The 57671-nt window shown below is 52.5% G+C and carries 52 protein-coding genes, 4 tRNA genes and 3 rRNA genes (2 of these 59 running past the window's edge); 25 read left to right on the top strand and 34 right to left on the bottom strand.

Annotated elements, in window-relative coordinates:
- From NXS97_RS08890 to NXS97_RS08930, 9 genes are all read left to right on the top strand, one after another.
- On the top strand, positions 1 to 1084 hold the 3' portion of the coding sequence (locus NXS97_RS08890; RefSeq protein WP_259231981.1) for an NCS1 family nucleobase:cation symporter-1. 416 nt of this gene lie to the left of the window's left edge; 1084 of the gene's 1500 nt are visible here — the last part of the coding sequence; its start codon lies off the left edge, out of view; its stop codon occupies positions 1082 to 1084.
- Between the two features lie 498 nt (positions 1085 to 1582).
- Positions 1583 to 2131, top strand: coding sequence for a PTS glucitol/sorbitol transporter subunit IIC (locus tag NXS97_RS08895; RefSeq protein WP_013024730.1), 549 nt, complete (start codon positions 1583 to 1585; stop codon positions 2129 to 2131).
- A 17-nt stretch (positions 2132 to 2148) separates the two neighbouring features.
- A complete protein-coding gene (locus NXS97_RS08900) occupies positions 2149 to 3165 on the top strand; it encodes a PTS glucitol/sorbitol transporter subunit IIB (RefSeq protein ID WP_013024729.1) in 1017 nt (338 codons plus the stop codon).
- Between the two features lie 24 nt (positions 3166 to 3189).
- A complete protein-coding gene (locus NXS97_RS08905) occupies positions 3190 to 3549 on the top strand; it encodes a PTS glucitol/sorbitol transporter subunit IIA (RefSeq protein WP_014606533.1) in 360 nt (119 codons plus the stop codon).
- Between the two features lie 9 nt (positions 3550 to 3558).
- Positions 3559 to 4338, top strand: a complete 780-nt coding sequence (srlD, locus tag NXS97_RS08910; protein WP_015700911.1) for a sorbitol-6-phosphate dehydrogenase — start codon at positions 3559 to 3561, stop codon at positions 4336 to 4338.
- 54 nt (positions 4339 to 4392) lie between these two features.
- Entirely contained in the window at positions 4393 to 4758 is a 366-nt protein-coding gene (locus NXS97_RS08915) for a transcriptional regulator GutM (RefSeq protein WP_116219483.1), read from the top strand.
- 79 nt (positions 4759 to 4837) lie between these two features.
- Positions 4838 to 5614, top strand: a complete 777-nt coding sequence (locus NXS97_RS08920; protein WP_014606536.1) for a DNA-binding transcriptional repressor — start codon at positions 4838 to 4840, stop codon at positions 5612 to 5614.
- A complete protein-coding gene (locus NXS97_RS08925) occupies positions 5604 to 6563 on the top strand; it encodes a KpsF/GutQ family sugar-phosphate isomerase (protein ID WP_015700913.1) in 960 nt (319 codons plus the stop codon). The genes NXS97_RS08920 and NXS97_RS08925 overlap by 11 nt, the downstream gene beginning before the upstream one ends.
- A 46-nt stretch (positions 6564 to 6609) precedes the next feature.
- Entirely contained in the window at positions 6610 to 7278 is a 669-nt protein-coding gene (locus NXS97_RS08930) for a transaldolase family protein (protein ID WP_105079790.1), read from the top strand.
- Positions 7279 to 7431: 153 nt separating this feature from the next.
- Here the strand turns inward: NXS97_RS08930 and NXS97_RS08935 are convergent.
- Together NXS97_RS08935 and dnaQ are read right to left on the bottom strand one after the other, a co-directional pair.
- Positions 7432 to 7508, bottom strand: a tRNA-Asp gene (locus NXS97_RS08935).
- Between the two features lie 134 nt (positions 7509 to 7642).
- The gene (gene dnaQ / locus NXS97_RS08940; protein ID WP_014606539.1) at positions 7643 to 8374 is read right to left on the bottom strand and encodes a DNA polymerase III subunit epsilon; all 732 of its coding nucleotides are present in this window, start codon (positions 8372 to 8374) and stop codon (positions 7643 to 7645) included.
- A 53-nt stretch (positions 8375 to 8427) separates the two neighbouring features.
- Between dnaQ and rnhA the strand changes: the two genes are divergently transcribed.
- Positions 8428 to 8895 (top strand): ribonuclease HI, encoded by a 468-nt coding sequence (gene rnhA / locus NXS97_RS08945; RefSeq protein WP_014606540.1) that lies wholly within the window; start codon positions 8428 to 8430, stop codon positions 8893 to 8895.
- Here the strand turns inward: rnhA and NXS97_RS08950 are convergent.
- Entirely contained in the window at positions 8880 to 9614 is a 735-nt protein-coding gene (locus NXS97_RS08950) for a class I SAM-dependent methyltransferase (protein WP_013024720.1), read from the bottom strand. The genes rnhA and NXS97_RS08950 overlap by 16 nt on opposite strands.
- A gap of 42 nt (positions 9615 to 9656) precedes the next feature.
- Between NXS97_RS08950 and gloB the strand changes: the two genes are divergently transcribed.
- Both gloB and mltD read left to right on the top strand, forming a co-directional pair.
- On the top strand, positions 9657 to 10412 hold the full coding sequence (gloB, locus tag NXS97_RS08955; RefSeq protein ID WP_015700915.1) for a hydroxyacylglutathione hydrolase: 756 nt from the start codon (positions 9657 to 9659) through the stop codon (positions 10410 to 10412).
- A gap of 71 nt (positions 10413 to 10483) precedes the next feature.
- Positions 10484 to 11860: a murein transglycosylase D gene (gene mltD / locus NXS97_RS08960; protein WP_013024718.1), complete on the top strand. Its 1377-nt coding sequence runs from the start codon at positions 10484 to 10486 to the stop codon at positions 11858 to 11860.
- 117 nt (positions 11861 to 11977) lie between these two features.
- On the opposite strand, the gene NXS97_RS08965 is transcribed toward mltD, so the two are convergent.
- On the bottom strand, positions 11978 to 12769 hold the full coding sequence (locus NXS97_RS08965; RefSeq protein WP_014606543.1) for an endonuclease/exonuclease/phosphatase family protein: 792 nt from the start codon (positions 12767 to 12769) through the stop codon (positions 11978 to 11980).
- A 284-nt stretch (positions 12770 to 13053) separates the two neighbouring features.
- On the opposite strand from NXS97_RS08965, the gene yafC reads away from it, so the two are divergent.
- Positions 13054 to 13992, top strand: a complete 939-nt coding sequence (gene yafC, locus NXS97_RS08970) for a DNA-binding transcriptional regulator YafC (RefSeq protein ID WP_013024716.1) — start codon at positions 13054 to 13056, stop codon at positions 13990 to 13992.
- Positions 13993 to 14106: 114 nt separating this feature from the next.
- Here the strand turns inward: yafC and NXS97_RS08975 are convergent.
- The 7 genes from NXS97_RS08975 to gmhB all read right to left on the bottom strand — a co-directional run bounded on the left by NXS97_RS08975 (position 14107) and on the right by gmhB (position 20786).
- Positions 14107 to 14183 (bottom strand) — tRNA-Asp (locus NXS97_RS08975).
- 235 nt (positions 14184 to 14418) lie between these two features.
- Positions 14419 to 14534: ribosomal RNA gene (rrf, locus tag NXS97_RS08980) — 5S ribosomal RNA — on the bottom strand.
- Positions 14535 to 14763: 229 nt separating this feature from the next.
- A 23S ribosomal RNA gene (locus NXS97_RS08985) occupies positions 14764 to 17669 on the bottom strand.
- Between the two features lie 235 nt (positions 17670 to 17904).
- Positions 17905 to 17980 (bottom strand) — tRNA-Ala (locus NXS97_RS08990).
- Between the two features lie 142 nt (positions 17981 to 18122).
- Positions 18123 to 18199, bottom strand: a tRNA-Ile gene (locus tag NXS97_RS08995).
- 73 nt (positions 18200 to 18272) lie between these two features.
- Positions 18273 to 19814: ribosomal RNA gene (locus tag NXS97_RS09000) — 16S ribosomal RNA — on the bottom strand.
- Together the 16S, 23S and 5S rRNA genes with 3 tRNA genes alongside form the textbook arrangement of a ribosomal RNA operon.
- A 411-nt stretch (positions 19815 to 20225) precedes the next feature.
- On the bottom strand, positions 20226 to 20786 hold the full coding sequence (gene gmhB / locus NXS97_RS09005; protein WP_041930709.1) for a D-glycero-beta-D-manno-heptose 1,7-bisphosphate 7-phosphatase: 561 nt from the start codon (positions 20784 to 20786) through the stop codon (positions 20226 to 20228).
- 188 nt (positions 20787 to 20974) lie between these two features.
- Here gmhB and metN point away from each other — a divergent pair, with 188 nt between their 5' ends.
- From metN to proS, 6 genes are all read left to right on the top strand, one after another.
- Positions 20975 to 22006, top strand: coding sequence for a methionine ABC transporter ATP-binding protein MetN (gene metN, locus NXS97_RS09010; RefSeq protein ID WP_116220028.1), 1032 nt, complete (start codon positions 20975 to 20977; stop codon positions 22004 to 22006).
- On the top strand, positions 21999 to 22652 hold the full coding sequence (locus NXS97_RS09015; protein ID WP_013024713.1) for a methionine ABC transporter permease MetI: 654 nt from the start codon (positions 21999 to 22001) through the stop codon (positions 22650 to 22652). Before metN ends, NXS97_RS09015 begins: the two co-directional genes overlap by 8 nt.
- Before the next feature lie 29 nt (positions 22653 to 22681).
- Positions 22682 to 23497: a MetQ/NlpA family lipoprotein gene (locus tag NXS97_RS09020; RefSeq protein ID WP_014592975.1), complete on the top strand. Its 816-nt coding sequence runs from the start codon at positions 22682 to 22684 to the stop codon at positions 23495 to 23497.
- Positions 23498 to 23623: 126 nt separating this feature from the next.
- Positions 23624 to 24022, top strand: a complete 399-nt coding sequence (gene rcsF, locus NXS97_RS09025) for an Rcs stress response system protein RcsF (protein WP_015700918.1) — start codon at positions 23624 to 23626, stop codon at positions 24020 to 24022.
- The gene (tsaA, locus tag NXS97_RS09030; protein WP_013024710.1) at positions 24019 to 24723 is read left to right on the top strand and encodes a tRNA (N6-threonylcarbamoyladenosine(37)-N6)-methyltransferase TrmO; all 705 of its coding nucleotides are present in this window, start codon (positions 24019 to 24021) and stop codon (positions 24721 to 24723) included. Before rcsF ends, tsaA begins: the two co-directional genes overlap by 4 nt.
- 88 nt (positions 24724 to 24811) lie before the next feature.
- Positions 24812 to 26530, top strand: coding sequence for a proline--tRNA ligase (gene proS / locus NXS97_RS09035; protein ID WP_013024709.1), 1719 nt, complete (start codon positions 24812 to 24814; stop codon positions 26528 to 26530).
- A gap of 117 nt (positions 26531 to 26647) precedes the next feature.
- Here the strand turns inward: proS and arfB are convergent, their stop codons facing one another.
- Positions 26648 to 27058, bottom strand: coding sequence for an alternative ribosome rescue aminoacyl-tRNA hydrolase ArfB (gene arfB, locus NXS97_RS09040; protein ID WP_013024708.1), 411 nt, complete (start codon positions 27056 to 27058; stop codon positions 26648 to 26650).
- A 217-nt stretch (positions 27059 to 27275) separates the two neighbouring features.
- Here arfB and NXS97_RS09045 point away from each other — a divergent pair, with 217 nt between their 5' ends.
- Complete coding sequence (locus NXS97_RS09045) at positions 27276 to 27476, top strand: YaeP family protein (protein WP_014606545.1); 201 nt, start codon at positions 27276 to 27278, stop codon at positions 27474 to 27476.
- Positions 27463 to 27723 carry a Rho-binding antiterminator gene (gene rof / locus NXS97_RS09050; protein ID WP_013024706.1) on the top strand — a complete coding sequence of 87 codons (261 nt, stop codon included), beginning with the start codon at positions 27463 to 27465 and terminating at the stop codon, positions 27721 to 27723. The genes NXS97_RS09045 and rof overlap by 14 nt, the downstream gene beginning before the upstream one ends.
- Positions 27724 to 27760: 37 nt before the next feature.
- On the opposite strand, the gene NXS97_RS09055 is transcribed toward rof, so the two are convergent.
- From NXS97_RS09055 to rpsB, 21 genes are all read right to left on the bottom strand, one after another.
- Positions 27761 to 28069, bottom strand: a complete 309-nt coding sequence (locus tag NXS97_RS09055; RefSeq protein WP_041930708.1) for a cytochrome c — start codon at positions 28067 to 28069, stop codon at positions 27761 to 27763.
- On the bottom strand, positions 28069 to 29376 hold the full coding sequence (gene tilS / locus NXS97_RS09060) for a tRNA lysidine(34) synthetase TilS (protein ID WP_072138577.1): 1308 nt from the start codon (positions 29374 to 29376) through the stop codon (positions 28069 to 28071). Before tilS ends, NXS97_RS09055 begins: the two co-directional genes overlap by 1 nt.
- Before the next feature lie 47 nt (positions 29377 to 29423).
- Positions 29424 to 29813: a VOC family protein gene (locus NXS97_RS09065; protein WP_013024703.1), complete on the bottom strand. Its 390-nt coding sequence runs from the start codon at positions 29811 to 29813 to the stop codon at positions 29424 to 29426.
- Between the two features lie 29 nt (positions 29814 to 29842).
- Entirely contained in the window at positions 29843 to 31990 is a 2148-nt protein-coding gene (locus NXS97_RS09070) for a lysine decarboxylase LdcC (protein ID WP_089517580.1), read from the bottom strand.
- Between the two features lie 121 nt (positions 31991 to 32111).
- Positions 32112 to 33068 carry an acetyl-CoA carboxylase carboxyl transferase subunit alpha gene (gene accA, locus NXS97_RS09075; RefSeq protein ID WP_013024701.1) on the bottom strand — a complete coding sequence of 319 codons (957 nt, stop codon included), beginning with the start codon at positions 33066 to 33068 and terminating at the stop codon, positions 32112 to 32114.
- Between the two features lie 12 nt (positions 33069 to 33080).
- Positions 33081 to 36563: a DNA polymerase III subunit alpha gene (dnaE, locus tag NXS97_RS09080; protein WP_014592968.1), complete on the bottom strand. Its 3483-nt coding sequence runs from the start codon at positions 36561 to 36563 to the stop codon at positions 33081 to 33083.
- Positions 36564 to 36591: 28 nt separating this feature from the next.
- Positions 36592 to 37218 carry a ribonuclease HII gene (rnhB, locus tag NXS97_RS09085; protein ID WP_014606548.1) on the bottom strand — a complete coding sequence of 209 codons (627 nt, stop codon included), beginning with the start codon at positions 37216 to 37218 and terminating at the stop codon, positions 36592 to 36594.
- Complete coding sequence (gene lpxB / locus NXS97_RS09090) at positions 37211 to 38359, bottom strand: lipid-A-disaccharide synthase (protein WP_013024698.1); 1149 nt, start codon at positions 38357 to 38359, stop codon at positions 37211 to 37213. Before lpxB ends, rnhB begins: the two co-directional genes overlap by 8 nt.
- Positions 38360 to 38362: 3 nt before the next feature.
- Positions 38363 to 39151, bottom strand: coding sequence for an acyl-ACP--UDP-N-acetylglucosamine O-acyltransferase (lpxA, locus tag NXS97_RS09095; RefSeq protein WP_259231992.1), 789 nt, complete (start codon positions 39149 to 39151; stop codon positions 38363 to 38365).
- A gap of 3 nt (positions 39152 to 39154) precedes the next feature.
- A complete protein-coding gene (gene fabZ, locus NXS97_RS09100; RefSeq protein WP_006117769.1) occupies positions 39155 to 39610 on the bottom strand; it encodes a 3-hydroxyacyl-ACP dehydratase FabZ in 456 nt (151 codons plus the stop codon).
- A gap of 152 nt (positions 39611 to 39762) precedes the next feature.
- Entirely contained in the window at positions 39763 to 40788 is a 1026-nt protein-coding gene (lpxD, locus tag NXS97_RS09105; RefSeq protein ID WP_013024695.1) for a UDP-3-O-(3-hydroxymyristoyl)glucosamine N-acyltransferase, read from the bottom strand.
- Positions 40789 to 40791: 3 nt separating this feature from the next.
- Positions 40792 to 41292: an OmpH family outer membrane protein gene (locus tag NXS97_RS09110; RefSeq protein ID WP_014606549.1), complete on the bottom strand. Its 501-nt coding sequence runs from the start codon at positions 41290 to 41292 to the stop codon at positions 40792 to 40794.
- 96 nt (positions 41293 to 41388) lie between these two features.
- A complete protein-coding gene (gene bamA / locus NXS97_RS09115; protein ID WP_014592965.1) occupies positions 41389 to 43800 on the bottom strand; it encodes an outer membrane protein assembly factor BamA in 2412 nt (803 codons plus the stop codon).
- Between the two features lie 51 nt (positions 43801 to 43851).
- Positions 43852 to 45201 carry a sigma E protease regulator RseP gene (gene rseP / locus NXS97_RS09120; RefSeq protein WP_116220027.1) on the bottom strand — a complete coding sequence of 450 codons (1350 nt, stop codon included), beginning with the start codon at positions 45199 to 45201 and terminating at the stop codon, positions 43852 to 43854.
- A gap of 12 nt (positions 45202 to 45213) precedes the next feature.
- The gene (gene cdsA, locus NXS97_RS09125; protein ID WP_013024691.1) at positions 45214 to 46071 is read right to left on the bottom strand and encodes a phosphatidate cytidylyltransferase; all 858 of its coding nucleotides are present in this window, start codon (positions 46069 to 46071) and stop codon (positions 45214 to 45216) included.
- A gap of 18 nt (positions 46072 to 46089) precedes the next feature.
- Positions 46090 to 46842, bottom strand: a complete 753-nt coding sequence (gene ispU / locus NXS97_RS09130) for a (2E,6E)-farnesyl-diphosphate-specific ditrans,polycis-undecaprenyl-diphosphate synthase (protein ID WP_013024690.1) — start codon at positions 46840 to 46842, stop codon at positions 46090 to 46092.
- A gap of 177 nt (positions 46843 to 47019) precedes the next feature.
- Positions 47020 to 48216: a 1-deoxy-D-xylulose-5-phosphate reductoisomerase gene (ispC, locus tag NXS97_RS09135; RefSeq protein WP_026021067.1), complete on the bottom strand. Its 1197-nt coding sequence runs from the start codon at positions 48214 to 48216 to the stop codon at positions 47020 to 47022.
- Between the two features lie 110 nt (positions 48217 to 48326).
- Entirely contained in the window at positions 48327 to 48884 is a 558-nt protein-coding gene (gene frr, locus NXS97_RS09140; RefSeq protein WP_013024688.1) for a ribosome recycling factor, read from the bottom strand.
- A 143-nt stretch (positions 48885 to 49027) separates the two neighbouring features.
- The gene (gene pyrH, locus NXS97_RS09145; RefSeq protein WP_006117760.1) at positions 49028 to 49753 is read right to left on the bottom strand and encodes a UMP kinase; all 726 of its coding nucleotides are present in this window, start codon (positions 49751 to 49753) and stop codon (positions 49028 to 49030) included.
- Positions 49754 to 49907: 154 nt separating this feature from the next.
- Positions 49908 to 50759 (bottom strand): translation elongation factor Ts, encoded by an 852-nt coding sequence (tsf, locus tag NXS97_RS09150; RefSeq protein ID WP_013024686.1) that lies wholly within the window; start codon positions 50757 to 50759, stop codon positions 49908 to 49910.
- A 183-nt stretch (positions 50760 to 50942) separates the two neighbouring features.
- Entirely contained in the window at positions 50943 to 51668 is a 726-nt protein-coding gene (gene rpsB / locus NXS97_RS09155; RefSeq protein ID WP_014592960.1) for a 30S ribosomal protein S2, read from the bottom strand.
- Positions 51669 to 51986: 318 nt separating this feature from the next.
- On the opposite strand from rpsB, the gene map reads away from it, so the two are divergent.
- The 4 genes from map (at position 51987) to NXS97_RS09175 (ending at position 57008) form a co-directional block, all read left to right on the top strand.
- Positions 51987 to 52781: a type I methionyl aminopeptidase gene (map, locus tag NXS97_RS09160; RefSeq protein ID WP_013024684.1), complete on the top strand. Its 795-nt coding sequence runs from the start codon at positions 51987 to 51989 to the stop codon at positions 52779 to 52781.
- A gap of 64 nt (positions 52782 to 52845) precedes the next feature.
- Positions 52846 to 55494 (top strand): bifunctional uridylyltransferase/uridylyl-removing protein GlnD, encoded by a 2649-nt coding sequence (gene glnD, locus NXS97_RS09165; protein WP_042677538.1) that lies wholly within the window; start codon positions 52846 to 52848, stop codon positions 55492 to 55494.
- A gap of 80 nt (positions 55495 to 55574) precedes the next feature.
- On the top strand, positions 55575 to 56399 hold the full coding sequence (gene dapD, locus NXS97_RS09170) for a 2,3,4,5-tetrahydropyridine-2,6-dicarboxylate N-succinyltransferase (protein WP_014592957.1): 825 nt from the start codon (positions 55575 to 55577) through the stop codon (positions 56397 to 56399).
- 216 nt (positions 56400 to 56615) lie between these two features.
- The gene (locus NXS97_RS09175) at positions 56616 to 57008 is read left to right on the top strand and encodes a DUF3461 family protein (RefSeq protein ID WP_006117754.1); all 393 of its coding nucleotides are present in this window, start codon (positions 56616 to 56618) and stop codon (positions 57006 to 57008) included.
- An 83-nt stretch (positions 57009 to 57091) separates the two neighbouring features.
- Here NXS97_RS09175 and NXS97_RS09180 read toward each other — a convergent pair whose 3' ends face one another.
- Positions 57092 to 57671, bottom strand: partial view of an alginate lyase family protein gene (locus tag NXS97_RS09180; RefSeq protein WP_014592956.1) — the 3' portion only. 632 nt of this gene lie beyond the right edge of the window; the window shows 580 of its 1212 coding nt (coding positions 633-1212); the start codon falls outside the window, past its right edge; the stop codon is at positions 57092 to 57094.

Consider the following 57671-nt stretch of genomic DNA (forward strand, 5'->3'; position numbering starts at 1 on the left):
GATGCTGGTGCTGCTGAAGTTTTACCCGTCGCTTGAAAGCCTGACCCACAGCCACTGGCTTGGTTTATCGCAGCTGGGCTGGTACTGCTTTGGCGTGATGTGGGTTCTGCAGGCAATGGTGTTCTGGCATGGCATGAGTGCGATTAAGCGCTTTATCGATATCGCAGGCCCCGCAGTGTATGTGGTGATGCTGGCACTGGCGGGCTGGATTGTATACAAAACCGGTTTCGACGGTATCTCCTTTACGCTGGCCAGCAAGTCGCTGTCGGCAGGCGAACAAACCTGGCAGATGATTACGGCAACGGCATTAGTGGTGTCTTACTTCTCAGGCCCGCTGCTGAACTTTGGTGACTTTTCCCGCTATGGCAAAAGCATGGGCGAGATCCGCCGGGGTAACCGCTGGGGACTGCCGTTCAACTTTCTGCTGTTCTCCATCGTGACCGTTGTCATTGTATCGGGCACTCAATCCCTGTTTGGCAAAATGATTACCGATCCTATTGAAACCGTCAGCATGGTCGGCAGCGATTTAGCCGTGGCGATTGGCTTACTGACTATGATCACCGCAACGATCGGTATCAACATCGTGGCGAACTTTGTCTCGCCTGCTTTCGATTTTTCAAACTGTTCGCCGCAGAAAATCAGTTTCCGCACCGGTGGCATGATTGCGGCAGTCGGATCGGTCCTGCTCAAACCGTGGAATCTGTTTCAGTCTCCTGAACTGATTCACTACACGCTCGACGTACTGGGTTCGTTTATCGGGCCGCTGTTTGGCATTCTGTTAGCCGATTTTTATCTGATTAAGGGCGGCCGTATTTCAGTAGACGATCTGTTTGATGCCACACCGCAGGGGCGCTACTGGTATCGCGGTGGATTTAACCCGAAGGCCATTATCGCTTTGCTGCCCTCAGTCGCTATCTGTCTGGTGATCAGTTTTATCCCTTCCCTGCATCAGGTGGCCAACTTTAGCTGGTTTATCGGCGTGGCGCTGGCGGCAAGCTGCTACTGGTTAGTGGCGCGAGAAAAGCAGACTGAGCAGAAAGACCTCACTATGCCTTCCGGCACGGTGGTCATGCAGAAGGAATAACGCCCTGTTCAGACGCAGTATGCCTGTACAATAACCATATAAACGACTCTGACTGGAGTCGTTTTTTTTAATAGCCGAACACCGGATCGCCTTGATGGCGAATACTGCTGACTGTTTGGCGCGCCAGCCCTTACCGCCCCAGATAATGTTCGCGTGTGAATACGCGCTCATCCTGTTTGCCCCTCTCCCTTTCGTGCAAAAGCGCCGTGTGCCCGTTACCCCCTGTCTTGACCTGCTAGAAATTTGCAGTGACAAGGCATTTAAAATCAGCGAGATAAGTCATTAAACCCTCTGCGTATCCCGGCGTCGCGGTAACGAAAGAACGCGGGATTCCCGCACCCGATAACATTCATTTCAAAATAAAAAAGATTCAAAATGAAAGTTAAATGATTTATTTGTGATCCATATAAAATATTTATGCCTTTTAAACGACTATATTTTCTGCGTGTTAAGACCTAACCAACGTGAAAATCCGGGCAACCTTAAAAGGAGCGGCACATGATTGATGCAATCACCTTTGGTGCGGAATGGTTTATTGGACTGTTCCAGAAAGGAGGTGAAGTTTTTGTCGGCATGGTGACAGGAATTTTACCTTTGTTAATTAGTTTATTAGTCGTAATGAACGCGTTAATACGATTCGTAGGGCAACATCGAATTGAACGACTGGCACAGAAATGTGCGGGCAATCCTGTATCACGCTATTTGCTTTTACCGCTTATTGGCACCTTTGTTTTTTGTAACCCGATGACACTCAGCCTGGGGCGATTTATGCCCGAGAAATATAAGCCAGGATATTACGCGGCCTCGTCATACAGTTGCCATTCAATGAATGGGTTATTTCCGCACGTGAATCCGGGTGAACTCTTCGTTTATTTAGGGGTTGCCAGTGGCCTGACGACTCTGGGCTTACCCTTGGGCCCTCTTGCTGTCAGCTATTTTCTGGTTGGGCTTTTTACTAACTTTTTTCGCGGCTGGATTACCGATCTCACCACCAGCCTGTTTGAAAAAAAGATGGGCATCAAACTCGATAAAAACGTTCAGCTCTAATAAAGGCGGAAAATAAAATGACGACACAAATCCGTATCGAAAAAGGAAACAGCGGTTGGGGCGGCCCTTTACAACTTGATATAACACCCGGGAAAAAAATTGTTTACATCACCGCCGGCGCCCGACCGTCAATCGTGGACAGGATCAGTGAAATCACCCATTGGGAAGCTGTAGATGGTTTCAAACAAGGGGAACCGCCAGCCGATGAAATTGGTCTGGCCATCATCGATTGTGGTGGCACGCTGCGTTGTGGTCTTTATCCCAAACGCGGTATCCCCACCGTGAATATCCATGCGACAGGAAAGTCCGGACCGCTGGCACAATATATCCTGGAAGACATTTATGTCTCTGGCGTTAAGCCTGAGAATATCAGCATCGTCAATCGCGAGGATCACGGCAGTAAAGACGTCATTCACACCCATGACGAAAAACGTGCTGCCCCCGCGCCCCGTGGCGCTGGCGCGGGGAAAGATTATGACTCGAGTAAAAAAATTACCGAGCAAAGCGACGGTTTACTGGCAAAAATTGGCACAGGAATGGGGACCGTCGTTGCCGAATTTTTCCAGGCCGGGCGGGATACCATTGATACCGTACTCAAGACCATCCTCCCTTTTATGGCATTTGTGGCGGCCATCATTGGCATCATCATGGCCTCAGGTTTGGGCGATATGATTGCCCACGGGCTGACGCCACTCGCCACCAATCCTCTTGGCTTAATCACGCTGGCCTTAATCTGTTCCTTTCCGCTCCTGTCGCCGTTCTTGGGGCCGGGCGCCGTGATAGCCCAGGTTATTGGTGTACTGATCGGCGTTCAAATCGGACTGGGTCATATTCCGCCCCATCTTGCCCTGCCAGCCCTGTTTGCCATCAATGCACAAGCCGCTGCAGATTTTATTCCTGTGGGTTTATCGCTGGCGGAGGCGAAACAGGACACCGTGCGCGTGGGGGTTCCTTCCGTTCTGGTCGGCCGCTTCCTGACCGGTGCCCCTACCGTGCTGATTGCCTGGGCAGTCTCTGCCTTTATTTATCACTAAACGCCCCCCTTCTGGAGAAAAGTCATGACGCACTTTGAAACCGAAATAATCAAAGTGGGCATAAACGCCCACGATGCGCTGCTTGAAAACATGATGATTTTATTTCGGGAAGGCGCACCCGCCGATATTCAGGATTATTGCTTTATCCACCAGCATGGCACGCTGACGGGGCATCCTGTCACGGGTTCAACCCTGCAGCTGGGAGAACGGTGTTATGCCGTGACGGCCATCGGTGAGGTCGCGATCGAAAACTTGCGCGAACTGGGCCATATCACCGTTGTTTTCGACGGGCAGCCAACCGCGCAACTGCCTGGTTCAATCCATGTTAGTGGAAAAGCGCCCGACAGAATTACGACGGAAACATCCGTAAAACTCTTTGCATAGGAGCGAGTTATGTCTGAAGTTGCTGTGGTTATCGGTGGTGGGCAAACGCTGGGGGCATTTCTGGCAAAAGGGCTGGCCGAAGCAGGTTACCGCGTTGCCGTCGCGGATTTGAAAGGGGAAAACGCCCGAAAGGTCGCCTCAGAAATTAACGCCGAATATGGCGCCAATCGGGCCGTGGGTTTTGAGGTTGATGCAACAGATGAGGCGAGTGTTATTGCGCTTGCTGGCAATATCGATAAGGTCTTTAAACAGGTCAATGTGATGATTTACAGTGCCGGCATGGCAAAAGCGTCCTTTGTCACTGATTTCGCCTTAAAAGATTTTGAAATATCTTTGCAGGTCAATCTGGTTGGGTATTTTCTCTGTGCACGTGAATTTTCCCGACTGATGATTCGCGATAATATTCCGGGCCGCATTATTCAGATCAATTCGAAGTCGGGCAAAACAGGCAGTAAACATAATTCGGGCTACAGCGCGGCTAAATTTGGCGGCGTGGGATTAACACAGTCACTGGCCCTCGATTTAGCGGATTATGGCATCAGAGTACATTCGCTGATGCTGGGTAATTTGCTCAAATCGCCGATGTTTCAGTCTCTGCTTCCTCAGTATGCAAAAAAACTGGGCATCTCGCCCGAGGAAGTTGAAGCCAGCTATATTGCAAAAGTGCCACTCAAGCGCGGTTGTGAATACCAGGATGTGCTGAACGTCTTGTTGTTTTATGCAAGTGACAAGGCCTCATATTGCACCGGGCAGTCTATCAATATCACGGGCGGCCAGGTGATGTTCTGATTGCCCCCTTCAATATCGCTGGCCTGGTATGTTGGCCTTGCTCAGGAGACGAAGATGAGTAGCGGGATAATTGCTGTAGCACTGTTGGCATGGCTGGCCCATTCGTTGTTTGGCTGGTATCAGTTACGACGCTTTAACCATATGCTGGAGGGGTTATTTCAGCAAGGTCGGGTTGGCATCGGGCGATCGGCTTCAAACCGCTTCAACGTTAAACCCCGCGTAATTATCGCAGTCGCGGTCAATCCCGAAGGACGAATCCTGGCGGCTGTCATTATGAAAGGCTTCACCGTTTTTGCGCGTCCACATGCTTTGCCTTTGTTAACCGACTGTTATCTTGATGATATCGATGCGAAAAAAATTTTTCCCGAACGTGAAACGTGTCAAAAAGCCTTACTTTCCGCCATATCAATGAAAGACTGATGTGTTAAATTGAAAGCAGGATGAAAATTTTAGCGCTGCTTTAATTTTGACAAAACCCCTTTCAGATAAGGCGTTACTGATGAAACCGCAACAAAGACAGGAAGCTATCCTTGCCTATCTCCAAAAAAATGGCAAAACCACCATTGGCGATCTGATCGACTATTTCAAAGCAACAGGCACGACGATTCGCAAAGATCTGACCGAAATGGAAAAGCGCAGCGAGGTGATTCGTATTCACGGTGGCGTCATTCTGAGCCATGAAGAAGGCGATCAACCTATCGACCATAAAACGCATATCAACAGTGACAGAAAAAGGCACATTGCTGAATCGGCCATACAACTGGTTAACGATGGTGATTCGCTAATCCTGGATACTGGCAGCACCGTGCTTCAAATGGTCAGGCATCTCAAACCCTTCAATAACATTACCGTCATGACAAACAGCCTGCACATTGTGAATGCGTTAATGGAATTAGATGGCGATCAGACCATTTTAATGCCCGGCGGAACGTTACGAAAAAAGTCCGCCTCATTTCATGGCGGACTTGCCGAGTCAGCCTTTCGCTCTTTTAACTTCGATAAGTTATTTATTGGCGCCGATGGTATTGATTTGGATATGGGGATCACCACCTTTAACGAAGTTCATGCCGTCAGCACGTCGATGTGCGCGGCGGCTGACAGGATTATTGTTCTTGCTGATTCATCCAAGTTTGGTCGTAAAAGCCCAAATGTTGTGTGTAGTCTGGATAAGGTGGATACCATTATCACGGATGCCGGTATTACGCCTCATTACCTTCAGCGACTCGTGGACAAAAAAATCAACGTCATTGTCGCAGGAGGGGAGGATGAAGAATAAAGAGGTGCTGCTCGAGTATGCCAGAGAGGCCCTGTCGCTTGAAATTGCCGAGGCTCAGAATCTGTTTAACAGCTTAGATGACGCGTTTATCAATGCGTGTGAATTAATTCTGCAATGTCAGGGCAAAACGATTGTTTCTGGCATCGGTAAATCTGGCCATATTGGAAAAAAAATCGCCGCTTCGCTGGCCAGTACCGGCACTCCCGCTTTTTTTGTGCATCCTGCTGAAGCCTTGCATGGCGATCTGGGCATGATCACTTCGCAGGACGTGTTTATTTTTATCTCGAATTCCGGCAGCGCGGCTGAATTACAGATTATTGTTCCTGCCCTTAAGGCGCTCAACGTTCCCATTATTGCGATCACTAATGTCGCCCACTCCTTTCTGGCCCAGCAGGCCAACCACGTACTGCATCTTGCTGTTAATCGGGAAGCCTGCCCGATGGGGCTTGCGCCCACGTCGAGCGCCGTGAATACCCTGTTATTGGGTGACGCTTTGGCAATGGCGCTGATGCGTTCACGTAATTTTAATGAGGAGCAATTTGCCCGCTCCCATCCCGGAGGCAGCCTGGGCGCTGGCCTGCTTAATTCGGTTGCGCAATCTATGCGAAAAGGCGAACGCATTCCTCGCGTAAATAAAAACGCCTCCGTGTTAGATGCCATGGAAGAACTGACCCGTACCGGTATGGGGATTGTGATTGCCTGTGATGACGACAACGATATCGAGGGTATTTTTACTGACGGCGATCTGCGCCGCGCGCTGTTAGCTGGTAAAAAGCTGGACGATCGGCTTGATCCTCTCCTGACGCGCCCCGGCTACAAACTGGCCGAACACCTTAGCGTTGCGGCCGCTACGCAGAAATTATATGACCGACGCATTAGCGCGGCGCCAGTCGTCAATCAACAGGGTCAGTTAGTTGGAGCCATCAATCTCTATGATTTGCATAAATAACATTTATTTAGCCCGTTTTTAATCTATCAGCCACCTGGGAGGGAATATGGAATTGTATATCGATAGTGCAGATACGTTAGCTATTCACGATCTGGTCAACGTTTTACCCGTTAATGGCGTGACCACCAACCCTTCGCTCGTCGCCAAATCTGGCGTCGAACTGACGAAGTTAATCAGCGAGCTACGCACGATTTTAGGGGAAGAGAAGCTTATCTTTGCTCAGGTTCTGGCAAAGGATACACCAACGATTATTCGCGAGGCGCAGTACCTCCATGAGCTGTGCGCCAATATGGTCGTGAAAATCCCCGTCGACCGGGCCGGACTCGCCGCGATTACCCAGTTGAAACAACGTAACATTCCTACTTTAGGCACGGCGATTTACTCTACCTCACAGGCGATGTTGGCGGCCTTTGCTGGCGCTGATTATATTGCGCCCTATTTCAACCGTATGGAAAATAATAATATCAATGCAAAGCAGGCCGTTTCAAATATGCAGCAATTTATTCAACTGCATAAGATGGAGTGCAAGATATTAGCAGCCAGCTTTAAAAACACGACGCAGGTAGCGGACTGCCTGCTCTCTGGCGCGGCGGCTGTCACCTTACCTGTCGATGTGATGTGCGAAATGTTTAACTCCCCTCTGGCAAAACATGCCATTGATGATTTCAGTCATGACTGGCATCGGGCGTTCAACCGTTTGCAGTTAATGATTTAGTGGTGCGAAGGTGTTAATCGTGCTGGCGTGAGACAACGTTTTTATTTGGCAGCATTAATACTTTGGTTGCCTGAATGAAAGGAAATTGTTTCGGAGTTTTCGACGCTAAAAAAGCAAAAACGCCATGCTGATAACCAGCATGGCGTCGAAATTTGGCGGAACGGACGGGGCTCGAACCCGCGACCCCCTGCGTGACAGGCAGGTATTCTAACCAACTGAACTACCGCTCCGCGCTTTGTTCCCCGTCGGGAACGAGGCGCATATTAATCACAACAAGAGTACGCGTCAACGCTTTTCCCCGTGCAACATTCTGTTTGCTGCTATTTTCGCCCCAATGTTGATTTTACACACAAATCTTTGCGACTCAGGCGCGCCACAGACAGCTGCCGCCCTTCTTCATAATGAGATCTAACCGGGACTCATGCTGGTTAACTTCCTCATCGCTGGCGGTAACCACACGCAATCCCGAGCTGGGGCGAGCAATACGCTGAATACCTTCGCTCTGCTGCTGACGTGCTCGTTCCTCTTCCGATGAGAACGACAGCGAAGTTTGCCCGCCGGTCATCGTTAAGAAAACTTCGGCCAGTATCTCGGCATCCAGCAGTGCGCCGTGCAGCGTACGCTTGCTGTTATCTATTTCGTAACGTGAGCACAGCGCATCAAGGCTGTTGCGCTTGCCGGGAAACATGCGGCGCGCCATTGCCAGGCTGTCGGTAATCTTGCAGAAGGTTTCGGTTTTCTCGATACCGCGCTGCAGTTTACCGAATTCGTAATCCATAAAGCCGATATCAAACGACGCGTTATGAATCACCAACTCCGCACCGCGGATGTAATCGAGAAACTCATCGGCAATATCGCTGAAGGTCGGCTTATCCAGCAGGAATTCATCGGCGATACCGTGAACGCCAAACGCTTCAGGATCCACCAGCCTGTCGGGCTTGAGATACATATGGAAGTTATTGCCCGTCAGGCGGCGGTTAATGACTTCGACGGCACCAATCTCAATGATGCGGTGACCTTCATAATGTACCCCGATCATATTCATACCGGTGGTTTCAGTATCGAGAACAATTTGACGGTTATTTGCAGTGCTCATAGGCCTCGTTTTATGTCAGACTTGGCGTTTTGTCAGAAGGAAGTCTACCAGAGATGCGTAAACAGGTAGAGATTTTCACCGATGGATCTTGTCTCGGCAACCCGGGCCCCGGTGGTTATGGCGCAATTTTGCGTTACGGGCAGCATGAAAAAACCTTCAGTGCGGGTTATCGCCTGACGACCAATAATCGCATGGAGTTAATGGCGGCCATCGTGTCACTGGAAGCCCTGACGCAACCCTGCGATGTGGTGTTAAGTACCGACAGTCAGTATGTGCGCCAGGGTATTACACAATGGATACACAACTGGAAAAAGCGTGGCTGGAAAACGGCTGAGAAGAAGCCGGTTAAGAACGTCGATTTGTGGCAACGGCTGGATACCGCGCTCAGCACACACCAGATTCAGTGGGAATGGGTTAAAGGTCATGCCGGCCATCCCGAAAACGAACGTTGTGATGAACTGGCGCGCAGCGCAGCGAACAACCCGGCCTTTGATGATATTGGCTATCAGCCAGAATCCTGATCTTTGACGTGTCGGAACTGGCGCGTCGCGTTGACCGTCTGGGGCAATTGTCTTTTGCTCAGGCTCATCCGCGCCTTGGTGGGCGTAAGGGGAAAACTCCGTTTACGCGCCACAACAATGTTCAGGCAACCTAACGCGGGAAGATGGGCGCTGATCATTTTCCCCCCCTGCCGATGCCAGGGCAGCACCTGGAAACGCGTGCGGTAAACCACTTCGTAATTCAGTAAGCCCAGCCAGTCCAGTAATCGCATCTGACTAAACATCCGGCTGCTCCAGGGCGCTTTACGCTGGATGCCCGGCACCATCTTACTGATGCCCAGCAGACTGAACGGATTAAAACCACTGATGATCATCCAGCCGTCATCGATCAGAACGCGATCAACCTCGCGCAATATCCGGTGCGGATCCTGACTCCAGGATAACGTATGGGCCAGTAAACAGGCATCAACAGACTTCGATTCAAACGGCAGCTGTGCCGGATTTGCCAGCACCTGTAGCTGTTCCCCTTCAGTGCCTACACTGACCTGATGTGAGATAGCACAATTTTCTGTATTGATTTCTGCGCTGAGGTTGCCAAGCTTAAGCATATGAAAGCCGTACAGCTTTCCCAGGTAAGGCTGAAGCTGCTGTGTAAGCGCATCGCGGAAATAGACGCCCCAGGGCATATCGTGCCATGAGCGTGGCGCGTTCAGGATTTGGCGTGTTTTAGCGGGCTTCATGCTTTACCATTTTCCTTTTTATACGGCCAGCGAGAGGTATCTATGAATCTTACCAGTATTCCTGCATTACAAGATAACTACATCTGGACGTTAACAGATGACAACGGAAAATGCCTGATTGTTGATCCCGGTGAAGCTCTGCCGGTACTGGAGAAGATCAAAGCTAACGGCTGGCAGCCTGAAGCGATTTTGTTAACCCATCATCATAATGACCACACAGGCGGTGTTAAAACCCTCTGCGAACATTTTCCTGACATTGCCGTTTATGGTCCGCAAGAAACAGCGGACAAAGGTGCAACCATTCGGGTCAGCGAAGGGGATAAATTCAACGTTCTGGGTCTGTCTTTCGAGGTTATCGCTACGCCCGGACACACTTTAGGACATATCTCATATTACAGTTCGCCTTATCTTTTCTGCGGTGACACTCTGTTTTCGGGCGGCTGCGGTAGATTATTTGAAGGTACGCCAGAGCAAATGTTCGATTCTTTTCAGAAGCTTAACCAACTCCCAGAGGATACCCTGGTGTGCTGTGCACATGAATACACTTTATCCAATCTGAAGTTTGCTGCTGCAATTTTACCCCACGATCCGCAAATAACGGCTGAATACCATAAAATTAAGGACTTACGGGCCGAAAATCGCATTACTTTACCTACAAAACTGGCTCACGAGCGTGTGATAAATTTATTTCTCAGAACGCAAGATCCTGATTTACAACATGCTTTGAGCGTTGATTCAGAGGTAGAGCCTGTATGGAAGACATTTGCCGTTCTACGCGAGAAGAAAGACCGTTTTTGATTTTTCAGGTTGTGTTGTGAAGGACCGTCACGTATAGTTGCTCGTCTTTTAAGCGAACTATTGACACACACATGAAGGCTAAAGCGATATTACTCGCCTCGGTCTTGCTGGTAGGATGTCAGGCATCACGGAATGACGCCAATATCCCCGAACAGCATGCACAGAGTCTGTCTTCAGCTGGTCAAAGTGAAAATGGAAAGTACGGTGATCGACTTTTATCGCCGCGATGGCAGGAAGATGGAACTGGCCTCGCAGAAGATAGTGATCTCTGGAGTTTCATTAGTGACGAGTTGAAGATGGGGATTCCGGAAAACCCCCGGATCCGCGAACAGAAATTAAAGTTTTTAAAAAATAAGAGCTATCTCCACGATGTAACATTACGGGCAGAGCCGTACATGTACTGGATAGTCGAGCAGATTAAGAAACGTAAGATGCCGATGGAACTAGTACTGCTACCCATAGTGGAGAGCGCTTTTGATCCTCACGCAACGTCATCTGCAAATGCCGCTGGCATCTGGCAGATTGTTGGCAGTACGGGTCGAAACTATGGTTTAAAACAAAACCGTTACTACGATGGTCGTCGCGATGTTGTCGCTTCAACCAAAGTAGCGCTGGATATGATGCAGCGTCTAAATACCATGTTCGGTGGTGACTGGCTTCTGACAGTTGCGGCCTACAACAGTGGCGAAGGACGCGTGCTCAAAGCGATTAAGCAGAACAAGGCACGCGGTAAGCCTACCGACTTCTGGCATCTTTCGCTTCCACGTGAAACGACGGTTTATGTTCCAAAAATGTTGGCCTTGAGCGAGTTGCTTAAGAACAACAAGCGTTACGGTATCAAACTGCCGACACCTAACGAAAACCGTGCACTGGCACGTGTTGAAGTGGGTCAGCAGATAAAACTGACGCAAGCCGCTGAAATGGCCGGTATGTCGCTCACAAAGTTGAAGAGCTTCAATACCGGGTATAAAGGCGGTGCGACAGCACCTAATGGGCCACACTACATTATGGTGCCGAAAGCTAACGTCGCACAGTTGCGGGATTCACTGGCTTCCGGTGATATCTCTGCAGTGCAGCCCACCCAACTGGCGAAGGCCAGTAATGATGGTGGCTACAAAGTGCGAAGCGGCGATACCCTGTCGGGCATTGCCAATAAGTTAGGCGTCAGCGTTGCAACACTGAAGCAGCAAAATAACCTGCGCAGTGCCAGCATTCGTCCGGGTCAGATACTGACTGTCGGATCGAGCGGCACGAGCCTGGCGGATAATGGCAACAGCATCACCTATCGTGTTCGTAAGGGTGATTCTCTTGACAGTATCGCCCGTCGTCACGGCGTGAATATTAAAGACGTGATGCGCTGGAACAGTGTTGTGAGTAATGCAAAAGATATTCAGCCTGGCGATGAGCTAACGTTGTTTGTTAAGAATAACGCAACGCCAGATACCTGATACGTTGAAAAGGCTGACAAATGTCAGCCTTTTTTCTTATTCGATTCTTCTGCACTTTGCATGATCTCCCGGCGTTTCGCCCTCTCCTCCTGACAGAACGCCTCTCCGCGATTCTCCTCACCGACTGGCGTTAAATTCGACCAGCAAGGGATTATGATCGGATGCGCGCGTCACCAGCACTGACGCCTCACTAACGTGCATGTCGCGATAGAAGACGAAATCTAACGGCCGGCCAAAGGCTTTACGTCGATGATCCGCGGTGAACATCACCTCTTCCAGCTGCATCTGATGAGCAAACCGGTAAAGCGCGTTAATCCGTTGACGACTCCACGCATTGAAATCGCCAGCCATGATAACCGGACCACGGTGGTGGACAATCTGTTCGCCAATAGGCCCAAGTTGTTTACTGTAGACATCCACGCCCAGACTAAAGTTTACGGCATGAATGTTGACTACCATAAGCGTTTCACCCGTGGGTAACGGATAGGCCGTGACTAAAGCCGATTTAGAGAGCCTCAGAAGCGGCTCTCGCTCGCGCAAAGGGCAACAGTAGACTGGGTGAGCGGAAGCCAGTGTCATCACGCCAGAGGGATGCTGAGGCAACACGAATGCCGGAACCTGATCGGCCGCCAGATAGTTGCTGGTCGCAAACCGGATAAGCTCTGGCGTGGTTTGCGCTTCCTGGAGCAGAACCAGATGCGCATCTTTACCAAAGCCTTCCAGTACGGACATCCAGTCGGCACGCTGCTGTTTAAAGATATTCCATACCAGCACTTTAAGATTGGGGTGAGCGGGGAGCGGCGCGCCGGGAGGCAGCGCCTGGCCGAGATGAAACATTGCACCCGGGGGAAAGATCCTCTCCGCTGGCTGTCCGGCTACATATCTCATCGCGTAGGTTTTTTTGCGCACTTTCCCGCCTGGCTAATCGTTCAAAAAGTCGTATGACTTATCTGTTATAGGGATTTTAGTACGCGGTTTCAATGGATGCTGCCGATTGTTCCAAACCCGATCTGTTTATTTTAATCATAACGGGCTGTATTGATACGCTGTCTTGTGGGCCGGTCTGCTCAAGCACGGCATAATTTATCATCTGTCTTATCGGGAAAAAGCCTTTCGCGCCAAGGGGCCAGGTCAGTGCTGTGCTTTAATAACAGTTCTATCGGCCTACAGGCTATTTGGCGTGAAGAGACACCATGAAGGCATCGTCTGAAGAACTGAAAGTATTTGTGAGCGTGGTTGAAAGTGGAAGCTTCAGCCGGGCTGCCGAGACGTTAGAGATGGCCAACTCTGCCGTAAGCCGCACGATTAAGAAGCTGGAAACTAAGCTGGGGCTGGCCTTACTTACGCGAACAACCCGCAATCTTGCATTAACGCAGGAAGGGGAACGTTATTTTCAGCAGGTCCAACATTTTCTTCAGGTGATGACCGCGGCGGAAAACGAGTTGATTGAAAGCCGTGATGTGCCCAAAGGGCTGTTGCGGATAGACGCAGCGACGCCAGTCATATTGCATCTCATCATGCCGATGATAAAGTCCTTTCGGGAACGCTATCCGGACATCGCGCTTTCGCTGATTTCTTCTGAAAACTTTATCAACCTGATTGAGCGAAAAGTCGATGTGGCAATTCGGGCAGGCAGTCTGACGGATTCTGGCCTCAGAGCGCGACTGCTTTTTATCAGCTATCGCCGTCTCATTGCCTCTCCCGACTATTTGAAAAAACACGGTATACCTTTGCGGGCGGCCGATCTGGATAATCATCAGTGTCTTGGTTTTATTGATGCACCGCGCCTTAATCGTTGGCCTGTGGCCTGTGAAGGCGGCGAACTTTATGGCATTCGTTCTGAGCTCGATTCAAATAGCGGAGAGACCATCAAGCAGCTTTGCCTGGAAGGGAATGGTATCGCCTGTCTGTCAGATTACATGGTGCATAAAGAAATTGAAGAAGGCAGCCTGGTGGAGATCATGGCCGATCAGCGTTTGCCGGTTGAGATGCCCTTTAACGCCGTGTATTACAGCGATCTCGGCGTAACCCAGCGCGTGCGTGCCTTTATTGATTTTCTCAGTGAGTGGGTGGTCAGACAGCCCTGGCATGTGCAAAACGATTTGCAGCAACACCTCTCTATAAAGCCCTGAAGGGCTGTGCTCGCTACAGCCTGTGAGACGTTGCCGTGTGGGAGAGTAATGGCAATTATTTTGGCTCAGAAATGGAAAAAGCCCTGACCGTTAAGTCAGGGCTTTCCAATTAAGTGGCGGAACGGACGGGGCTCGAACCCGCGACCCCCTGCGTGACAGGCAGGTATTCTAACCAACTGAACTACCGCTCCACCGATTCTGTACTGACGTCAGAAAAACGTTCTGATATCAGGTATATCGCCCTTCCGCGTCACCGGTAAGGTCATGACCAGCGTACTGGTCTTAATTTGATGCCTGGCAGTTTATGAATCACGCTGTGATTCACCCTTCGGGCCGCTGCCTCGCAGCGTTCAAAAGCGTTCGCTTTTGTCCTACTCTACTGAGTAGTGAACTGCCCGAGGTTACGTGCAGGTCCTTCAATTTGATGCCTGGCAGTTCCCTACTCTCGCATGGGGAGACCCCACACTACCATCGGCGCTACGGCGTTTCACTTCTGAGTTCGGCATGGGGTCAGGTGGGACCACCGCGCTACAGCCGCCAGGCAAATTCTTTGTGCTCCGTCCTGCGTCTTTCACGCTGCTGCCGCGCTGGCTTCCCTCGCGCCGCTCAGTCACATACCTCAGTATGCTCCTTCACCCCGTCTCGGTTGCCGCCTTGCACTCAGCGCAAAATCCTTCGGACTCACGTCCGCAGAACAGAACTAAATTCTTTATCCGGTAAACAATGCTGAAAATTTAAATCGTCTCTCTACCAAAACGCCTCTGGCGTTGTAAGGTTAAGCCTCACGGGTCATTAGTACCGGTAAGCTCAACGCATCGCTGCGCTTACACACCCGGCCTATCAACGTCGTCGTCTTCAACGTCCCTTCAGGAGCCTTAAAGGCTCAGGGAGAACTCATCTCGGGGCAAGTTTCGTGCTTAGATGCTTTCAGCACTTATCTTTTCCGCACTTAGCTACCGGGCAGTGCCACTGGCGTGACAACCCGGACACCAGCGGTGCGTTCACTCCGGTCCTCTCGTACTAGGAGCAACCCCCCTCAATTCTCCAGCGCCCACGGCAGATAGGGACCGAACTGTCTCACGACGTTCTAAACCCAGCTCGCGTACCACTTTAAACGGCGAACAGCCGTACCCTTGGGACCTACTTCAGCCCCAGGATGTGATGAGCCGACATCGAGGTGCCAAACACCGCCGTCGATATGAACTCTTGGGCGGTATCAGCCTGTTATCCCCGGAGTACCTTTTATCCGTTGAGCGATGGCCCTTCCATTCAGAACCACCGGATCACTATGACCTGCTTTCGCACCTGCTCGAGCCGTCACTCTCGCAGTCAAGCTGGCTTATGCCATTGCACTAACCTCCTGATGTCCGACCAGGATTAGCCAACCTTCGTGCTCCTCCGTTACGCTTTGGGAGGAGACCGCCCCAGTCAAACTACCCACCAGACACTGTCCGCAGCCCGGATCACGGGCCTACGTTAGAACACCAAACATTAAAGGGTGGTATTTCAAGGCCGGCTCCACGCAGACTGGCGTCCACGCTTCAAAGCCTCCCACCTATCCTACACATCAAGGCTCAGTGTTCAGTGTCAAGCTGTAGTAAAGGTTCACGGGGTCTTTCCGTCTTGCCGCGGGTACACTGCATCTTCACAGCGATTTCAATTTCACTGAGTCTCGGGTGGAGACAGCCTGGCCATCATTACGCCATTCGTGCAGGTCGGAACTTACCCGACAAGGAATTTCGCTACCTTAGGACCGTTATAGTTACGGCCGCCGTTTACCGGGGCTTCGATCAAGAGCTTCTCCTTGCGGATAACCCCATCAATTAACCTTCCGGCACCGGGCAGGCGTCACACCGTATACGTCCACTTTCGTGTTTGCACAGTGCTGTGTTTTTAATAAACAGTTGCAGCCAGCTGGTATCTTCGACTGGCTTCAGCTCCGGGAGCAAGTCCCTTCACCTACGCGCCAGCGTGCCTTCTCCCGAAGTTACGGCACCATTTTGCCTAGTTCCTTCACCCGAGTTCTCTCAAGCGCCTTGGTATTCTCTACCTGACCACCTGTGTCGGTTTGGGGTACGATTTTGTGTTACCTGATGCTTAGAGGCTTTTCCTGGAAGCAGGGCATTTATCACTTCAGCACCGTAGTGCCTCGTCGTCACGCCTCAGTGTAAAGTGAACCGGATTTGCCTGGAACACACACCTACACGCTTAAACCGGGACAACCGTCGCCCGGCTGATATAGCCTTCTCCGTCCCCCCTTCGCAGTAACACCAAGTACAGGAATATTAACCTGTTTCCCATCGACTACGCCTTTCGGCCTCGCCTTAGGGGTCGACTCACCCTGCTCCGATTAACGTTGAACAGGAACCCTTGGTCTTCCGGCGACAAGGTTTTTCACCTTGTTTATCGTTACTTATGTCAGCATTCGCACTTCTGATACCTCCAGCAACCCTCACAGGCCACCTTCGACGGCTTACAGAACGCTCCCCTACCCAACAACGCATAAGCGTCGCTGCCGCAGCTTCGGTGCATGGTTTAGCCCCGTTACATCTTCCGCGCAGGCCGACTCGACCAGTGAGCTATTACGCTTTCTTTAAATGATGGCTGCTTCTAAGCCAACATCCTGGCTGTCTGGGCCTTCCCACATCGTTTCCCACTTAACCATGACTTTGGGACCTTAGCTGGCGGTCTGGGTTGTTTCCCTCTTCACGACGGACGTTAGCACCCGCCGTGTGTCTCCCGTGATAACATTCTCCGGTATTCGCAGTTTGCATCGGGTTGGTAAGCCGGGATGGCCCCCTAGCCGAAACAGTGCTCTACCCCCGGAGATGAGTTCACGAGGCGCTACCTAAATAGCTTTCGGGGAGAACCAGCTATCTCCCGGTTTGATTGGCCTTTCACCCCCAGCCACAGGTCATCCGCTAATTTTTCAACATTAGTCGGTTCGGTCCTCCAGTTAGTGTTACCCAACCTTCAACCTGCCCATGGCTAGATCACCGGGTTTCGGGTCTATACCCTGCAACTTAACGCCCAGTTAAGACTCGGTTTCCCTGCGGCTCCCCTATGCGGTTAACCTTGCTACAGAATATAAGTCGCTGACCCATTATACAAAAGGTACGCAGTCACCCCATAAAGAGGCTCCCACTGCTTGTACGTACACGGTTTCAGGTTCTGTTTCACTCCCCTCGCCGGGGTTCTTTTCGCCTTTCCCTCACGGTACTGGTTCACTATCGGTCAGTCAGGAGTATTTAGCCTTGGAGGATGGTCCCCCCATATTCAGACAGGATACCACGTGTCCCGCCTTACTCATCGAACTCACAGCCTGTGCACCTTTGTGTACGGGAGTATCACCCTGTACCCTGCGACTTTCCAGACGCTTCCACTGATGCACAAGCTGATGATGGTTCTGGGCTCCTCCCCGTTCGCTCGCCGCTACTGGGGGAATCTCGGTTGATTTCTTTTCCTCGGGGTACTTAGATGTTTCAGTTCCCCCGGTTCGCCTCATACAGCTATGTATTCACTGCATGATAGTGTGTCGGAACACACTGGGTTTCCCCATTCGGGTATCGCCGGTTATTGCGGTTCATATCACCTTACCGGCGCTTATCGCAGATTAGCACGCCCTTCATCGCCTCTGACTGCCAGGGCATCCACCGTGTACGCTTAGTCGCTTAACCTCACAACCCACAGGCGTTTATCTGTTTTACCGTAACGGCTTCACAGTTAGCTTGTAAGCTGTAAGCTTTTGAGAGACTCGAACGCGTTGTGCTGTGTTCCTTATTACGGAGGAACACGACAATGCGTCGTTTCAAATTTTCAGCTTGTTCCGGATTGTTAAAGAGCAGAATACTTCGCAGCACACCGTTGCCGGTACGCTCTGAAGTATTTTCAGAAAAAATACAGTAGTGAGTATGGTGGAGCTAAGCGGGATCGAACCGCTGACCTCCTGCGTGCAAGGCAGGCGCTCTCCCAGCTGAGCTATAGCCCCATACAGTTACTGCAGAGACCACTACTACCACTCAACCGAGTACACTTCGTGAGAAGTGCACTTCGTGCTCAGGCAAGGCGTGTGTCCGCGAAGCATAGTGAACTATGCGAGCCGGAGACATAACGCAGCATGAGTGCGAAGTTGGTAGGCCTGAGTGGACTTGAACCACCGACCTCACCCTTATCAGGGGTGCGCTCTAACCACCTGAGCTACAAGCCTGTAGAGGTTTTTTCTGCTCGTGACTTTCTATCAGACAATCTGTGTGAGCACTTCGCGGGAAGGTATCTTCAGGTAAGGAGGTGATCCAACCGCAGGTTCCCCTACGGTTACCTTGTTACGACTTCACCCCAGTCATGAATCACAAAGTGGTAAGCGCCCTCCCGAAGGTTAAGCTACCTACTTCTTTTGCAACCCACTCCCATGGTGTGACGGGCGGTGTGTACAAGGCCCGGGAACGTATTCACCGTGGCATTCTGATCCACGATTACTAGCGATTCCGACTTCACGGAGTCGAGTTGCAGACTCCGATCCGGACTACGACGCACTTTATGAGGTCCGCTTGCTCTCGCGAGGTCGCTTCTCTTTGTATGCGCCATTGTAGCACGTGTGTAGCCCTACTCGTAAGGGCCATGATGACTTGACGTCATCCCCACCTTCCTCCGGTTTATCACCGGCAGTCTCCTTTGAGTTCCCGACCGAATCGCTGGCAACAAAGGATAAGGGTTGCGCTCGTTGCGGGACTTAACCCAACATTTCACAACACGAGCTGACGACAGCCATGCAGCACCTGTCTCAGAGTTCCCGAAGGCACCAAAGCATCTCTGCTAAGTTCTCTGGATGTCAAGAGTAGGTAAGGTTCTTCGCGTTGCATCGAATTAAACCACATGCTCCACCGCTTGTGCGGGCCCCCGTCAATTCATTTGAGTTTTAACCTTGCGGCCGTACTCCCCAGGCGGTCGACTTAACGCGTTAGCTCCGGAAGCCACTCCTCAAGGGAACAACCTCCAAGTCGACATCGTTTACGGCGTGGACTACCAGGGTATCTAATCCTGTTTGCTCCCCACGCTTTCGCACCTGAGCGTCAGTCTTCGTCCAGGGGGCCGCCTTCGCCACCGGTATTCCTCCAGATCTCTACGCATTTCACCGCTACACCTGGAATTCTACCCCCCTCTACGAGACTCAAGCCTGCCAGTTTCAAATGCAGTTCCCAGGTTAAGCCCGGGGATTTCACATCTGACTTAACAGACCGCCTGCGTGCGCTTTACGCCCAGTAATTCCGATTAACGCTTGCACCCTCCGTATTACCGCGGCTGCTGGCACGGAGTTAGCCGGTGCTTCTTCTGCGGGTAACGTCAATCAATGCGGTTATTAACCACATCGCCTTCCTCCCCGCTGAAAGTACTTTACAACCCGAAGGCCTTCTTCATACACGCGGCATGGCTGCATCAGGCTTGCGCCCATTGTGCAATATTCCCCACTGCTGCCTCCCGTAGGAGTCTGGACCGTGTCTCAGTTCCAGTGTGGCTGGTCATCCTCTCAGACCAGCTAGGGATCGTCGCCTAGGTGGGCCGTTACCCCGCCTACTAGCTAATCCCATCTGGGTTCATCCGATAGTGAGAGGCCCGAAGGTCCCCCTCTTTGGTCTTGCGACGTTATGCGGTATTAGCCACCGTTTCCAGTGGTTATCCCCCTCTATCGGGCAGATCCCCAGACATTACTCACCCGTCCGCCACTCGTCACCCGAGGAGCAAGCTCCTCTGTGCTACCGTCCGACTTGCATGTGTTAGGCCTGCCGCCAGCGTTCAATCTGAGCCATGATCAAACTCTTCAATTTAAAGTTTGATTTGCTGAAACAAGTCCAGCGGTGCTCATCTGTAAAACGTCATAATGAATTTCATTATGTGTTCACTCGTGAGGCTTTGATATTTTTTACGTCCGGAGACGCTGATATCAATCCTGCGAGTGCCCACACAGATTGTCTGATAAATTGTTAAAGAGCAGTGCGAACAGCGGGTTAACCGTCTGTCGCGAGGTGGCGTATATTACGCTTTCCTCCTTCAGAGTCAACCTCTTTTTCAGAAGTTTTTCTCCGGCGGAAACTCCTGGGAGCCTCCTGCTGAACACCGCGTTACGTAAGCCGTTGTGCCGTGTCAGTGGAGGCGCATTATAGGGAAGCTTTCACAGAGCGCAAGTGCAAATTTGAACTTTTTTGCTGTTCGTCTGAAATTTGCACAAAGGGGCTGTTTTACGCGCTTTTAATACGGGCAGGTAACTCGGCAAGACTCTTTATTACCCAGTCAGCCAGCGCTTCACCTTCAGCCGTGACCGGCTTACCGCTGCGCACAAGGACTTTCTTACCTACGCCGGCGGCCTCGGCGGCCTGCATATCTTCCAGTTTGTCACCCACCATATAAGAGGCCGCCATATCGATGTGCAACTCTTGTTGCGCGGACAGTAACATTCCGGGCTGAGGCTTACGGCAGTCACACTGCTGGCGATATTCTTCAACCGTCGCGTCGGGAAGGTGCGGGCAGAAATAGATCCCATCAAGGTCGATATCCCGATCGGCCAGCGACCAGTCCATCCACTCGGTAAGCCGCATAAACTGATCTTCGCTAAACATACCGCGAGCAATACCAGACTGGTTAGTCACGACAACCAACGCAAAGCCCATCTTCTTTAATTGTTGCAATGCTTCAATGACGCCATCAATAAACTGGAAATTATCGATTTCGTGGACGTAGCCGTGATCAACATTGAGGGTGCCATCGCGATCAAGAAAAATGGCCGGGACTTTATTCGTCACGTAAAAACTCCTGCTATAAAAATTGCCGATCAGTATCGCACGATTGCGATTAAAGGGAGAATGTCTGATTGAATCACTTCCATTGATTTAGACGTCTGGATGCCTTACCATCCATCCAGCTTATGCATGCTTTCAGTGATGAGAGCACACCAGACCACGGACAATGCAAGACGATAATAAATAACGTAATGATTAAATTAGAAAATATTACCAAAGTGTTCCAGCAAGGTTCGCGATCGATACATGCATTATCGAATGTCAGCCTGCACGTACCTGCCGGGCAAATCTATGGCGTCATCGGTGCATCCGGTGCCGGTAAAAGCACGCTCATTCGTTGCGTGAATCTGCTTGAACGCCCGACTTCCGGCCGCGTGCTGGTTGACGGTGCAGACTTAACGGCGCTGGGCGAACGGCAACTGACTCAAGCCCGCCGTCAGATCGGCATGATTTTCCAGCACTTTAACCTGATGAACTCACGCACGGTTGCGGGCAACGTTGCGCTGCCGTTAGAGCTGGGTCAGCTCTCTCGTGAGGAAATTAAAAAGCGTGTGACCGAGCTGCTGGATCTGGTTGGCCTGGCTGATAAACACGACGCCTGGCCAGCCAATCTTTCCGGTGGTCAGAAACAGCGCGTCGCTATCGCGCGTGCGCTGGCAAGCAATCCCAAAGTCCTTCTGTGTGATGAAGCCACCAGCGCGCTCGATCCGGCAACAACCCGTTCGATTCTTGAATTGCTCAAAGATATTAACCGTCGTCTTGGCCTGACCATTCTGCTGATTACGCATGAGATGGATGTCGTAAAACGCATCTGCGATCAGGTCGCAGTGATAAGCCAGGGCGAGTTAATTGAAAAGGACAGCGTGAGCGAAGTCTTCTCGCATCCTAAAACGCCGCTGGCACAACAGTTTATCCAGTCAACGCTGCACCTGGATATTCCGGACGATTATCAACAGCGCCTGTCACCTGAAGCAGGCCCAGAGAGCATGCCCTTACTGCGTATGGAATTCACCGGGCAGTCTGTCGATGCACCTTTACTGTCTGAAGCCGCGCGTCGTTTCAATATCAACAACAACATAATTAGTGCGCAGATGGATTATGCCGGCGGTGTGAAGTTCGGCATCATGCTGGCGGAAATTCACGGCAGCGAAAGCGATACACAGGCCGCGATTCAGTGGCTGCAGGAACATCACGTAAAAGTAGAGGTGCTAGGTTATGTCTGAAGCGATGATTGCGTTGCTGGGGCGCGGCGTGTGGGAAACGTTGATGATGACCTTTGTCTCTGGCTTTTTCGGTTTCGTACTGGGATTACCGGTAGGCGTCCTGCTCTATGTGACCCGTCCGGGTCAGATTCTGGAAAACAAAGGTTTGTATCGGGTGCTGTCGGCGCTGGTCAACATCTTCCGCTCTATTCCCTTTATTATCCTGCTGGTCTGGATGATTCCGTTTACCCGCATCATTGTTGGCACCTCTATTGGCTTGCAAGCCGCCATTGTGCCACTGACCGTGGGTGCGGCGCCCTTTATTGCCCGTATGGTTGAGAACGCCCTGCTGGAACTGCCAACCGGACTGATCGAAGCGTCACGCGCCATGGGTGCCACACCGATGCAAATCGTGCGAAAAGTGCTGCTGCCCGAAGCCCTGCCCGGCCTTGTCAATGCGGCCACCATCACGTTGATTACGCTGGTCGGCTACTCTGCAATGGGCGGAGCCGTGGGCGCGGGCGGTCTGGGACAGATTGGCTACCAATACGGTTATATCGGATATAACGCGACAGTGATGAATACGGTATTAGTGTTATTAGTCGTTTTGGTGTATCTCATACAATTCTGTGGCGACCGCATCGTGCGTGCTGTGTCCCATAAATAAGCAAGCAATATCACTATTAAGGAAAGGATATGTCTTTCAAATTTAAAAAAATTGCCGCTGTGGGTGCATTAATTGGCGCGATTGCGCTGGCAGGATGCGATCAAAAAGCCAAAGATCCAAACCACATTAAAGTGGGCGTGATTGTCGGCGCAGAACAGCAGGTTGCGGAAGCGGCGGCTAAAGTCGCTAAAGACAAGTATGGCCTGGATGTTGAGCTGGTCACCTTTAACGACTACGTGCTGCCTAACGAAGCACTGAGCAAAGGTGATATTGATGTGAATGCCTTCCAGCATAAACCGTATCTGGATCAACAAATCAAAGATCGTGGTTACAAGCTGGTATCCGTTGGTAACTCTTTCGTTTATCCGATTGCGGGCTACTCGAAAAAGATCAAATCACTCGACCAACTGCAGGACGGCGCGCAGGTTGCCATTCCTAATGACCCAACTAACCTTGGTCGTTCGCTGCTGCTGCTGCAGAAAGTGGGCCTGATTAAGCTGAAAGACGGTGTGGGCCTGCTGCCAACCTCACTGGATATCGTTGAGAATCCAAAACACCTGAAGATTGTTGAGCTGGAAGCGCCACAGCTGCCACGTTCGCTGGACGATCAGCAAATCGCACTGGCGGTCATCAACACGACTTACGCCAGCCAGATCGGCCTGACACCGGCGAAAGATGGCATCTTTGTTGAAGATAAAGACTCACCGTACGTGAACCTGATTGTTGCGCGTGAGGACAATAAAGACGCAGAAAACGTGAAAAAATTCGTGCAGGCTTATCAGTCTGACGAGGTCGCGGATGCGGCGAATAAAGTCTTTAACGGTGGTGCGGTTAAAGGCTGGTAATTTAGCCTTACATCTCTCCTCAGGGCGGCTTATAGCCGCCCTTTCTGATATTGCGCTTTGCTGACTTGTTATTTATCCGTGTCCTTGTTTCAATAACGCCACTTTTTGAAACTTGAGGATGTTGCCATGCGTTTTTTACCGCTCTGCTTGTTAGCATTGATGCTGACAGGGTGTGTTCGAGAGTACCACCCAATAAGCAGCGCACCTTCTCATCCGCAGCAATCCAGCGAACCGACACGTAAGCCAACGTATCGTCCCGCGCCTGTTAAGGTTTACACCGATGCGGCCGATCTGGTGAGCAAACCCTTCCGCGATTTAGGCGAAGTGTCCGCTGAAGATTGCCAGGTGAGCAATCAGAACTCCCCCCCAAATATCGCTACCGCACGTAAACGTATGCAGATTAAAGCGTCACAGATGAAAGCCAATGCTGTGCTGCTGCATAAATGTGAAATCGTCAGCAGCACGCCGGGCTGCTACCGTCAGGCTGTTTGTCAGGGATCGGCGTTGAAAGTCACCAGTCAATGAGTGAATTCGCCTTTGCGCAAATCGGCGTGATCCGTTCTCCCTGGAAAGAGAAGTTCGCCGTGCCGCGTCAGCCTGGGCTGGTACAGGACGGCGGCGGCGAACTGCATCTTTTGCCGCCTTATAACCAGGCGGATGCCGTGCGCGGCCTGGAAGACTTCAGCCACCTCTGGATTCTGTTTGTTTTTCATCAGACCATGGAAGGGGGCTGGCGCCCTACCGTAAGGCCTCCACGGCTGGGCGGTAACGCGCGCATGGGCGTTTTTGCCACCCGCTCCACCTTTCGCCCCAATCCCGTCGGCATGTCGCTGGTTGAGCTCAAAGGCATTCGCTGCGAGAAGCAGCAGGTCATTCTGCAACTGGGCAGCCTGGATTTAGTGGACGGTACGCCGGTTGTCGATATTAAACCTTACCTGCCTTTTGCCGAGGCCCTGCCCGAAGCGCGCGCCGGTTTCGCGCAGGCCGCGCCGGAAAGCACTATGCCGGTCCGGTTTTCAGCGCTTGCCCAACAGCAGTTGCAACAGCACGCCCGCTATCCGCATCTGGCACGCTTTATCAGCGACGTTCTCGCTCAGGATCCGCGGCCCGCTTACCGTAAAGGTGAAATCCAGGACAGGGAATATGCCGCCTGGCTAATGGAGTTTAACGTGCGCTGGCGCATTGATGACGCAGGGACGGAAGTCGTGGCTATCGATCCGCGTTAAAACCCGCTTTTTAGCCAGTGATCTCACTGGTACACTAGCCGCCAGCAAATTTTGTCTGTGAATTTCCGATCAACTGGAATCGTAATCAATGCGTACTACTCAATATCTGCTCTCTACTCAGAAAGAGACACCTTCTGACGCGGAAGTGATCAGCCACCAGCTGATGCTGCGTGCCGGGATGATCCGTAAACTGGCTTCAGGCTTATATACCTGGCTGCCAACCGGACTGCGCGTATTAAAAAAGGTCGAAAACATCGTCCGTGAAGAAATGAACAATGCCGGTGCCATTGAGATTTCAATGCCTGTGGTGCAACCCGCCGATCTGTGGCAGGAGAGCGGTCGTTGGGAACAGTACGGTCCAGAGCTATTGCGCGTTGCCGATCGCCATGAGCGCCCGTTTGTGCTCGGTCCGACGCACGAAGAAGTGATCACCGATCTGATTCGTAATGAGCTGAGCTCCTACAAACAGCTGCCGCTGAATCTGTATCAAATCCAGACCAAATTCCGTGATGAAGTGCGCCCGCGCTTTGGCGTGATGCGCTCGCGTGAATTCATCATGAAGGATGCTTACTCCTTCCATACTTCTCAGGAATCGCTGCAGGAAACCTATGACGCGATGTATCGCGCCTACAGCCAGATTTTCAATCGTATGGGGCTGGATTTCCGTGCAGTGCAGGCTGATACCGGCTCAATTGGTGGTAGCGCATCTCACGAATTCCAGGTGCTGGCGCAGAGCGGTGAGGATGACGTGATTTTCTCAACGGCGTCTGACTTCGCCGCCAACATTGAATTTGCTGAGGCCGTCGCGCCCGCGGGCGATCGTCCTGCCCCTGCAGAAGAGATGCGTGAGGTGGATACGCCGAATACCAAAACCATCGCAGAACTGGTGAGCCAGTTCCAGCAGCCGATTGAGAAAACCGTGAAAACCCTGATGGTGAAGGGCGCAGAAGAAAGCGGTCACGCGTTGGTTGCGTTGCTGGTTCGCGGCGATCATGAACTGAACGAAATCAAGGCAGAGAAATCGCCTCTGGTTGCTTCTCCTCTGACCTTTGCCACCGAAGAAGAGATCCGCGCAGCGGTTGGTGCGGGTCCTGGTTCGCTCGGCCCAGTGGGGCTGAATATGCCGGTTATCGCAGACCGTACCGTGGCGAAGATGAGCGATTTTAGTGCCGGTGCCAACATTGAGGGTAAACACTATTTCGGCATCAACTGGGAACGCGATCTGCCAATGGCGCAGGTAGCCGATCTGCGTAACGTCGTGGAAGGTGACCTGAGCCCGGATGGCAAAGGTACGTTGCAGATTAAACGTGGTATCGAAGTCGGCCACATTTTCCAGCTGGGCACCAAATACTCTGAAGCGATGAAAGCCTCCGTACAGGGCGAAGACGGTCGTAACCAGATCATGACCATGGGCTGCTACGGCATCGGCATCACCCGCGTGGTTGCGGCGGCCATCGAGCAGAACCATGACGACCGCGGCATCATCTGGCCTGCTGCGCTGGCGCCGTTCGAAGTGGCGATTCTGCCGATGAACATGCAGAAATCGTTCCGCGTGAAAGAGTTAGCGGAAGAGCTGTACAACACGCTGCGCGCCAAAGGCGTAGAGGTGATTCTGGACGATCGTAAAGAGCGTCCGGGCGTGATGTTTGCGGATATGGAGCTGATTGGCGTACCGCACACCATCGTGATTGGCGATCGCAATCTTGATAATCAGGAGATTGAGTATAAAGCCCGTCGTGCCGGTGAGAAGCAGATGATCAAGCAGGATGAGATTGTCGAATTTCTGCTTAACGCGCTTAACAAGTAACCGCACTATAACGCCCCTTTAAGGGGCGTTTTTTTTGCTGAATAACGCGCGGCTATCAGGCTTGTTCCCGCATTCTGCCCCTGTCTGACTTGTCATAACGCCCCATGCACATGCCCCTTATTGCACCTTACCGCGCAGCGCTTTGGTATTGCTGCGCCGTGACTTGCCTTCCAGCCTGCGCTCTTTCGAGGCGCGCGTAGGTCGTGTTGAGCGCCGGACTTTCTCTACCGTGGTAAGTTCGCGGATCAGGTTGACCAGCCGCTGCAGTGCCGCCTCCCTGTTCATCTCCTGACTCCGGTACTCCTGCGCCTTGATGATCACGGTTCCGTCACCGGTAATTAAATGGTGGCTGGCATTTAGCAGTCGCTCTTTATAGAACGGTGGCAAGGACGAGGCAGCAATGTCGAAACGTAGATGAATGGCGGTGCTGGTTTTATTCACATGCTGACCGCCAGAACCCTGCGCCCGAATAGCCGTCAGTTCAATTTCACTGTCCGGCAGCTCAACGTTGCGTGACAGCATAATCATCTGTCACCTGCCTGCGTGCAGTACGCGTTTTTTTGTATGGGGCTATCCATTCACTGAACCTTTCGTGCTTTATCCTGAGTCGTCTTAGACGGCGTAGCCAGCTACTTTAGCAGTGATTTGCGCGCGGTTCCTGTTTTTGCCTGGCTGATTTTCTGGAAATGCCTGTGATATAGTCGCTAATCAACCAGAGTGTTTCTGCTCTGCTGAGGAGGTGCCTGTGCAAAAATATTGTGAGTTAGTTCGCCAAAAATATGCCGAAATCGGCAGCGGAGATCTGGGATATGTACCCGATGCCATTGGCTGCGCCTTAAAAGCGCTAGATGATATTGCCGCGAATGTTGCGCTAAACGCTTCTCTCAGGGAACAGGCGGCCTATGCCGCCGCAAACTTATTGGTGAGCGACTATGTTGATGAATGAAGCTTATAAACCCATCAATTGCGATGACTACGATAATCTGGAACTCGCCTGCCAAAAAAACTGGATGCTGTCGCTGGAGTTAAAAGACGGTGAACAGCTTAAGGCCAAAGCCAAAGATATTCTTTCACGTAAAAACGTTGAATATCTGGCGATTGACCTTTCCGGTGAAACGCGCGAGTTACGCCTCGATCACATTGCCAGCTTCAGCCATCCTGAACTCGGCACCGTTGTTGTCAGCGAAGAGTAATTCACTTCCCGTCGGGCGGGATGCACTCCCGCCCACCTCATTCAGGTTTCAACGAACTGTAATAGGCGGCTAAATTCGCCATATCCTCATCATTTAAGCCTGCCACAAATGCCTTCATGACTTCAGCCTGTCCCCCGCTTCGTTCCCCTTTCTTATAGGCCTGTAATGCCTGGTTAAGATAGGCCGCATTTTGGCCAGCCAGATTGGGATAGAGAGGCGTGGTTGCTTTACCCTGTGCCCCGTGGCAGGCCATACAGGCGGCCGCGCGTTGCTCACCCGCTTTCACATCGCCTGCGGCGTGGACCGGTAAAACAGTTATCAGCAGCAAGGCTGCTATGCGTTGCATTATTCCGGCTCTCCCGTCGTTTTCTGCCAGTTGACTTGCCAGCCAGCGGCATCCTCGCTGGCACCTTCGCGGGTAACAAACAGCCCGGGCGCGCAAATCAACGTCTGATTAAAATAAATTAATGGAATGCGCGCGCGTTGCCAGGGCGGGATATTCAGCCTCTGCCAGATTTTTTTTATGTCTCGTCCGCCTGGGCGATTCACGATATGCACATAGCCTGTTGCGTGAAACCGCACGAATACCTGCTCCTGCGGTTGTGGGCAGCGAAGCGTACTCGTGCTTTTTTCGGCCGTCAGTACGCCCAGGTTTTGTGGCAAATGCAGAGGTTGTTCGACGTCATTCCAGGCGATTTCACAGTCAGCTAAAGAGGCGCTGAGCGGCAAGTGGTAAAGCTGCTGCCGGTAGCGACGGATCTCGTGGTTGCCCAGCTTCAGGCGCGGCTGCGCATCTTCACGGCACAACATGATCTCCTGACGGATTCGGCGTAATGCTTCGCGCGACGGCATTTTCTCGCCCTGAGCGGCCAGCCAGCGGCGCAGCAGGGCGTTGCCTTTTACCTCACTCATGGTCAGCAAAGGTGTGAAGCACAGGCTACCGTCGGGTTGAATAAGCTCGCTAAGCGGCTCAGCCAGTAACTCATCCAGCAGTTGCTCCTGCTCGCCACACAAGGCGGCACTGCGCGCCGACGCCTCGGCAAAATGCGGCCAGCGGCGCAGAACCGTCGGCAACAGCTGCTGACGCAGAAAGTTTCGGTCATAGCGCTGATCCTGATTGCTTTCATCTTCAACCCAGACCAGTTGATGCGCCTCGGCATACTGCTCCAGGCTCAGGCGGGAATGGTTTAACAAGGGTCTGAGTAAGGCATGTCCGGCAAACGTCGTCGCCGCCGGCATGGCCGCCAGGCCTGCCGGTCCACTGCCGCGCTTCAGCGCCAGGAGCAGCGTTTCACACTGATCGTCCAGATGTTGCGCGGTTAGCAGCTTTTCATCCGCGCACAGCGCCTGCCCAAGAGCCTGATAGCGTACCTGCCGCGCTGCCGCTTCAATGCCTTGTCCCTGATCCGTTACCTGCACACGCAGGACTTCACAAGGAATCTGCCACCGTTCGCACAGGCACAGGCAGTGCGCTGCCCAGCTATCGGCATTCGGGCTGAGGCCATGATGCACATGCAGCGCACGCAGCCGTGACCGCGGGCGCGCTTGCTGCCAGGCCCGCAGTTGATGAAGTAGAACGGTAGAATCCAGACCACCGCTGAACGCCACGACCAGCGCGTCATTTTCCTTTAACAGTGCGTCAAAATCAGACATGTTCTCAATCCATACCGCGGCCAGTGGAGTCGCCCAAAGCCGCCATTTTACGCCTGATAGAGTTCCAGCGGCAAACCATCCGGATCGGCAAAGAACGTGCAGGGCTTTCCGGTGAGCTCATCGATGCGGATCGCTTCACATATCACGCCCTGCGTTGCCAGATAGCGCATCGCCGCTTCAACGTCCGGCACGCTGAAGGCCAGATGACGCAGGCCACAGGCTTCCGGTTGACTGACGCGTGCGGGCGGTTTGGGAAACGAAAACAGCTCAATCGTATACTGACCGTTCAGTGCCAGATCCCCTTTCCACGAATCACGCGCTTCACGATAGTGTTCGCTTTGCAGTTCAAACCCCAGAATGTCGCAGTAAAACGCTTTGCTGCGCGAATAGTCTGATGCAATGATCGCGATATGATGGATGTGCGTTAGCTGTAGCATCGTTGCTTCCTGTTAAACATGACGTCCTGTTAGCCGGCCTGTTTCAGCACACGTACCCGATATTCCCCCTCTTCGGTGAGGATCGCGCCGTGAATATCCGTCTCAAAGCCAGGATAGTGGCGTCCAATGCTACACAGCATTAACAGGAAGTCGAGTACGGCGCGGCTTTGTTCTGTGATCATTTCACCTGGCATCACCAGAGGAACGCCCGGAGGATAAGGCAGGATCATGTTGGCAGAGATGCGGCCCACCAGCTCATTGATGTTCACGGTTTCAATATTGCCCTTCACCTGTTGCTGAAAAGCCTGGTGCGGCGTCATTTTCATCTCGGGCAACACGTCAAACGCCTTCAACATGAGCCGCGGTAAATCATGTTGCTGGATAAGACAGTGGATCCCCTGCGCCAGCGTCTGAATACGCATGTTGCGATAAAAATCAGGATCCTCCGCATAGAGATCCGGCAACATATTTTTGACCCGGAGATTGAGATCGTAGGCGCGCTTAAATTCCGTTAACCCTCGCAGCACGCTCATCGCTTTGGTTTTATCAATGCCGATACTAAACAGGAATAACAGATTGTAAGGGCCGGTTTTTTCAACCACGATGCCGCGCTCATCCAGGAACTTCGCCACCAGCGCCGCCGGAATGCCCTCTTCCGCCATCACGCCCAGCTCGCTCATGCCGGGTGTCAGGATCGTTACCTTGATCGGATCAAGATACATGTGGTCGCGATCGGCCTGGGTGAATCCGTGCCAGTCCTCTTCCCCCGGCTGTATCGGCCAGCACTGGGCTTCATCAACGTGTTCAGGCTGCCAGATATCAAAAAACCAGCTGTCGCACTCTTCTCGCAACCGCTGTATTTCACGACGGAAATGCAGGGCGCGTTCCACTGACCGGTTAATGAGCCTTTTGCCCGGATTTCCCCGCAGCATCGCCGCCGCTGTCTCAATGGATGAGACGATGGCATAGTTCGGTGAGGTGGTAGTGTGCATCATGTAGGCTTCATTAAACGTCTGCTCGTCATAGTCGCCTTTAATATGAATCAGCGAAGCCTGGGAAAAAGCCGCCAGCAGTTTATGGGTGGACTGCGTTTCATAGAAGACTTTACCCGGCACCCGCTCACCGCTCATGCCGCTTTTCCCCTCATAGATGGGATGAAAGTTGGTATAGGGAACCCAGGCAGAATCAAAGTGGATCGACGGCACCTCAAGGGTTTGCTTGATGTACTGAGTGTTGTAGAGCAAACCGTCGTAGGTCGAATTGGTGATCACCGCATGTACCGGCCAACTGGCGCGCGGCGTGACCGCCACTTTTTGCTCGATGCTGGCACGGGTGAACTCTTTTTGCGGAATACCGCCCAAAATACCCAATGCGTTGCGTGTTGGCTTGAGCCAGATGGGGATCAAATCGCTCATCATCAACAGATGCGTGAGCGACTTATGGCAGTTGCGGTCCACCAGAATCGTGCTGCCTGCCGGGGCAGCATACATTCCGACGATTTTATTCGAGGTCGAGGTGCCGTTGGTCACCATGTAGCTCTGTTCCGCACCAAAAGTGCGGGCGATATACTCTTCGGCTTCCAGATGCGGCCCTGTGTGGTCCAGCAGCGATCCCAGTTCCGTTACCGAAATCGAGATATCCGACTTCAGCGTATTGGCACCAAAAAAGTCATAGAACAAGCAGCCGACCGGGCTTTTCTGGAAGGCCGTACCGGCCATATGGCCAGGGGTACAGAAGGTGTATTTCCCCTCTTTCACATAGGTAAACAACGCTTTGGTCAACGGCGGCGTGATGTTGTCGAGGTAGTCATCTGTGTACTGTCGGATGTGAAGAGCAATATCGTCGGCGGCATTCAGCGCATATTCAAAGAAATGCAGCGGCATACGCATTTCATTAATACTGATATCCATCTGGGAATGGGTATTGATAAAGGCATACAGCGGCAGGTATTCATTAAGCTGATTGATTTCACCACACAGCTCCGGGCTGTTGTGTTCATCCCAGTCAAAAATGACGCCGCTGATACGGGGATTGTGTTCAATGAGTTTTAGCAGATCGTCATTGTTTTTCGGCCGGATGAGTTGAAAACCTTGCTGACTCAGCGCGACTTCCAGTTCGCGCAAGGGTTCATCTTTGTAAAACACGCCATGCGCGCCCATGATCGCCAGAATATTCAATGCACATCTCCCTGATTGTTGAGGCATTAAGTAAGCATAGCGAATGATGCCACTCAACTGCAGTCAGATTAATGGCATAAAAAAAGCGGACCGAAGTCCGCTTTATCGTCATGAAGCACAATCAGGCGTAGCCGTAGCTCATCAGACGTTGATAACGGCGATCGAGCAGTTCTTCGGTGCTGAGCCCTTCCAGATCGGCCAGATCGGCCAGCAGTTGCTGTTTCAGCGACTGCGCCATTTCGACAGGATGACGATGCGCCCCGCCCAGTGGCTCAGGGATAACCGAGTCAATCAGCTTCAGCTCTTTCAGACGCGGCGCGGTAATACCCATCGCTTCGGCTGCCAGAGGCGCTTTATCGGCGCTTTTCCACAGAATAGAGGCACAGCCTTCCGGAGAGATAACAGAGTAAGTGCTGTACTGCAGCATGTTAACTTTATCACCCACACCAATGGCCAGCGCACCACCGGAACCGCCTTCACCGATGACCGTACAGATCACAGGCACCTTCAGACCGGACATTTCCCGCAGATTACGGGCAATAGCCTCAGACTGACCACGCTCTTCCGCACCAACGCCAGGATAAGCGCCAGGCGTGTCGATAAAGGTCAGGATTGGCATCTTGAAACGCTCAGCCATTTCCATCAGGCGCAGCGCTTTGCGATAGCCTTCTGGTGCTGGCATGCCAAAATTACGGCGAATCTTCTCTTTGGTTTCACGTCCTTTCTGGTGACCAATGATCATGACCGGGCGACCATCAAGGCGCGCAATCCCACCCACAATGGCTTTGTCATCCGCATAAGCACGGTCACCCGCCAGCTCATCGAAATCGTCAAAGGCATTGCGCACGTAATCAAAGGTATAAGGACGTAGCGGATGGCGTGCCAGTTGTGCAATTTGCCATGCGCCCAAATCGGCGAAGATTTTACGGGTCAGCTCAACGCTTTTCTCGCGCAGTCGCTTCACTTCTTCGTCGAGATTGACGTGTTTATCGTCCTGACGACCAATCGAGGTTAGCGAATCAATCTTCGCTTCCAGTTCTGCAATTGGCTGTTCAAAATCCAGGTAATTAAGACTCATAATGTTCCTGTTTTAGTCAAACTCCAGTTCCACCTGCTCCGATCCAATTAACGACCGCAAATCGTTGAGTAAACGATCGCTGGGCGAAATTCGCCACGCTGCACCAAAGCGTAGCTTCGCTCGCGCGTCGGCTCTCTGATAGTAGAGATGCACTGGAATTGTCCCTGAACGATGAGGTTCCAGGGACTGACGGAGTCGGTTTAATAGCTGGTCATCAATTTGCCTGTCCGTCAGCGAGATAGCAAGTCCACGGGCGTATTTTTCGCGCGCTTCGTCGATGTCCATGACTTCCCGGGCGGTCATTTTAAGCCCACCACTGAAGTCATCAAAGCTGACCTGTCCGCTGACGATCAGGATACGGTCTTTCTCCAGCAGTTGCTGGTATTTATCTAACGCATCGGTAAATAACATGACTTCGAGACGGCCGGAACGATCGTCAAGTGTACAAATACCAATTCGGTTGCCGCGTTTGGTCACCATTACACGCGCAGCAATCACCAGACCTGCCGCAACGGTAATCTTACCACGATCGGTAGGATGCATATCTTTCAAACGCATCCCGCCAACGTAACGCTCAATTTCTTTTAAATACTGATTAATAGGATGGCCGGTAAGATACAACCCAAGGGTTTCGCGTTCACCATCCAACTGCACCTGTTCCGGCCAGGGCGTCACGCTGGCATAGGACTGTTCTACCTGTTCAGGCTCGTCGGCCAGTACGCCAAACATGTCCGCCTGGCCGATCGCTTCGGCTTTCGCATGCTGATCCGCCGCCTTCAGCGCATCGTTAAGGGCGCTCATTAAGGCAGCGCGGTGTGGGCCGAGACGATCAAAGGCACCTGACATGATCAGTTTTTCCATGACCCGACGGTTGATCTTTTTGGTATCGGTGCGCGCGCAGAGATCGAACAGCTCCCGGAAATAACCGCCCTCGTTACGCGCATCGATGATCGCTTCGATCGGCCCTTCACCGACGCCTTTAATGGCGCCGATGCCGTAAACGATCTCGCCCTCATCATTGACGTGGAACTGATACAGGCCCGAGTTAATATCCGGCGGCAGGACCTTTAGCCCCATGCGCCAGCACTCATCCACCAGGCCAACCACTTTTTCCGTGTTATCCATATCCGCCGTCATGACCGCAGCCATAAATTCGGCCGGATAATGCGCTTTCAGCCACAGCGTTTGATAGGACACCAGCGCATAAGCCGCAGAGTGCGATTTGTTAAAACCGTATCCGGCAAATTTCTCTACCAGATCGAAGATTTTCATCGACAGTTCGCCGTCGATGCCCATGCTTTCAGCGCCGTCTTTAAAAACGGAGCGCTGCTTGGCCATCTCTTCGGGTTTCTTTTTACCCATGGCGCGACGCAGCATATCCGCCCCGCCGAGCGTATAGCCAGACAGGACCTGGGCGATCTGCATTACCTGTTCCTGATACAGGATAATGCCGTAGGTCGGCTCGAGAACCGGCTTCAGGCTTTCATGCTGCCACTGGATATCAGGATAGGAGATGGCTTCCCGACCGTGCTTACGGTCGATAAAGTTATCCACCATGCCCGACTGCAACGGGCCAGGGCGGAACAGCGCCACAAGGGCGATCATGTCTTCAAAGCAGTCAGGTTTCAGACGCTTGATCAGATCTTTCATGCCGCGCGATTCAAGCTGGAAAACCGCCGTGGTTTCCGCGCGCTGCAGCATATCAAAGCTTTTCTTGTCTTCAAGCGGAATGGTGGCGATATCGATCGGCGGCAACCCCTGCTTTTCACGGCGCGGGTTAATCATCTTCAGTGCCCAGTCGATAATGGTCAGCGTACGCAGCCCCAGGAAGTCAAACTTCACCAGGCCGGCATATTCCACATCATTTTTATCAAACTGCGTCACCGGATACTGGCCGTTTTCGTCACAGTACAGTGGCGCAAAATCGGTAATTTTGGTGGGCGCGATCACTACTCCACCCGCGTGCTTACCGGCGTTTCGCGTAACACCTTCCAGCTTGCGCGCCATATCGATTAGCGCTTTGACTTCCTCATCGGCCTCATAAATTTCCGGCAGTTGCGGTTCTGCAGCAAAGGCTTTTTCCAGCGTCATGCCCGGATCGGGCGGCACCAGCTTTGAAATACGATCGACAAAACCATAGGGATGGCCCAGAACGCGTCCCACGTCACGAATGACCGCCTTAGCCGCCATCGTACCGAAAGTAATAATCTGAGACACCGCTTCGCGGCCGTACATGTCGGCCACGTGTTCAATCACCTGGTCACGTTTCTCCATGCAGAAATCGACGTCGAAGTCGGGCATGGAAACACGTTCTGGGTTCAGGAAACGTTCGAACAGCAGGTCGAACTCGAGCGGATCAAGGTCAGTGATCTTGAGCGCATAGGCGACTAAGGATCCCGCACCAGAACCACGGCCCGGCCCAACCGGCACGCCGTTATCTTTCGACCACTGGATAAACTCCATCACGATCAGGAAGTAGCCAGGGAACCCCATCTGGTTAATAACGTTGAGTTCCACTTCCAGACGTTCATCGTATTCCGGCCGCTTTTCGGCCCGTACGGCTTCGTCCGGAAACAGCATCGCGAGGCGCTCTTCCAGCCCCTCGCGGGATTTCATCACCAAAAAGTCTTCGGTGGTCATATCCCCTGTCGGGAACTGGGGCAGAAAGTACTCACCCAGCCGGACCGTGACGTTACAACGCTTAGCAATCTCTACGCTGTTTTCCAGCGCTTCCGGGATGTCCGCGAACAGCTCGCACATCTCCTCTTCGCTGCGCATGTATTGCTGAGGACTGTAATGGCGAGGACGTTTCGGATCGTCGAGCGTGTAACCATCATGAATGGCAACGCGGATCTCGTGGGCGTCGAAATCTTCTTCATTGATGAAGCAGACTTCATTCGTGGCAACAACGGGGATCCCTTCTGCAATCGCCAGCTCAACCGCCGCATGCAGATAGCTCTCCTCATCAGGACGACCGGTACGGACCAGCTCCAGGAAGTAGCGATCGGCAAAATGCTGTTGATAGAAAGCCAGGCAGTCAGACACCAGCGCGCTGTTACCTCGTAGCAGGCTGCGGCCAACATCCCCTCGACGGCCCCCGGACAGCAGAATCAGTCCTTCCTGCAGTTCGGCCAGCCAGTCGCGATCGATAATCGGGCCAGCAATACCGTAACCCCGTTGGTAAGCACGGGAAATCAGCAGTGTCAGATTCTGATAGCCGGTATTATTTGCCGCCAGCACGGTAATCTGGGTCAGTTCATCGCCCATCAACTCGCTGGCAACGTTAAAATCTGCCCCGATAATCGGTTTAACCCCTGCCCCGTGCGCACCGCCGTAAAATTTCACCAGCCCGCAAAGGTTGGTGAAGTCGGTAATCGCGATGGCTGGCATACCCAGCGCAGCCGCTTTCTTGATCAACGGGCCGGTTTTCGCCAGGCCGTCGACCATGGAATAGTCGCTGTGTACGCGCAGATGTATAAAACGGGGTTCGGCCATATCAGTTTCCGGTTAAAACAGGTTCGGATTAGCGCAGCGTGGTCAGGCTGCTCGCCAGTACATCGGCATCAATCAGCGCATTACGCACCGGCGCAAAGCTGCGGCGGTGATGAGGGGTTGCACCGTACTGCGTCAATTTTTCCATGTGTAACGCCGTAGGATAACCTTTATGCTGCGCAAAACCATACTGCGGAAACAACAAATCCAGCTCTGCCATTTCACGATCGCGCGTGACCTTGGCGATGATGGAGGCGGCACTGATTTCGGCGACCAGGCTGTCGCCCTTCACCACCGCCAGAGAAGGCATCGGCAACGCCGGACAGCGATTGCCGTCAATCAGCACAAAGTCTGGCGTGATGGACAGGCCAGCGACCGCGCGCTGCATCGCCAGCATCGTGGCGTGCAGGATATTAAGATTGTCGATCTCGTCCGGTTCTGCGCGCCCCAGGCTCCAGGCGAGCGCTTTCTCTTTGATTTGATCAAACAGCGCGAGACGGCGTTTTTCTGACAGTTTTTTGGAGTCTGCCAGGCCGGGAACAGGATTCGCGGGATCGAGGATCACGGCGGCGGTCACAACGGCCCCGACTAATGGCCCGCGCCCGACTTCGTCCACCCCGGCAATACAACCGGCGGCAGGATAGATAAAATCAGCCATTGGCAAGCTCCAGCACCGCATCTGCGGCTTGTTCGTCAGCGTTCCAGCGGATCTGCTGGTGCAGTTCATAAAAGGTGTTCAGCAGCGTTTCACGTTCACGACTGGCATGCAGCAACGGATCCAGCGCCGCGGCCAGCGCCTCAGGCTGACATTCATCCTGCAACAGCTCTTTGACCAGTTCGCGCCCGGCCAGCAGATTCGGCAAAGAGACGTAATCCGTTTTGACCAGTCGTTTAGCCAGCCAGAAGGTAAACGGCTTCATGCGGTAGCCAACCACCATCGGGCATTTTGCCAGCATGCACTCCAGCGCCGCCGTTCCCGAAGCCAGTAGCGCAGCATCACTTGCCACCATGGCTTCCCTGCCCTGACCATCCAGCAGGTGCATCGGCAGCTCAGGCGCGACCTCCGCTTTAATTTTTTCAAACTGTTCGCGGCGCTTAGCGTTAACCAGGGGCACGACAATTTCCAGCGCCGGATAGTGCGTACGCAGACGCTGTGCGGTTTTAAGGAAATCCGCACTCAGCATTTCGACTTCGGCACCCCGGCTGCCGGGAAGCAGTGCCAGACAGAGCGCGTGCTCGTCTATGCCAAGATGGCGGCGAGCGGCGGCCTTATCGGGCTGTAACGGCATGGCATCCGCCATGGTATGACCAATAAAGCGACAGGGAACGTTGAAACGGTCGTAGAAGGCTTTTTCAAACGGCAGAAACGCCAATACCAGATCGGTATTGCGGCCGATTTTAAAGACGCGCTTTTGTCGCCAGGCCCAGACAGAGGGGCTGACGTAATGAATGGTGCGAATGCCTGCGCGTTTGAGATGGCCTTCCAGCGTGATGTTGAAATCCGGCGCATCAATACCGACAAAGACGTCAGGCTGAAGCGCGGTAAAGCGCTGCGTAAGATCGCGACGAATACTTAATAAACGCCGTAACCGCCCCAGCACCTCCACAATGCCCATCACCGCCAGCTCTTCCATCTCGTACCAGGCTTCGCAACCTTCGGCCTGCATTAGCGGACCCGCGACGCCAACAAAACGGGCATCAGGATGACGCGCTTTTAATGCCCGAATCAGGCCTGCGCCAAGGATATCGCCAGAGGTTTCTCCGGCGACCAGGGCAATCGTAAGGGGACGCGCTGACATGAATTAGCGAATTAATCCACGAGTTGAACGAGCAAAGAAATCAAAGAAAGGCTGCACTTCGCTGTGCTGCTGAGCAATCGCCTCGATTTCCGGTTTGACTTCATCCAGCGTTCTGCCGCTGCGATAAAGTAACTTGTAGGCGTTGCGGATAGCGTGCAGTGTTTCTTTGCTGAAGCCACGGCGCTTCAGGCCTTCAATGTTGATACCGAATGGCGTGGCATGGTTGCCTTGCGCAATGACATAGGGCGGCACATCCTGAGCCACGCCTGAACAACCACCAACCATCACATGTGCGCCAATGGTGCACCACTGGTGCACGGCCGTCATGCCGCCAATAATGGCGAAATCGTCGACAGTGACATGGCCGCCTAGTGTCGCATTGTTGGCCATAATGCAGCGGTTGCCAATGACACAGTCATGCGCGATATGGACGTTAACCATCAACAGATTGTCACTGCCGACAACCGTGACATTTGTGCCCTGAGTCGTGCCACGATGAATGGTCACGCTTTCACGAATACGGTTACGATCGCCAATGTCAACACGGGTGGGTTCACCCGCGTATTTCAGATCCTGATTCACTTCACCGATAGAAGCAAACTGATAGATCTGGTTGTCTTTACCGATACGCGTATGGCCGTTTACCACCACGTGTGACTTAAGGACGGTTCCCTCACCAATCTCGACATTCGCCCCGACAAAACAGAAAGGACCAATATGAACGCCGGGGCCGATAACAGCCCCGTCTTCGATGACTGAACTGGGATGGATGTTGGCGGTTGGATCAATCACGAGTTATGCCTCCCGGCTACGGGCACACATCATGGTCGCTTCACAGACGATTTTACCGTCGACAGTCGCTACGCCATTGAAGCGAGTCAGACCACGGCGGGTTTTCTCGAAGGTCACTTCCATAATCATTTGATCGCCCGGTACGACCGGACGCTTGAAACGGGCATTATCAATGCCAGCAAAATAATAAAGCTCGCCTGGCTCCAGTTTACCCACGCTTTTAAATGCCAGAATGCCGGTGGCCTGTGCCATCGCTTCCAGAATCAGAACGCCGGGAAAAATCGGTTTACCAGGGAAATGCCCCTGGAAAAACGGCTCGTTAAAGGAGACATTCTTTACGGCGCGCAGATATTTGTTTTCTTCAAAATCCAGCACGCGATCTACCAGCAGAAACGGATAACGGTGCGGCAGCAGCTCTAAAATCTCTTCAATTTGCAGAGTATGAGTTTCAGTAGTCAAAATACTCTTCCTGTCCTAAAAATCTGATGACATCAATAACACGGCCTGCACCGATCATCATGATCGTTGGCAGGCCGCAAATAGGTTCCGTGGCGCCTGGCTTCCCTGCTTAACACTGTTATTATGAAAGCCGGTCTGTCATGGGATGGCGTCTAGTCGTCTTTGCCGACTTTCCGCTCGATTGCTTTTAAGCGTTTGCTTAGTTCATCGATATTCATCACCAACGCTGCAGTTTTGCGCCAGGTTTTGTTGGGCTGTAATGGAATGCCTGAGGAGTATACACCAGGTTCTGTTATCGGACGCATAACCATGCCCATGCCGGTTACGGTTACTTTGTCACAGATTTCCATATGGCCATTAATGACGCTGGCACCGCCAATCATACAATAACGACCAATTTTCAAACTACCCGCCATGATCACACCGCCAGCAACCGCAGTATTGTCGCCAATAACCACGTTGTGAGCAATCTGACATTGGTTATCTATGATAACACCATTGCCGATCAGAGTGTTATCCAGCGCACCACGATCGATGGTGGTACAGGCACCGATTTCGACCCGATCGCCAATGATGACCGAACCCAACTGCGGGATTTTCACCCAGTTGCCACGATCGTTAGCATAACCGAACCCATCTGAACCTATCACTGTGCCGGACTGAATCAGACAATCCTGACCAATCTGCACCTCATGGTAAACCGAGACGTTAGCCCATAAACGCGAGCCGTTGCCGATACGGGTTTTTTTGCCCACAAAACAGCCTGGGCCGATGACCACGTTGTCACCGAGTACCACGTCGGACTCAATAACGGCATTGGCGCCGATGGACACATTCTCACCCAGTCTGGCGCTGGAATCGATCACGGCGCTCGGCGCAATGTGCTGCGCAGGCTGCGGCGTCGTATCCAGTAACTGCGCCATTCGCGCATAGGTAAGATAGGGGTTTTTAACAACCAGCGCGGCGGTTTTACACCACTCCAGATCCGCTTCCGTCAGCACCACGGCTGAAGCCTGGATCAGGGCGAGCTGCTCGCGGTAACGGCTGTTGGCAAGAAACGTGATTTGACCAGTGGTGGCGGATTGCATAGAAGCAATGCCGGAGATGACGATATCGCCATCTCCGTGCAATTCTGCATCCAACTGCTGGGCTAAATCAGCCAGTCGAATTGATGACATCGATTATTTAACCTGCTTCGCAACTTCATCGGTGATGTCTTTAACATCAGAACCCGAATACAGCACAGCCTGAGAATTCAGCACCAGGTCATAGCCGCCGCTTTTGGCAACCGACTGAACAGCAGTCTGGATTTTTTCCAGCAGCTTATTACGCTCCTGAACCTGACGGGTCTGGTTGTCTTTCTCAAACGCGTCGGCTTTTGCCTGGAAAGCATTACGCTCAGAGTCAATCTGCTTCTCTTTCTTGCTGCGCTCGCTCGCCTTCATGGTTGGCGCGTTACGCTGCAGATCCTGCATTTCCTGCTGGATTTTGTCGTGCTGAGAACGGAGTTCTGCCGCGCGGCCCTGGAATTCACTCTCGAGCTGCTTGGTGATAGTCGCGCGCTGAGGTGATTTCTGGAAAACCTGGCTCAGATCCACAGTTGCGACTTTATCCGCCGCCTGTGCGCCAGCAGAAGCAGCCAATGCAACACCCAGAGTAACTGCACATAACAACTTTTTCACTATAAACTCCTTACCCTCAACATGTATGTTTGCAGCGTGGAGCATAGCAATGCCCCACGTGTGCAAGCTAATTTTTTAACATCCCTGTACAGAACATTACCAGGTTTTACCAATGTTAAACTGGAACTGCTCTGACTTATCTCCCTCAACTTTCTTAACCGGCTGGGCATAGGAGAAGACTAACGGCCCCAGCGGTGACATCCACTGTAAAGACACACCGGTCGAAACGCGAATGTTGTTCGGATCGCTGTAGTCAGGAATACCGGCAGCGCGCGTCTCCGCCGTGTTCTGCCATTTAGTATCCCAGACCGTACCCGCATCCACAAACAGCGAAGTGCGGACGGAATTCGAATATTTCTCACTCAGGAACGGTGTTGGCGTGATCAGCTCAAGGCTGGCAATCGCCATCGCGTTACCCCCGATTGCATCGCTCGACTTACAGATACCGTTCGGATCGCTCAGGTTACAGTATGACGAACCATTGTTCAGGTAAGCGGCTTTCGGACCGATGGTATTGGACTGGAATCCGCGCACGGTACTCGAACCGCCGGCGTAGAAGTTCTCATAGAACGGCATCTCTTTACCGCTAATGCCGTCACCGTAGCCCACACGACCGCGACCTAACACAACCCAGGTATGATCTTTATTGATCGGAACATACTGCTGGCTGTCCAGGGTCATTTTGTAGAACTGGTTATCTGAACCCGGAATCGTGACTTTGCCGTTCAGGTTAGTACGGTTACCTGAGGTGGCAAAGAAACCACGGTCGAGCGTGTTATAGGTCCAACCATAGTTAAAGGTGAAGTCGTCAGCAGAGAAGTCGCCGTTGCTGTTCAACTGCTGTGGCTTACCGACCGAGTCAAGATAACGCCACATCGCAACCTGTGGACGCATGTCTGACAGGTCGTTATGGACATAGCCCAGACCGACGCGCAGCGAGTTGTTCTCGTTGATTGGGAAGCCCAATGTACCGTCTGTACCGTAACTTCTGTTGGTATAGCCGGAGAGATCGGCGTTGCTGGCCTTAAAGTTGTTGTAGAACACCCGGCCGCCCAGACTCACACCGTCAACGGTAAAGTAGGGATCGGTCAGGGAGAATTCTGCATAGGTCTGGTAATCGTTTTTAGTGCCGCTAATCCCCACGGTATTACCGGTGCCGAGCCAGTTATCCTGGGTAACACCGACCTGGAAACTCACGCCACTTTCTGTACCGTAGCCGACGCCAAAGTTAAAGGTACCGGTATTGCGTTCTTTAACTTTATAGACCACGTCAACCTGGTCAGGTGAGCCGGGAACGCGCTGCGTATCCACGTCAACGGTTTCAAAATAGCCCGTACGATTCAGACGCTCTTTGCCCTGATCGACCAGGTCGCTGCCCAGCCAGGCGCCTTCCATCTGACGCATTTCACGACGCAGTACGGCATCTTTTGATGTATCGTTTCCTTCGAAGCGCACTTTACGCACGTAGTAGCGGTTACCCGCATCGACGTTGATGTGCAGCTTAACGGTTTTATCCGCATCGTTAATTTCAGGCTGTGTCACAACACGTGGATAGGCATAGCCGTAGCGACCCAGCAGTTTCTTAATGTCATCTTCCATCGACGTGACTTTCGTGCCGTTATACAGCTCGCCCGCCGGAATTTTGGTCAGATGTTCGATTTCGGCCGAATGACCCGCCATGCTGCCGTTGACGATTACGCCAGCAATCTTGTACTGATCGCCTTCGGTAATGTTCACGGTGATGTAGATGCCTTTCTTATCCGGCGTCAGGCTGACCTGCGTCGAATCAATGTTGAAACGCGCATAACCCCGATCCAGATAGAAGCTGCGCAGGGTTTCAAGGTCGCCCGCCAGTTTCTGCTTCTGGTATTTACGGTCGCCCACCACGTTCCACCACGGCACTTCGTCACGCAACTGGAAGCGGGAAATGAGCTCGTCGGAGCTAAAAGCTTTGTTACCGACGATATTGATCTGCTGAATTTTGGCAGAAACACCTTCGGTAAACACCAGTTTCAAATCGACGCGGTTACGCGGCAGCGGTGTGACTACGGCTTTAACGCTGGCGGTGTATTTGCCCACGCTGTAGTAGAAGTCTTCCAGGCCCTTCTCAATCGAAGAGATGGTGGTGCGGTCCAGCGCTTCGCCGACGCGCACGCCTGAGGCTTCAAGGTTTTGTTTGAGCTGATCGTCTTTAACCGCTTTGTTACCGCTGAAGGTAATGCTGGCGATGGTGGGACGTTCTTTGACCTGAACAATCAGCGTATTACCATCTCGCAGGACCTGAACATCCTCAAAGTTGCCAGTTGCGAACAGGGAGCGAATGGTATTTCTGACGTCATCGTCATTCACCGTATCGCCAACCCGAACTGGCATGCTCAGCAGAGCCGCGCCGACGGCGACTCGCTGCAGCCCTTCGAAATGAATGTCCTTCACCACGAAATCGTCTGCACCGTAAACGGTGGCGCTGCTAAACAGCAGCGACGCTATGAGCAACTTTTTCATCGCCATCGTTATTATGCGTTTTCCTAACACATCCCACGTAAGCTCGCGTTCCAGCGGTTACAAACGTGAGAAATCATTGAAAAGTGCAAGCCCCATTAACATCACCAGCAGTATTGAACCGATGCGGTAACTAAAGTCTTGAACTCGCTCGGACACCGGTCCCCCTTTGATCTTTTCAATCGCAAGGAAGAGCAAGTGCCCACCATCTAAAACCGGTAGCGGGAACAGGTTGATGATCCCTAAGTTGACGCTAATCAACGCCAGGAACATCAGGTAGTAAATCATTCCATACTCGGCTGACAAACCTGCACCTTGCGCAATCGAAATCGGGCCGCTCAGGTTGTTCAGCTTCACATCGCCGGTTATTAACTTGCCCAACATAGAGACGGTCAGCTTCATTAACTGCCAGGTTTTTACACTGGCTTCACCAATGGCTGAAAACGCACCATATTGTCTTACCGTTTTATACTCGTCTGGCAGCGGTACGACTCGGGGAATCACCCCCGCAAACCCTTGTGCTTTGTTCCCAGGTTTCGCTTCGGGCGTCAGGGTTAACTGCACCGCGTCACCGTTGCGATCGACCTCAAGAGCAATACTTTTTCCTGGGTTATCCCGAACCTGGATAGCAAAAGGCTGCCACTGCGATAATAACTGACCATCGACTTTAACGATCCTGTCGCCAGCTTGCAAACCGGCTGCACTGGCAGGCGAATTCTTTTGCACTTCAGCCAGGGTCGTTTCAATCTGCGGGCCCCGGGGACGAATTCCCAGCGCGACGACAGGGTCCTGCTTATCAGGTTCGAACTGCCAGTTGCGCAAATCGACCTGTTTTTGCTGCGTCCCCTGTTCGCCAAAACGACCCACTGTTAACGTTGTGCTGGCATCACCGATTTTACCGATCAATGCCATGCGCACAGCTTCCCAGTCAGGCGTTTCGATACCGTCAACGGCCTTAAGTTCCGTCCCGGGTGTAATTTGCGCTTCTGCGGCGACCGAACCGTTCAGAATTTCACCAACTACCGGTTTAATACCCGGCACGCCGTGGATGAACACGACCCAGTAGGCAAAGATAGCAAACAGGAAATTGGCAATCGGGCCGGCAGCAATAATAGACGCGCGCTGCCAAATCGCTTTATTGTTAAACGCCTGGTGCCGAAGCTCGGCGGGAACGCTTTCTACCCGCTCGTCCAGCATTTTGACATAACCGCCAAGTGGAATGAGCGCAATCACAAATTCGGTGCCGTGACGATCGCGGCGTTGCCATAACGCCTTGCCAAAGCCGATAGAAAAGCGCTCTACTCTCACACCGCAACGCCGCGCCACCCAAAAATGGCCAAACTCATGCACGGTGATTAACACGCCCAGTGCAATGATAAATGCGGCAAAACTCCAGATTACGCTTAACATCGTCGTTTGCCCTTAAAGTGTCTGAAACACCAACAGCAATAAACAGGCAAATACCGGCACTGCTGCTGTCAGGCTGTCGATGCGGTCAAGAATACCGCCATGTCCGGGAATCAGGCTCCCGCTGTCTTTGATACCGGCCTCGCGTTTAAACATGCTTTCCGTCAGATCGCCCAGTACCGAAGCAAGGGTGGAAATCACGGCGCAGATCACCAGCGTGCCGGTGGGAACGGAAAGCGGCGCAAAACTGGCGAACAGGACGGCAATCAGCGCAGAAGAGATCAGTCCGCCCAGAAAACCTTCCCATGTTTTACCGGGCGACACTTTTGGCGCCAGCTTATGTTTGCCAAACAGTTTGCCGAACATGTAGGCACCGGAATCGGCACCCCATACCAGAAACATAACAAACAGCAGCCACCAGGCACCGGCAAAGTGATCGGCTTCGTAATGATACTGGCGGAGCGCCATCATGCCCCAGAAGAAAGGAATGACCGTTAACGCACCAAACAGCAGACGCAAGGGTCGGGAAGTCCGCCATAACGCAGCAGAGGCAGGATAGAACAGAACCAGTAACAGCGCGGCAATCCACCAGGCCAGTGAGGCCCACAGCCAGCCCGCCACCTGCGGCAGGTGCGCGTTATGTTCGTAGGGAGGAAGCGTAAACAGCATCAGCGTCAGAGCCAGACCGCATATCAGCGCGAGCCAGATCCGTTGCTGACGCGATGCCATACCAGACAGCTGCCCCCATTCCCAGGCGGCAAGCATACAGATAATAATCGTAATAATTGCAAAGCCAACAGGCGGTAACCAGAACAATGCAGCGATCACCAGCGGGATGAGAATCAGCGCGGTGATCAGACGAGACTTCAGCAAAGGTTACCCCCAGATTGCTCAGGCGCCGCCTGGTGCAGCGCCGCCAAAGCGTCGCTCCCGCAGAGAGAATGCATTCAGTGCACCTTCAAAAACGTGTTCATCAAAATCCGGCCAGAGCACATCAGTAAAATAGAATTCCGCATAGGCAATTTGCCACAACAGGAAGTTGCTAATCCGATGCTCTCCCCCGGTCCTTATCACTAAATCCACTGGCGCCAACTGGTTCATGCACAGTTGCGACGTCAGGCTCTCTTCGGTTATCTGATCAGGGCGTAACAAGCCTTCCTGAACCTGTTCAGCCAACTTTTTAACGCCTTCGATAATATCCCATCGCCCGCCGTAGTTCGCAGCAATGTTTAGCGTGAGTCGATCGTTATTCTCCGTCAGCGCTTCTGCCCGACGGACACGTTCCTGAATGCGGGGGCTGAAGCGGCTGATATCGCCAATGATGCGTAAGCGAACATTATGCTTGTGCAGGCTTTTCACTTCACTGTCCAGCGCCCAGACAAACAGCTCCATCAAGGCAGTAACTTCCTGCGCAGGACGGCTCCAGTTTTCGCTACTAAAGGCGTAAAGCGTTAATGCTTCAAGATTATTACTGACGGCAAAGCTAACGGCGCGACGTACTGATTTCACGCCCGCTTTGTGACCGGAGATACGCAGTTTTCCCTGGTTCTTAGCCCAACGGCCATTGCCATCCATAATGATAGCGACGTGGCGTGGACCGGTTCCCTGTTGGTCATCGGTGTTGTTGTGATTTTCAGACGACATAACGCGTAATCAATTCCTTTCATCAGAAATGCTGTGGTTTCTGAATACATTGCGCCCGGTACAAATCCCGGCACTGTCTGCCAGGCCACACCGAATTTGGTGACAGACCGTTAAACGCGAGCCAGCGACTATAACATTTTCACCTGAAGCGAACAAATAGCCTCAACGCAATCGTTGTTATGCCGTGAAGCGTGGCAACATTTCGGTCGCAGCGGCGCGTGCCATACGATCGATTTCGATGACAGCGTCCACTGAATCCGGTTCCTGGCCGTGCTGCGATGACAGCACTGCGCTGTTTAACGCTGCGATATCGGTAAAACGAATTCGCTGATTCAGGAACGCCGCCACGGCGATCTCATTGGCAGCATTAAGCGTGGTGGTGGCCGCCTGCCCGGCCTCGCAGGCATCAATTGCCAGTTTAAGACAGGGGTAACGGCCAAAATCAGGTTCTGAGAACGTCAGCGCCGACATGCGGGTAAAGTCCAGCGGTGTGACCCCAGCGTGAATACGCGCTGGCCAGGCCATACTGTGGGCGATAGGGGTTCGCATGTCAGGTGAACCTAACTGTGCCAGCACGCTGCCATCGCAGTAACGCACCATGGAGTGGATCACCGATTGGGGGTGCAAAATCACTTCCATCTGCGCGGCACTGGCGTTGAACAGCCAACGAGCTTCAATGTATTCAAGACCTTTATTCATCATGGTGGCCGAATCAACCGAGATTTTACGCCCCATTGACCAGTTCGGATGTGCACAAGCCTGATCTGGCGACATATTGCGCAGATCCGCTAAATTTGTGTCACGAAAAGGGCCACCCGATCCCGTAAGAATAATCGACTCAATGCCGTTATTCTGCAGGTCAGCGTAACCTAACTGATGCTGGATGGTAGCGGGCAAACTCTGAAAAATCGCATTGTGCTCGCTGTCTACCGGCAACAGCTGCGCCTTATGCTGACGCACCGCCTCCATAAATAAACGGCCGCACGTCACCAGGGATTCTTTATTCGCCAGCAGGACGGTTTTACCCGCGCGAATCGCTGCCAACGTGGGCAGTAAACCTGAGGCGCCTACAATCGCCGCCATCACCTGGTCAACCTCATCCAGCGCGGCCAGTTCACAGGCTGCCTGAACGCCGGAGAGCACTTCAGTCTTCACCTTCAATGCTCTCAGTCGCTCACGTAGCGCAGTAGCGGCTTCTTCGTCTGCCATCGCCGCATAGCGGGGTTGGAACTGTACGCACTGCTCAGCCATCAGGGCCACGTTTTTACCGGCAACCAGCGCGGTGATCTGATAGCGCGTAGGATTGGCACTGACGACTGCCAGCGTGCTGGTGCCTATCGAACCGGTTGAACCGAGCAGAGTTAATCGCTTCATAATGCTGTCCATGTAGAGGTGAAAGCGTGGGGCACAATGTAAAACGCCGCCAGAGGTGACATTCTGTCAGAATGCCTCTCTGTACGGCGTTTTGGTCGGCGATGATGGAATCAGAAGTCCATCAACTCCGCTTCTTTTTCGGCCAGTGCCGCATCAACTTTCTTGATGTGCGCATCGGTCATTTTCTGGATTTCGTCCTGCGAACGACGTTCGTCGTCTTCGCTGATTTCTTTATCTTTCAGCAACGCTTTGATTTTATCGTTGGCGTCGCGACGAACGTTACGTACAGACACACGTCCCTGCTCGGCTTCACCGCGTACGATTTTAATCAGATCTTTACGACGCTCTTCCGTCAGCGCAGGGAGCGGAACACGAATGTCCGAACCCGCTGAGTTTGGATTGAGGCCAAGATCGGACGCCATAATCGCTTTTTCAACGGCCGGGCCGAGAGAGCGATCAAACACGTTGATTTTCAGCGTGCGGGAGTCTTCAACGGTAACGGAAGCCAGCTGACGCAGTGGCGTCGGCGTACCGTAATATTCAACGATAATGCCGTCGAGCAGAGAAGGTGAAGCACGGCCTGTGCGTACCTTGCTGATAGTGGTTTTGAATGCCTCGACGCATTTGTCCATGCGCGTATCAGCATCTTTTTTAATGTCGTTAATCACGTTAAAACCCTTGGATTCGGTTTGACCTGGCCAGTTCCGGCATCACCGGAAGCGGGATCGATAATCATCGATAATCCTGACTGGTGCACGGCTAAACATTACCGCACTGACAGAATATACCTTATTTTATCTCGCCTCGGGTATTAATGCGTAATCAGGGTACCTTCTTTTTCACCCATCACTACGCGACGCAATGCGCCAGGTTTGTTCATATTGAAAACGCGGATTGGCAGTTTGTGATCGCGCGCCAGCGTAAACGCGGCGAGATCCATCACTTTAAGCTCTTGATCCAGCACTTCCGCATAAGTCAGTTTTTCATACAGCGTTGCATCAGGGTGCTTCACCGGGTCGGCCGAGTAAACACCGTCAACTTTCGTGGCTTTCAGCACCACATCCGCTTCGATTTCAATACCACGCAGACAGGCGGCTGAATCCGTCGTGAAGAAAGGATTACCCGTACCCGCAGAAAAGATAACCACACGGTTATTACGTAACAGGCTGATGGCTTCTGCCCAGCTGTAGTTATCGCAAACGCCGTTGAGGGGAATCGCGGACATCAGACGGGCATTGACGTATGCGCGGTGCAGTGCATCACGCATCGCCAGGCCGTTCATTACCGTAGCAAGCATCCCCATGTGGTCACCCACGACGCGGTTCATGCCCGCCTGCGCCAGGCCGGCTCCGCGGAACAGGTTACCGCCGCCAATCACAACGCCCACCTGGATACCCAGCTCGACCAGTTCTTTGACTTCCTGAGCCATGCGGTCAAGCACGCTCGCGTCGATACCAAAACCCTCTGCACCTTGAAGTGCTTCGCCACTGAGTTTTAGCAGGATACGTTGATAAACAGGTTTTGCGTTGGTCGCCATGGTCAATTCGTCCTGGAAGATATGATGAATAAGAAGTAATTCCGATCAATCATCCGCTTAGAGCAAAAGAATTACTATTGGGATGAAACTGAAAACGTATCTTTTGCCTGTGGCAGACAAAAAAGAACCGCCATCTGGCGGTTCTTTCAGATCATTAAGACTGTTTGGACATTGCTGCAACTTCAGCAGCAAAATCAGTCTCAACTTTTTCGATGCCTTCGCCCACTTCAAAGCGGATGAAGTTGATCACGTCAGCGCCCTGCTCTTTCAGCGCCTGGCCAACGGTTTTGCTTGGATCGATAACGAATGCCTGACCGGTCAGAGAGACTTCGCCGGTGAATTTCTTCATACGGCCTTCAACCATCTTCTCTGCGATCTCTTTTGGCTTACCAGACTGCATCGCGATGTCCAGCTGAACCTGGTATTCTTTATCAACCACTTCCGCAGAAACGTCTTCTGGCTTAACAAACTCAGGTTTGCTTGCCGCAACGTGCATTGCGATCTGTTTGATCAGATCTTCGTTAGCGCCTTTGGCAGAAACCAGAACGCCGATACGTGCGCCGTGCAGGTAGCTGCCCAGTTCTTCGCCTTCCAGAAGAGCAACGCGACGAATGTTGATGTTCTCGCCGATTTTAGCAACCAGGGCAACACGTTCTTCTTCGAACTGTGCTTTCAGCACTTCAACGTCGGTGATGCGGTCAGCCGCAGCAGCGTCAAGAACTTTATCAGCAAACGCCTGGAAACCGCCGTCTTTTGCTACGAAGTCAGTCTGGCAGTTCACTTCCAGAATCACACCGTAGTTACCAACGATTTTGGTTTTGATTACGCCATCAGCAGCAACGTTACCCGCTTTTTTCGCTGCTTTAATTGCGCCAGACTTACGCATGTTTTCAATCGCCAGCTCGATGTCGCCGCTCGCTTCAGTCAGCGCTTTTTTGCAGTCCATCATGCCTGCGCCAGTACGCTCACGCAGTTCTTTTACCAATGCAGCGGTAATTTCAGCCATTCCAGAATCCTCGGTTCGTACCTGAGCACAAGTGCATCAGAAGGTACTTATTTGCGGAAAATTTACTCTGTCCCGCCGTCCTGAACAGGGGCGTAACAGACTTGGATAAAATAAAGGGGCCATGTTTGGCCCCTTACAGATCACATCTGAATGCTAAGGGCTCTTATGCAGAGCAAACCTTAATTAAGCGTTTTCTAAAGACGCTTCTTCAGCCTGCTCAGCCAGATCCTGAGAGCGGCCTTCGCGAACGGTGGTCGCAACGGCAGTCAGGTACAGGTTGATAGCACGGATCGCATCGTCGTTACCTGGGATAACGTAATCAACGCCATCTGGATCAGAGTTAGTATCAACGATAGCAAATACTGGGATACCCAGGTTGTTTGCTTCTTTGATTGCGATGTGTTCGTGGTCAGCATCGACAACAAACAGTGCATCCGGCAAACCGCCCATGTCTTTGATACCGCCCAGGCTGTTTTCCAGCTTGGCCAGTTCACGAGCGCGCATCAGCGCTTCTTTCTTGGTCAGTTTGTCGAAAGTGCCGTCCTGAGACTGCGTCTCAAGCTCTTTCAGACGTTTGATAGACTGACGAACGGTTTTCCAGTTGGTCAGCATGCCACCCAACCAGCGGTGGTTTACGAAGAACTGGTCGCAGCTCAGTGCAGACTCTTTGATCGCTTCGGCAGCAGCGCGCTTAGTACCAACGAACAGAATCTTACCTTTACGGGAAGAGATTTTGGTCAACTCAGCCAGAGCGTCGTTGAACATTGGTACAGTTTTCTCAAGGTTGATGATGTGAACTTTGTTACGCGCACCGAAAATGAATGGCTTCATTTTTGGGCACCAGTAACGGGTCTGGTGACCGAAGTGAACACCAGCCTTGAGCATATCGCGCATGGAAACAGTTGCCATGATTACTACCTCTAGTTTAATTGGGGTTGGGCCTCCATGTATCCCATACAACCGACCTCTTTCAAGGCACCCCGGCGTATGTGTCGATACATGTGTGTTTTATTACACATAGTGAGATTATTGCGTTTCCCGCTGACCTTAACGGCCATACAGAGAATCGTCGGCGCGCTTTATACCACAATCACGCTTTGGACGCCAATAAATGTTCGCTTACGGCCTGTGGTGCGTTCTCTGTTTGGCAGCCCTTTTGGCTTGCTGTTAACATGAGAGCACAGCATTCATTATCGCTGAAAATTTCAGCAGCAGCGGAATAATTTAATGGCAATCTCAATTAAAACCCCCGAAGAAATCGAAAAAATGCGCGTCGCTGGCCGCCTCGCCGCCGAAGTGTTAGAAATGATCGAACCCCATGTGCAGCCTGGCGTGACCACGGGTGAACTGGATCGTCTCTGCCACGAACACATTACGCAGCATCAGCAGGCGATTTCTGCCTGCCTGGGTTACCACGGTTTTCCGAAATCCGTCTGCATCTCGGTAAATGAAGTGGTCTGTCACGGTATTCCGAGCGACGATCGTCCGTTGAAAGATGGCGACATCGTTAACATCGACGTGACCGTGATTAAAGACGAGTACCACGGCGATACCTCGAAAATGTTTATCGTCGGCAAGCCGACGATCCAGGGTGAGCGCCTGTGCCGCGTCACTCAGGAAAGCCTTTATTTATCACTGCGTCTGGTGAAGCCGGGTATTCGCCTGCGCGAGCTGGGCCGCGCTATCCAGAAATATGTTGAAGCGAATGACTTCTCAGTGGTGCGTGAATACTGCGGTCATGGCATTGGCAAGGGCTTTCATGAAGAGCCACAGGTTCTGCACTACGATGCAGACGACAGCGGTGTCGTCCTGCAGGCCGGCATGACCTTTACCGTGGAACCGATGGTGAATGCCGGTGATTATCGCATTCGTACCATGAAAGATGGCTGGACGGTGAAAACCAAAGATCGCAGCTTGTCGGCGCAGTACGAGCATACTATTGTGGTGACGGATAACGGCTGTGAGATTTTAACCCTGCGTAAAGACGACACCCTTCCCGCGGTGTTAGTTAACCAGGCGTAATTCCTCCCCTGATAAAAGGCCGGCGCTCTGCCGGTTTTTTTATGGTTACTGATGAGAACGCTGCATGAGCCTGTCGCAAGAAGTGAAAAACGGTCTGAATGATTCGCCTGGCGAGTGGCAGGACGATCAGCTATCACGTGAAATACTCAAGCAGCGCCTGGAGTGCTTTCAACAGCACCTGGCGGCGGCCTTTGATAGCGGTGAGGCGGCAGAGAATCTGATTCATGCCCGAACCCTGTTTATCGATCGCCTTCTGCGTCGCCTGTGGCGTTACTTTGGCTTCGACAGGATGAAATCCATCGCTCTGGTTGCTGTCGGGGGTTATGGTCGGGGTGAGCTTCACCCGCTTTCCGATATTGACATATTGATTCTCAGCCGCCAGCCGCTTAACGAAGAGGCCGCCCAAAGCGCCAGCGCGCTGCTGACGCTGATGTGGGATCTCAAACTGGAAGTGGGCCACAGCGTGCGTAGCCTGGAAGAGTGCCTGCTGGAAGGCTTATCCGACCTGACGGTGGCGACCAACCTGATTGAAGCGCGGATGCTGGCCGGTGATGTCGCGCTGTTCCTCGAACTGCAGAAAAATGTCTTTAGCGATGGCTTCTGGCCGTCGTCCCGCTTTTTTGCCGCCAAAATTGAAGAGCAACAAGAGCGTCATACGCGCTATCACGGTACCAGCTACAACCTGGAACCGGATATTAAAAGTAGCCCGGGCGGTTTACGTGATATTCATACGTTACAGTGGGTTGCGCGACGACACTTTGGCGCGACAACGCTCGACGAGATGGTGGGCTTTGGCTTTCTGACCGACGCCGAACGCGCCGAACTGAATGAATGCCAGGCCTTTCTCTGGCGGATTCGGTTTGCGCTGCATCTGTTGCTGCCGCGTTACGACAACCGGCTACTGTTCGATCGCCAGCTTAGCGTTGCCCAGCGCCTTCAGTATCAGGGCGAAGGCAACGAGCCGGTTGAACGCATGATGAAGGATTTTTATCGCGTCACGCGTCGTATCGGCGAACTGAACCAGATGCTGCTGCAGTTGTTCGATGAAGCCATTCTGGCCCTCTCTACCAATGAAAAACCCTGCGCTATTGATGATGACTTTCAGCTACGGGGTAACCTGATCGATCTGCGCGATGAAACGCTGTTTGATCGGGAGCCTCAGGCGATAATGCGCATGTTTTACGTCATGGTACGCAATGACAACATCAAAGGGATCTATTCGACCACGCTGCGCCGCCTGCGCCACACACGTCGCCACCTTAAGCAGCCGCTCTGTCAGTTGCCTGAAGCACGCCGTCTGTTTATGTCGATCCTGCGTCATCCCGGTGCGGTCAGTCGTGCATTAGTTCCGATGCATCGCCATAGCGTACTCTGGGCCTATACGCCGCTCTGGGGTCAGATTGTTGGGCAGATGCAGTTTGACCTGTTCCACGCCTATACCGTGGATGAGCACACCATTCGGGTTCTTCAGAAGCTGGAAAGTTTTGCCAACGAAGCGACGCGTCCACAACATCCTTTATGCGTTGAACTCTGGCCGCGCCTGCCTCAGCAAGAGTTACTGCTGATGGCGGCGCTGCTGCATGACATTGCGAAAGGACGTAACGGCGATCACTCTGTTCTTGGCGCGCAGGATGCGCTGGAGTTCGCCGAGATGCACGGCCTTAACTCGCGTGAAACGCAGCTTGTCGCATGGCTGGTACGGCATCATCTGTTAATGTCCGTGACCGCGCAGCGTCGTGATATTCAGGACCCCACGGTGATTCAGCAGTTCGCCGAGGTCATGCAGAACGAAAACCGACTGCGTTACCTGGTGTGCCTGACAGTCGCTGATATCTGTGCCACCAATGAGAGCCTGTGGAACAGCTGGAAGCAAAGTCTGCTGCGAGAGTTGTTCTTCGCCACCGAAAAACAGCTGCGTCGCGGCATGGAAAACAGTCCGGATCTGCGGGAACGCGTACGTCATCACCGCCTGCAGGCGCTGGCGCTGCTGCGTATGGACAACATCAATGAAGAGCGGTTACATCACATCTGGAATCGCTGTCGCGCCGACTATTTTCTGCGCCATACGCCCAACCAGATTGCCTGGCATGCCCGCCACTTACTGGGACACGATCTTAATCAACCGCTGGTGCTGGTCAGCCCGCAGGCAACGCGCGGCGGGACCGAAATTTTTATCTGGAGTCCCGATCGCCCGCACCTGTTCGCCGCCGTGGCAGGAGAGCTGGATCGTCGCAACCTCAGCGTGCATGATGCGCAAATTTTTACCAGCCGCGATGGCATGGCGATGGATACCTTTATTGTACTGGAGCCGGATGGCAGTCCCCTGTCGCCCGATCGTCATGCGATGATCATTCAGGCGCTGGAGCAGGCGATAACCCAGAGAGAGTGGGTGCCACCGCGCACCCGCCGTCAGGCCGCCAGGCTTAAGCACTTTAGCGTGGATACCGAAGTTAATTTCCTGCCAACTCACACCGATCGCCGCAGTTATCTGGAGCTGGTAGCCCTGGATCAGCCCGGTTTACTGGCGCGCGTGGGGGAAGTGTTTGCCGATCTCGGCGTCTCTCTGCATGGTGCGCGCATCAGCACCATTGGCGAGCGCGTGGAAGATTTGTTTATTTTAGCCAATAGCGAACGCAAGGCACTGGATGAGGAAATGCGTCAGACGTTGCAACAACGGTTGACAGAAGCCCTTAATCCAAACGATAAAGTGTGACCCGCTTCAATTTGTGAACATCAACTTTTTACCCGTGCCGGTCACTGGCTGGCACCACAAATGACAGATCAGGAAAAAATATGCAACAGTTACAGAGTGTTATTGAATCTGCCTTCGAACGTCGCGCTGACATCACCCCGACCAGTGTGGATACTGAAACCCGCGAGGCGATTAATCAGGTTATCGCCAAACTGGACAGTGGTGAACTGCGCGTTTCTGAAAAAATCGACGGCGAATGGGTAACGCATCAGTGGCTGAAAAAAGCCGTTCTGCTCTCTTTCCGCATTAATGACAATCAGGTGATGGAAGGGGCTGAAACCCGTTTTTACGACAAAGTGCCAATGAAGTTTGCCGACTGGGACGATGCGCGCTTCAAAGAAGCCGGCTTCCGCGTGGTGCCGCCCGCTGCCGTTCGCAAAGGGGCTTTTATTGCGCGCAACACGGTTCTGATGCCTTCCTACGTGAACATCGGCGCCTTTGTGGACGAAGGCACAATGGTTGATACCTGGGCAACCGTCGGTTCCTGTGCGCAGATTGGTAAAAACGTACATTTATCCGGTGGTGTAGGAATCGGTGGCGTACTCGAGCCGCTGCAGGCCAACCCCACCATCATTGAAGATAACTGCTTTATTGGCGCACGTTCTGAAATCGTTGAAGGCGTGATCGTTGAAGAAGGCTCCGTGATTTCAATGGGTGTTTATATCGGTCAGAGCACCAAAATTTATGACCGCGAAACCGGCGAAATCCACTACGGTCGCGTGCCTGCCGGCTCGGTCGTGGTATCCGGTAACCTGCCGTCTAAAGATGGCAGCTACAGCCTTTACTGCGCAGTCATTGTGAAAAAAGTTGATGCGAAAACGCTGGCGAAAACCGGCATCAATGAACTGCTGCGTACGATCGACTAATCTGTCGGACGGGCTGTACGGCAGCCCGTCATCTTTTGTTTACAGCTGTTACGGGTAATGTTGTTTTTCTACACGAACCAACAGGTGCGTTTACTTTTCATCCAGGTCATAATTCGCGCCAGTTAAATCCTGTTGCGCACTGATTCATGTTATTTATGTCTATAGTCATTAAGTCATGAACAATTCTGCGCGCCTATCATTTGGTGGAAAATAATTATGTATGACAATATTAAGAGCTTAGGCATTAGTAACCCTGACGATATCGATCGCTACAGCCTGCGTCAGGAAGCGAATAACGATATTTTGAAAATTTATTTCCGCAAAGATAAAGGTGAATTTTTCGCCAAAAGCGTGAAATTTAAATATCCTCGCCAGCGCAAGACCGTCGTTGCTGATAACGCGTCACAAGGCTATCGCGAAGTGCAGGAAATCAGCCCGAACCTGCGTTATGTGATCGATGAACTGGACCAGATCTGCCAGCGCGATCAGGTGGAAGTCGATCTGAAACGTAAAATCCTTGATGATCTGCGTCATCTTGAAGGCGTCGTTTCCCATAAAATCGCCGAAATTGAATCCGATCTGGAAAAACTGACCCGCAGCGGCCGTTAATTATTTCAGATTTACATCAGGCCAGCCGCATTAAGTGTGATTCACTTGACGCGTCTGGCCTTTTTTATTGGCAATCTGCGCGGCTATCGCCTGAGTAACACCACATCACGTAGCACCTCTGCTGAGCCGGTACGCCATTCAGGACGATCAATCCAGGATTGGTAACGTTCTGACTTAAGTGTGACGTCAGCCAACAGCAGTAAGGGGATTAACCGCTCGCTTTGGCGTTCGCGGGTTTTCCACGGCCAGCGGCGTGATGGATCGCTAAAGGGCGCCATATAATCCAGCGCCGCCAGTAGCGAGCCACCCTGCTTGTTTTGATAGTGCCAGAGATCGTCCAGCCCACGCTGAGAAGCTAACGCCGCGATAGCGGTTAGCGCCTGCAAATTAAAGACGCTGTAATGAAAGGAGCGGGTTCGCGCCAGCTCAAGTGGCTGAGTCCCCTCTTTCTGTATTTGCCCATCAATTTTTCGTTTGGCCAGCGCCGACATATCAGCGATCACCGTGTTTTTGCCCAGGTAAGCGGCAATACCGGCAACCTGTACGCTGTACCAGCTGCCATGATTATTTGGGGCATCCCGCTCCTGTTGCGCCAGCTGGCTGGTCTGCAGCCAGCTAAGATAGTCACTGAACCAGCGATGTAACGCCGCCTCGTCGCTGTCG

The sequence above is a fragment of the Pantoea sp. B623 genome, from assembly GCF_024814475.1.
In the GTDB taxonomy this organism is placed as follows: domain Bacteria; phylum Pseudomonadota; class Gammaproteobacteria; order Enterobacterales; family Enterobacteriaceae; genus Pantoea; species Pantoea ananatis.

What these genes read in the sequence shown, in the direction of transcription:
- NXS97_RS08895 (WP_013024730.1), top strand. Translation starts at nt 1,583, where the DNA reads ATGATTGATGCAATCACCTTTGGTGCGGAATGGTTTATTGGACTGTTC.
- NXS97_RS08900 (WP_013024729.1), top strand. Translation starts at nt 2,149, where the DNA reads ATGACGACACAAATCCGTATCGAAAAAGGAAACAGCGGTTGGGGCGGC.
- NXS97_RS08905 (WP_014606533.1), top strand. Translation starts at nt 3,190, where the DNA reads ATGACGCACTTTGAAACCGAAATAATCAAAGTGGGCATAAACGCCCAC.
- srlD (WP_015700911.1), top strand. Translation starts at nt 3,559, where the DNA reads ATGTCTGAAGTTGCTGTGGTTATCGGTGGTGGGCAAACGCTGGGGGCA.
- NXS97_RS08915 (WP_116219483.1), top strand. Translation starts at nt 4,393, where the DNA reads ATGAGTAGCGGGATAATTGCTGTAGCACTGTTGGCATGGCTGGCCCAT.
- NXS97_RS08920 (WP_014606536.1), top strand. Translation starts at nt 4,838, where the DNA reads ATGAAACCGCAACAAAGACAGGAAGCTATCCTTGCCTATCTCCAAAAA.
- NXS97_RS08925 (WP_015700913.1), top strand. Translation starts at nt 5,604, where the DNA reads ATGAAGAATAAAGAGGTGCTGCTCGAGTATGCCAGAGAGGCCCTGTCG.
- NXS97_RS08930 (WP_105079790.1), top strand. Translation starts at nt 6,610, where the DNA reads ATGGAATTGTATATCGATAGTGCAGATACGTTAGCTATTCACGATCTG.
- dnaQ (WP_014606539.1), bottom strand. Translation starts at nt 8,374, where the DNA reads ATGAGCACTGCAAATAACCGTCAAATTGTTCTCGATACTGAAACCACC.
- rnhA (WP_014606540.1), top strand. Translation starts at nt 8,428, where the DNA reads ATGCGTAAACAGGTAGAGATTTTCACCGATGGATCTTGTCTCGGCAAC.
- NXS97_RS08950 (WP_013024720.1), bottom strand. Translation starts at nt 9,614, where the DNA reads ATGAAGCCCGCTAAAACACGCCAAATCCTGAACGCGCCACGCTCATGG.
- gloB (WP_015700915.1), top strand. Translation starts at nt 9,657, where the DNA reads ATGAATCTTACCAGTATTCCTGCATTACAAGATAACTACATCTGGACG.
- mltD (WP_013024718.1), top strand. Translation starts at nt 10,484, where the DNA reads ATGAAGGCTAAAGCGATATTACTCGCCTCGGTCTTGCTGGTAGGATGT.
- yafC (WP_013024716.1), top strand. Translation starts at nt 13,054, where the DNA reads ATGAAGGCATCGTCTGAAGAACTGAAAGTATTTGTGAGCGTGGTTGAA.
- metN (WP_116220028.1), top strand. Translation starts at nt 20,975, where the DNA reads ATGATTAAATTAGAAAATATTACCAAAGTGTTCCAGCAAGGTTCGCGA.
- NXS97_RS09015 (WP_013024713.1), top strand. Translation starts at nt 21,999, where the DNA reads ATGTCTGAAGCGATGATTGCGTTGCTGGGGCGCGGCGTGTGGGAAACG.
- NXS97_RS09020 (WP_014592975.1), top strand. Translation starts at nt 22,682, where the DNA reads ATGTCTTTCAAATTTAAAAAAATTGCCGCTGTGGGTGCATTAATTGGC.
- rcsF (WP_015700918.1), top strand. Translation starts at nt 23,624, where the DNA reads ATGCGTTTTTTACCGCTCTGCTTGTTAGCATTGATGCTGACAGGGTGT.
- tsaA (WP_013024710.1), top strand. Translation starts at nt 24,019, where the DNA reads ATGAGTGAATTCGCCTTTGCGCAAATCGGCGTGATCCGTTCTCCCTGG.
- proS (WP_013024709.1), top strand. Translation starts at nt 24,812, where the DNA reads ATGCGTACTACTCAATATCTGCTCTCTACTCAGAAAGAGACACCTTCT.
- arfB (WP_013024708.1), bottom strand. Translation starts at nt 27,058, where the DNA reads ATGATTATGCTGTCACGCAACGTTGAGCTGCCGGACAGTGAAATTGAA.
- rof (WP_013024706.1), top strand. Translation starts at nt 27,463, where the DNA reads ATGTTGATGAATGAAGCTTATAAACCCATCAATTGCGATGACTACGAT.
- NXS97_RS09055 (WP_041930708.1), bottom strand. Translation starts at nt 28,069, where the DNA reads ATGCAACGCATAGCAGCCTTGCTGCTGATAACTGTTTTACCGGTCCAC.
- tilS (WP_072138577.1), bottom strand. Translation starts at nt 29,376, where the DNA reads ATGTCTGATTTTGACGCACTGTTAAAGGAAAATGACGCGCTGGTCGTG.
- NXS97_RS09065 (WP_013024703.1), bottom strand. Translation starts at nt 29,813, where the DNA reads ATGCTACAGCTAACGCACATCCATCATATCGCGATCATTGCATCAGAC.
- accA (WP_013024701.1), bottom strand. Translation starts at nt 33,068, where the DNA reads ATGAGTCTTAATTACCTGGATTTTGAACAGCCAATTGCAGAACTGGAA.
- dnaE (WP_014592968.1), bottom strand. Translation starts at nt 36,563, where the DNA reads ATGGCCGAACCCCGTTTTATACATCTGCGCGTACACAGCGACTATTCC.
- rnhB (WP_014606548.1), bottom strand. Translation starts at nt 37,218, where the DNA reads ATGGCTGATTTTATCTATCCTGCCGCCGGTTGTATTGCCGGGGTGGAC.
- lpxB (WP_013024698.1), bottom strand. Translation starts at nt 38,359, where the DNA reads ATGTCAGCGCGTCCCCTTACGATTGCCCTGGTCGCCGGAGAAACCTCT.
- lpxD (WP_013024695.1), bottom strand. Translation starts at nt 40,788, where the DNA reads ATGTCATCAATTCGACTGGCTGATTTAGCCCAGCAGTTGGATGCAGAA.
- bamA (WP_014592965.1), bottom strand. Translation starts at nt 43,800, where the DNA reads ATGGCGATGAAAAAGTTGCTCATAGCGTCGCTGCTGTTTAGCAGCGCC.
- rseP (WP_116220027.1), bottom strand. Translation starts at nt 45,201, where the DNA reads ATGTTAAGCGTAATCTGGAGTTTTGCCGCATTTATCATTGCACTGGGC.
- ispU (WP_013024690.1), bottom strand. Translation starts at nt 46,842, where the DNA reads ATGTCGTCTGAAAATCACAACAACACCGATGACCAACAGGGAACCGGT.
- ispC (WP_026021067.1), bottom strand. Translation starts at nt 48,216, where the DNA reads ATGAAGCGATTAACTCTGCTCGGTTCAACCGGTTCGATAGGCACCAGC.
- pyrH (WP_006117760.1), bottom strand. Translation starts at nt 49,753, where the DNA reads ATGGCGACCAACGCAAAACCTGTTTATCAACGTATCCTGCTAAAACTC.
- tsf (WP_013024686.1), bottom strand. Translation starts at nt 50,759, where the DNA reads ATGGCTGAAATTACCGCTGCATTGGTAAAAGAACTGCGTGAGCGTACT.
- rpsB (WP_014592960.1), bottom strand. Translation starts at nt 51,668, where the DNA reads ATGGCAACTGTTTCCATGCGCGATATGCTCAAGGCTGGTGTTCACTTC.
- map (WP_013024684.1), top strand. Translation starts at nt 51,987, where the DNA reads ATGGCAATCTCAATTAAAACCCCCGAAGAAATCGAAAAAATGCGCGTC.
- glnD (WP_042677538.1), top strand. Translation starts at nt 52,846, where the DNA reads ATGAGCCTGTCGCAAGAAGTGAAAAACGGTCTGAATGATTCGCCTGGC.
- dapD (WP_014592957.1), top strand. Translation starts at nt 55,575, where the DNA reads ATGCAACAGTTACAGAGTGTTATTGAATCTGCCTTCGAACGTCGCGCT.
- NXS97_RS09175 (WP_006117754.1), top strand. Translation starts at nt 56,616, where the DNA reads ATGTATGACAATATTAAGAGCTTAGGCATTAGTAACCCTGACGATATC.